We start from the raw sequence: 57671 nt of genomic DNA, 5'->3' as shown, positions 1-57671 counted from the left end.
TCTTTAACGTTAATGCTCCCATTACTATCATCCATGATGATGGTATTGCCACTTCTGGTGGTTAATGACTTGGTTTTATTGGTATCGCCACCTCCAATGCCCGATTTGCCATGATAAACACTCCCTAATACAATCGGCCTGGCAATATTACCTTCTTCAAAAGCAATTACCACCTGATCGCCCGCCTCGGGAACAAAAGAAAATCCCCGGTTTTTGCTTACCTTTTCGCTGCTTCCGGCGTCGGGCGTAATTACCCGCAGCCATTCGGTTACATCGTTGGTTTGACATTCCCATTTAAACTTCACCTTAACACGGCCGTGCCCTTTTGGATCGGCATTATCTACTACATCCGCCAACTGCATATCAGGGCTTGGTTTGGTATAATTTTTTACCTGAATACGCTCTGTGGTAGAAACTATCCCTTCGAAAGTATTGTAATACTTACTAGTTCCATCGATATTATGGCTAATACTGGTAATCAGAAATTTGCCTAAACTTTCGGTACTGAAAGCAAGTTCTTTTCTGATACTCATGGTAATTTCGGCGATACTTCCTATCGCCAGCGCTGCATTATCACCACTGGCATTTACCTTTAAAAGATTACTGATATTTGCTTTTTCCTCGTTGTCTACATGACTTTTAATATCGCTGTTATTATCAACCCTGATTAATGAAGGCTGATTAAATATTTTACTATATGTTGTATTGGAAGCCTGGATAGCATGATCCAAATCTGGTGATCCGTTAGTTGTAGCTGCACTTTCACTGTGTAGCATCTCATCTTCCTTGGGGCTATAAGCAAAGCGCTTATTTTTTATTGGTGCAATTTCCATTGCATATTGCAGATTTTGCACATCGCGGCCATAAAAAAGCGCGATCTCTTTCTGATTATCCGGTTTGCCAAAGTTTAACTGTTTGCCATCATAAAAAAACCATTCGTGATATTCTCCAGATAATCGGTTCAGGAAATCGAAATCGCTTTCTCTGTACTGTATCAAATAATCAATAGCTGCTTTTCTGGATGCATTGGCTACAATTTTAAGGTCGTTTTGTGGCACTTCTGAAGTGGCAAGACCAACAATGGCATTTAAATCCTTATCGAGATAAGAACCCAGATCAGGACCACGATCGATCAGAATAGTAGGACTATAACCACTTACAATTAATACGCCATGATAGCCATGGCTTTGTGCCAGCTCAACTTTTGTTACTAAGCCGGCAAACTCCTGTAAACTGCCCGATTCATAACCGAAAGAAGCAGTAAGAGTTTTACCTACAAAATCGCGACTATCGTTTAAACTGATCATTCCTGGCGAACCCATTTGATCGTGGTTAAAACGCAACTCGAAATAATGATGATTATTAAACTGTTGTTGCAAGCTAAATGAGGCAAAGTGTGTAATTACCTTATCTTCTATGTTAATTTCGGTTATTAATTTCTTTTCCATATCAACTAAATAATAGTTTATAACTACTTGAACATTCCATCGCGAAAGGTTAAAACGTTTCTTTTTCCATTAAAAACAGCTCCGTTTTTTGTTTCGTTAACCTCGGGATAGTTGATGGTTTTATCTTCAGGATTATATTTCATGGCCAACTGGGCCGCAAGTTTCTCTTTATCCTCACCTTCTTTCAGGTCGGCAGAAGCAAACAACTGGGTCTTAACTGCTTTCCCAAGTTTAAATAATGGCTTCTCAATGCTAAATTGTGAATGATTGATTACTAAAGCATGACTTACACTATAGGGCTCCGTTCCACTCATTTGGCCATACCCCGTAAAGAGATATGTTTTTTGAGGAGCAGTATTTAAACTATATATATGTTCAAAAAATGGAGTCGGGCTCCCTTCATCGTCTTTATCTTTATAAAGGTCGTCAAATGAGATTGCGGTAAGTACATTATTTTCGTTTTTATACTGAACAATGTTCTGCACGTGCCACATAGAACCCGAATAGGGCGAAAGCCAGTAAAACACCTTAAGCTTTTTATCATCGGCAATTAATACATTAATTTCGTATGCTTTTAACGAGGCAAAATCATTTTCAAAAGCATTTGGCTTTTCGAGCGCATTAATGAGTGCTTTAATAAAAATTTCTTCAGCTTCGGTATTTCCATCATTAAGATAACTTTCTCTTGAAGCAACCATTTTAGCTGCTAATTTTTCAAGTGAATCTGTTTTGGTAAACCCTGTGCTTTTATTATCTTGTATAATAGAATCAGCTGTATATGCGGCACTTTGCCTTTTATCTTCATGTTTTGCGCCGCATGAAAAAAATAGAAACACCAGAGAAAAAAATAAAATGCCAGCTATTTTCATATTTATTGCCTTGGTATATTAATTAATCCCCTATTTTCCATAGCCTTTAAAATAACGGCTGTTCCAATTTGCTTATTTACATAATCGAGGCTAAAAAAATGATCACGTGGAAAACCTCCTTTAGTATACAGGTTAGAGCCACCCCACAGATATGGCGAATTGATGTTATTGTTTTGGTATGCTTTCGCTATACCATTATATTGCTCTAAACGCAGTAAAACCTTTGGTAAAGACCAAACCGTTTCCTTATCCAAACCGCGTAACTTTAAAGCGTCAACAGCACTTTCTTCAAAGGTAAATGGTGGACCATGACTGATTTTTGGTCGGTTTGCAGGATGCTGCCTGGTAAACCCACTTAGCGGGTCGCCATTGTGCAGGTGCTTGGTAAAATCGGAATTACTTTCCCTGTAATGCACACAGGCAATAAAATACCACGGAATACCACTACTTTCAGAGAAAACACTATTATCTAAAAATGTTCTGCTAAAAAAACTATTGCCGATTTTCGGATTTCTTTTAAGGAAAAAATCATCAGGCTCGGTTACAAAGCAGGTATTGCGATAAGTGTATTCGGTTAAATTAAGAAGTTTATTTCTTACCGCCTGATATCTTGATTTATGATTTAAGATTTTATCGTCAATAATCCGGTTGACCTCTGCAAATTTTAACGGAGAAATAGTACAGGAATTGAACAGGTTTATGTATTCTAAATCGGTAGCCATAGGTAGCTCTTTTTATCACGCACCAAAAACAAAAAAATCGTTATTAGCACCAGCATGCCCGGCAACTAATAACGATTTAAATCGGATTAAGCTTTTGGCCAATCGTTTTCGTGTTCTGCATTGCCCAGCTTTAGCTTACGGGCAGATACTACAAAACTTAAAGTCATAGGTGTATTGTCGTTTACGGCAATACCCTCGTTATATTGGATGATATAACCATCTTCGAAAGACAGTTCTTTCATTTTCGCATCTTCTTCGCCTTTTTTGAAAACCAATGTTCCAGAAAGTGGCTTATACTGGTTGTTAACCATTGATTCGATTACGGAAGTATCTTCAGTTGATTCGATTTCGATGTGGATGGTACCACCATAAACACCTGACGACGGACGGCCTTTGGCGTCAACATCTCTATTTAATGAAAAGCTGCACTGTAGTACATCAAATTCTTTTGATCCTAAGTTTAAACGGGTTTTGAATGCCATTGTAGTAAAGTTTAATGTTTTTGAAAAGAATGAATTGCGCTGAGCGGTTGGCGTGGAGCGAAGAGCATGGCGTTTTAATTACCTTCGGCCTTCAACCTTCCTACCCTCAACCCTTCTTTAGGCTTTTGGCCAATCGTTAACATGCTCTGCGCTGCCTAATTTAAGCTTGCGGGCCGAAATCTGGAACTTGAGTGTCATCGGGTGATCGCCAACAATGTTTATCCCTTCGGAATATTTAACAATGTAGCCGTCTTCGAAGTTAACTTCTTTCATTTTGGCATCTTCCTCCGATTTTTTGATCAGCAGGGTTCCTGTAATGGGTTTGTACTGGTTGTTTACCATCGCCTCGATAATTGAGGTGTCTTCGGTTGATTCGATCTCAATGTCGATGGTACCGCCGTAAACTCCGGAAGAGGGTCTTCCTTTAGCATCTACATCACGGTTTAACGCATAGGCACAATGAAGCACATCGTACTCCTTGCCTGAAAAGTTTAATCTAGCTTTGAAAGCCATAGTTTTAAAATTTAAAGGTTAAAAAAAATTGAATTTATGTAGTGTCCACTACCGTATAATATAAACCAAATATTAGGCCAAATATTGCGTATCTATCTCATATATAACCAGTAACACAGCCTAAACAATTTGAAAATCTTAACTGACGCTATAAAAAACGCAGATTATTGCACAGAAAAAAATTGTATTTTTTTTGAAATCAATTGATATCTTATTTTTATTACACACAACAGCTCAAAATATTGTAGCATTTTAGGGCAAAGTGTTACTTTTCAGTACAGTTATATTCACAAGCTCATTGATTCCAATTAACCAAATACTTGCTGCCGGCTTTATTTTATCCTTGTATACGGCGTGCTGTTTCCTTCGGCAGCTAATATTAGTGTATCTCCTTTAAAATGATAGTTCAAATCGAATTCTTCATTTCCTGTAGCTTTTCCTTTATAAAAAATTTTATCTTTATTAATTCTATAGGTCATTTTTGAAGTAACCTGCTCTTTTCCATTAACTGAGGTTTGTAAGAAATTACCATCTGTGGTAAATTCTAAATACATTTTACCCAAATTGGTTTTTGTTTTATAATCTATTAAATCACCAACCCATTTGCCAATCAATTTCTTTTCCTGATTTGCATTTTGAGAGGTACAGCTCAGAAAAGCAAAAACGAATAATACTAATAATGTTCCCTTCATAATTTTAAAATTTCTTTTTAATAAGCATTTTGCAAGCTTGCCAAATTTCATACCATATTGAGATTATGGTTTTAATATATTAAATAACAGTTAACCTATCTCCTTTATGTTTTCGCTGAAAACGAAAATCGAGGTATATATTATCATCGGGGTTTGTTTTATTTTTTAAGCGGATAATCCCTTCGCCATCTGCCCTGTGTACAAGAGATACAATTTTTCCATATCCCTGAAAATCCAACTGAAAGGTTTCCTTAAATAACGGTTCTACTTCATAATCTGTATTCTGAATCAATTTTACTATTTCTTCTTCTCTTAATTTTTTTTCACCCTCTCTATAATGTAAAGCCTGAGTGATCAGATCTTCTCTTTCTTTTACCAATGATGAATAGGCTGCAACATCTCTTTTTACAAACAATTCGTGTATTTTTTTATATTCATCAAAAACTTCATTTTTAATGTTTTTGTCTTCATCATCCTGCTCCTTTTTTAAATCCACCGAGTTTCGCCAGCCTGTCAGATTAAACGGAACTTCTGCGTTAAAAGTACGATGCCACTCATAGGCTGGCAGGCCTTTAAACTTATCGGGCTGTTTGGCTACATAATCACCCTCGTAACCGGTCTGGCTTTCCTGGTCCCATTTTTCTATCCACTGCTTATCTTTCTGATCAATATGAATTCCATTATGTGCGTTCATATCACCAAAATAAGTTGGTTTTTTAAAGGTTTCCCGGGTAAAGTGAGAGAACTTCAGGTTTACATAACCTTCATCACCGAAAACTGATTGATTAAATTTTGGATACATCCTTACGATAACCTCATGCTTACCTGATGTTAAAAGCAGTTGGTTAATATCATAATCGCCAGTTATACCACCTCCATTTTGAGTAACTTCGCCCATTATCCTCAACAATAAAACATCATCTACAAACACTTCGAACTGGCACTCCATGTTATCGATGTACACTCTATTGATGCGCCGCTCCATAATTGTTGTATCTGTTTTTTGAGGGAATTCCATATTTATGTTCTTTTTATTAATTAAACGGGTTCTTTGTTTCCAAAAATTTTCAGTTTTTACCAACTGTTTTTTTGTTTTATCGGGCAACTTTTGCTGGCATGACAATAAAGCAAAAAATAAGATGCCCAATAGCGCTATTCTTGATTTTATCATGGGAGAATATACTGATTTGTTAAATTGGGAACATCTGCTTTTAAAAAAGGCTCTTTATCATTACTAAATTTTAACATTCTTTTATATACACCAACCACAATCTCCGCCTCAAATGTAAATATCAGGCCAGAAAAGCCAAGTTCGGGTTTGTAAAATACACCTTTCTCATCAGAATCAATTTTAAGTTTAGCAGCAAAATAAGCTTTGGCAGCACCTTGTGCTCTAAGTTTTACCTCAACTTCCATAAACCAGGATTTATACTTAACAGCGAAGCTAATTTTGATCGTTATCTCTACACCCATTTCAGCCCCAAGATCTAAAGAGCCTGCTTTTATTCCTGTAAGGCTATTAATTTCAAGTGCATTAAAATCGAAACTAAGCTTCCCATAAAATTTAGCTTCAAATGTAATCCCTCCATTTAACTGACTTAGAAGTAATTCCGTTCCGGTAATCATAGCTGCAACAAGAGGATGCATTCTACTCCCAACGGCTAACAGATCGATGACAAACTGTGCACCAATTAAAGGATCTCCTTTAAAATTTAACTTTCCAACAGTTGCGATTTTTCCAACATTAACGCCCTCTCCTTTTTGTAAATTCCAGCTGATAGCTGCATTTAATGCAGGGGATTGTACCTCGAACATAAAGGGAGGTTTCCCAGGAATTTTCTTTACCGCACCTCCAACGGTATCCTTTACTTTATCTGCAATTTCTTTATATTTTATAAAAACATCGAGTACTTTTCTAATTTTCTTTCCAAATTCGGTGCCTAATTCCGACTTTGATTGTTTAGCATTCCACTCGGCCTGAAGCTTTAGTTCAAATTTGGTAAGCATCTCCGGACTGTTCTGGATCCTTTTGGATTCCATCCCTGAAGAAACTGCTTTCGATTGAGCCTTTCTATTTTCCCGGATAATCTCTTTAACCTCATCGGGTTTTGGATTATTCCTGCTATACTCGGGTAAATTGGCGTGTGTATAGGCTGCTGAGTTTACAAAATTATATGAAAACTCAAGCGTCCATTCTACATCTGGATATACCTGAACATTCACCGTGGGATTATTCCTTACTGAAAAATACCTGCATGAATGGATATGCACCAGGTATTCATTAGCAGAGCTATATATTCCTCTTAAAGTGGCTTTATGTGTTGGCCACAGGTAATCTAAAGGCATTATACCGGTTCTACCCATGCTTGATACTGCAGGAATAGTTATACTTCCTTCATTCTTTGCTTTCTGCTCGTTGAGATTGAATAAAGTAATGGTTTTATCATGTTTCTTTCTATCAAAACATGCTTTAGTATCGAAGTTAACCGGTTGTATCAGAATATTTTTTGGCGTACTGCCTGATATGGTCTGATAAATGATTGTATGTGCATTGTGGCCATAATATTCAAATGCAATATCTACACGCCTGTTGTTGGTATAATCATATTCATTTTTGTATTTGATATTATCACGGCCCATTTTATCATCGGTAGGGTTCACCTCGCCATGACCAGCGGTTTTAATCCTATTGGGATCTAACTTTCCTTTAATAAAAAATTCTCTGACTGTTTTTGCCCTGTTTTCTGACAATACATTGTTGTGGTTCTGTTTACCGATTACACAGGCAAAACCATCAAGTTGTATGATGCTGTGCCTATGCTCTAACAAGAACTGGAGAATATTATTAAGCTGTTTAAGACTTGCGGGTAACAGTTCCGTACTGTCGAATTTAAAATAAATAGATTCGAGCGTTGTTTCCCTTTTATCAGAAATATTTTTAACACCCTTTCCGTTATCAAAGATGAGAACAGGTTTAGCTCCCGCTTCGGTTACGTTAATTTGTTCGAACTTACACAACTCAAACCTTGCTTCATTTTTATCGGGCTGATAAATGGTAACAGGTGTTCTGTTTTGAGGTGGTTCTACCACCTGTGATTTGAGTTTATCTTTTATCCTTAAAAACCGGGCATGGGCAGTATCGCCTTTTCCACCAGTATCTTCAATGTATTTACCAGTTACAGGATGTACCACACGAACGTAAAACTCCTCTACATCGGATCTATCGTTCATCGAATGGTACCAGGCATAGGTATTTGGGATTTTCAGGTTAATTTCTCCATTGATTACACTAACCCTGTAAATTTTACGGGTTACCTCATCGTCTTTTGGCCATAGCCCCATGGCTGATCTCAGTTTTCTGAAAACCCTTACTTCTACGTTATCATAGCCATTTAAACCTTCGGTAAAGAGCCTGAGCCAAATGAGTTCTCCATAAGAAAACTGATAGGTTTTGCGTACATCGGCTCCACCTTCATTTTGGGTCCACCGGCTGTCTACTATTTTTGCAGGCGATTCGCCCCTGATTTTCAGTCCGGATTTGCTATCGAAATTTCCGCTCCATGTTGCCTCAATATACCACAGGTATGGTCCGCATAATCTTCTGGGTATCCGGTAACCATAGCTAAAGTGGCTTGGTATTGTTTTCTGGAGATCAATAATACTTTTCTCGTTAAAAACGGCCCACTTTATATCTTTCTTTTTATCCTGTTCGGTAGTACCTGCCTGCCATTCGCCTATTTTGAACCAAACATACTGATCAGGGGCAACTACCACCAACTGACCAGGTATAGATCCTTTATTAGCATTATATACTTTACCTTCGCCGGTCCAAATAATTTTCTTTATTCCCTTTGCCATACGTTATGCTTTAACACTCGTCTCTACACCGTTAAAATTATTTGCAGATTCACTTAATGATTCTGACATGGGATTGAGCTGTGATTGTACGTCTTTATTTGCGTTATTAAAGTTCTGCTTTGAGGCCTCTGCTTTTTGCCCATGCTGAACAATCTCAATGCAATCGGGCCCTCCTATAGGGCAGGTAGCTTTACTATCTTCGAGCAAAATTTTACCTCCGTTGGTAAGGATGGTATCCTCATAAAAGCCCGACCATTTGGTTACCACTGCATTGCAGGGCTTATTGTACATTTTTGAGCAGGAACCGAACATATTTTTTTCGAAAGTTGGGCCGATATCCATTGTGGTTGCTATCGATTTCTGGCTTCCATCTTTATCGTTTGCATATTCTTTGGTATGCGTTAGCACTTTAAGTTTATCGGGGGCTGATCCAAATTTGCACATACACTGTGCCCCCTGAACTACAATATGTTTCTCTGCCATTGCCTTAATTGTTTAGTAAACGACCCCAAAATCCTTTTTTTGATGGGCCATCAAGTACCACCATTTCCGTTACCGGCAAACCTTTAACATTGGTATCCAGTTCGAAATCGTGATCAAACTCCCGATCATTTTCAGGAATCAATGTAATTTTTACCTTTACTTTCGCTTTTTCCTGTTCTCCATAACTAAAATCAGAAACTACGGATATGATACGCTTAAATTTGGGGTGTAAAAGATAATATCCCTCGTAATTGCCATTAGCCCTGTTTGTGATATATAATTCATCTTTCAAAGGCACAATAGTACCATCATGTATCAATTCTATCGCCCCAAAGCTATTGGTTTGGGTACCTAATTTCTCTTGCGTTAGGTAGCCTTCTACGTTAAAGCCTCTGGCTATAGGAAATTTATATATGGATTGTGTTACATGGTTTTGGCCATATTCTTTATAAACCGGTTTAAAAAAAGTATGGATAAACCAATCGTTATTTAAAAATGCAAGGTTAATACTATCAGCGTTAACCAGCTGTTTTTCCATCCGCTCGATATAGCTTTCTACAAGGTCGCCTTCAAAATTATCCTGAATTTTCTTTTTAACAGATGGCCATCTTTTTAAGATTTCTGCATGGTTGTAAATGTCCTGGAAGCCTCCGTTTTGATCGACGGTAATTACGAGTGGATAAAATACTTTTCCAGCTGCATAAGCAAGTCGATCGGCAATCAGATCGGGTAAAATTTCGTTGACAAAAACATCACTGACCCGCTCAATTTGAAATAACGCTTGTCCATCTTTACCTGGCTTTAACCTGGTAACTCGCACTTCGTATTTCACTTCGTTGCTGTTTTCTTCGCCTTCGTTAAAAACAATTAAAACACCATATTTTAAACATACTTCAGCAGGCCAATCTAAACGAAGGGCATTTAAGCCTGAATAATATATTGTTTTATTTGAAATGTCCATTTTAAAACTGTATCAACTTATTTTACAAAGAATTATCGAACATAATTAATATACATTTAGCTTTGAAAAACATCATAATACCAGTCACCTCCGTATCTGAATAATACGGAGACTATTAACAGCATAAAGAAGTAGAGTAGCGATTGTTTAAGGTATTTATATTCTTTCTTTTCACTCAATTTTAAGTAATAGTTGGCAATTAAAAATAAAATGCCCGAGATGAGACCTGAAGGAATTCCTCCCCAAATAACTGCAATTGATCCTCCCCATCCACCCCGCTCAAACAAAAACCAGAAGAGCATGCTTATTAAAATACTTCCTGATAAGAAGCCTACAACTTTTAAAAAATTTGCCCCTGATATTGCGTAAATAACTATAGATAGCCCAATTATTAAAATTGAAGGGGTATAAACCAAATCATCTAAAAAATCGGTTTTTTCAAGAGGAAAAATAACACCAACTGCAATAAGGCTAAGTACTATACCTATGCAAAGGCCCGTCCTTTTAATTTCCATATTGTTTCTTTTTATAACCTGGATTTTCTCAAGCTTAAATATTTCTCTCAACAAATCTGTTGCTCTTGGCCTGACATCGATTTTAGTAGCAGTGCTTCCCATCACTTATTTCATAAAAGGATTATCCAATAATGCATTTGATATCAAATAAAAAGAAAGCACCAAACTTACTATAGATAAAATTCCGAAAAAGGCCACGCTCCTTACGAAATACAGTACCCAAACCGTTTGTATTTTTCTTATCAAAAGATCGGCAAGAACGAATAAAATAGCAGTTGGAATACTAATTACCAACCCAAATTGTTTTATGGTCTGCAATATGGCTGCGAAAGTAATTTTATCAGCAAGGGCGCCAAAACTATATACAAAATATAGGGTAACTATTGCGGTAGCTAATAAAAGAACGATCAAAAACTGAATCAATAGCTGGGGTATATTTTTCATAGTTATTTCTTTTTATAGCCAGGGTTCTTTCCTGAACTGAAGGCACCCCTCAATCCCTGTTCTACCTGTGGCCAAAACTGCGTGTGGCTTAAGCTATGAGATACCATAGCTAAATAAGGAACTGTGCCAGGTCTAGCCATTAGATCGAGTTTTTTATCTTGATCTGCAACCAGTTTTGCATGATATTTTGTTACCAATTTAGAGTATACCTGTAAATCTTTCCTCAGTTTGGTAATTTCAGTATCGAGACTACCAAAAACCACCGGCTCTATCACCTTATCGATTACCATAGTAACCAATAGCAAGGTAATTGGTTCTATAAACTGGCTAAACAGTCGCATTAATACCTCTTCGAGGTTATTTTTTTGTAATGCACCTACTGTGCCGGTAATAAAACCTTCACATATTGCTTTTTTGCCACGGCTATGATAAGGATCATGGGTGGTAATGTTAATATCCTGAATACTTAGTCCCGCTGCCTGATCGGCAGGAGTCCACGAGTTAATTTCGATGCTATCTGTTAATCCTGTGTTTTCTGCAAACACCCTGGCCAATAAATGAAGGATATAGCTATCTTTCTCACTGCTTTTAATGTCAAACAATTCGTTTAATACTGCTATTCCCTGCGATAGCCTTAAATTACCGACAAATTTAGCTTTACTATAACCTGTATTGGCATTATTGTAATTATTGTATACATCGAAAGTCCATTGCAAAAACCTTTTCAGTATCGCAACAAAACCATCTCTTTCTTTGTCTAAAGCTGGCTTGTTAACATTGATACCCTGGATATATTTAATAAATTCCTGCGTTAGCACGTTGGCGCCTTTAAATACCTTCGCCATTTCGCGCCATATAATCTCGCCTTCTTTTTTTGACATCCATAAATCAAGCAGGTTAGATTTAAGTGCTCCAGTATCTACCTCCTCGAGTATTTTTAGGCCCTTTTTAAAATTGGCCATGTTAAAATTCTTCAGAAATACTTCCAGGTTTACCAAACTAAAATCGGCTACGAGCCTCTGTGTTAAATCGTACTCATTGTGTACGTTAATAATTTTACAGTCTTTGCGTATCTTGGCATGGTTTAACTGATGTTTCTTTTTAAAAAACGGGGTAGAGAGGTAAGTAATGCTTTTTATTTTCCAGGTTTCCGGAAAGCGCTTATCTGTTGCAATAAGGTTGGTAAACTGGTTAATTACATTGCCACCATGCGAGTGACCAATTAAGTGAAGATGCACTTCTTTTCTTTTAAAGCCTGGATAAACCCTCACAAATAAATCAAGCAACCGATCGGCAGCTTTGTTTCTCTCCTGTGTATCATTATCACCCGACCAGCTAAAGAAGCTGCCCTCTATGTGCAGATTAAGGTATTGAGGCTTTAATTCTTTGATTTTATTCCAAAAATTTTCTTTACTGGCCTGCCAATACTCTGTATTTGCCTGGTGTTTTAAACCCTGCGTATTTATGGGATCAGTAGTACCTGCAACAAACATTACAACATCAACGATCGTTTTATCCTTTGTGGCCTCAGGTACAACAAACCTCGGCTTCTTAAACATTACATTCGTCATAGCCTGTTTATTTACCGGTGATATTAATTTTTTTATTGGATGCTAAAACTAAATTTTCGCTCAGGGCAACAATTTCCACCTTTTCAGCACTTTCCATATGTGTTTGCGATGTTGAAACATATTTATTAGAGATGGTAATAAATAAATTTCTAGCGGTTTTTTTGATGGCCATGTTAAAAAAGATTTGATTTTTCGGCACTGTTAATCTCTACTGTTTTTTCAGAACTTTCCAACAGCATGTTTTCTTTGGTGCTAAAAATGGTTACCTTTTCTGCATACTGTGTAGAATCCTGTGCGCTCCTGGTATATGCCTTTTCTATCAGTTCATTTTTATTGTTCGCTGTTTCGCGCATATCGCCGGTGGCACTAATGTTGATATCTTTACCTGCAGTTTGTATAATATCCTTGTTCGCACTCGAAGTGATGTTTTCGCCAGCATTTTCTGAAATATTTTTACCAACGCTCACATCCATATTTTCCTGTACATTAATCTGCATATTCTTACAGTTTAAAGTCATGTTTTCTAATGCAGTGATGGTAATATTATTGCCTTTGGTGTCGATATGGATAATGTTGCTGTGGATATCGGTAATTTTAATTCCCTGTGTTTCCTGGTTATCATCAAATTCAACAAGATGCCCGCTTCTGGTGATGATGCTTTTAAGGTGGTTTTTAATTAAAGGACTACTATCCACACTGGAGCTGTGGTAAACACTTCCCATTACTACCGGGCGAGCGATATTCCCCTCTTCGAACGCAATCATCACCTGATCATCTATTTCGGGAATCGCGAAATATCCACGGTTATTACCTCTATCACCAACGCCAGCACTTGGCGTAACTACACGTAACCACTCTGTAACATCGTTGGTTAAACATTCCCATTTAAATTTCACTTTTATACGGCCCTGGCCCTGTGGATCATTATTATCAATCACATCTGCCAGTTGCATATCGGGCTGTGGTTTTTCAAAGTTTTTAACCAATAAGCGCTCTGTTGTAGCTATTTTTCCTTCGAAAATGTTATGGTATTTACCATTTTCGTCGATGTGGTGTTTAATGCCCGTAATCAGAAATTTGCCCAGGCTTTCTGATGTAAAAGCCAATTCTTTGCGAAGGCTCATGGTAATTTCGGCAATACTACCAATGCTCAGGCCTGCATTATCGCCCCTGGCTGTTACTTTTAAAAGTTCACTGGTATTGGCTTTTTCTTCATTTTCGACCAGGTTTTTAATGTCGTTGTTATTATCTACTCTGATTAACGAAGGCTGGTTGAAGGTTTTACTAAAGGTAAGGTTAGAGGCTTTAACAGCATGTGATAAATCAGGAGTACCATCAACTTTACCAGTACTTTCGCTCAGCAACATCTCGTTCTGCTTCGGATTATAAGAGAAACGCTTATTTTTTATTGGTGCAATCTCCATTGCATACTGCATTTCCTGAACATCCCTGCCATAAAACAAGGATATTTCTTTCTGTGTATTTGGCTTACCAAAATTAAGCTGTTTACCATCGTAAAAAAACCATTCATGGTATTCGGCCGAAAGCCGGTTTAGAAAAGCAAAATCACTTTCCCTGTATTGAATAATATAATCAATAGACGTACCTCTAACAGCATTGGCCACCACTTTTAAATCGTTGGCAGGTGTATCTTTGGTTGCCAATTTCACGATCTCATTGAGGTCTTTATCTAAATATGAACCTAAATCAGGTCCACGATCGATTAAAATAGTTGGACTATAACCGCTTACAATTAAAACACCATGGTAACCATGACTTTGCGATAGTTCAACTTTAGAAACCAGGCCTACAAAATTCTGCATGCCCTCTGCTGAATGGCCAAAAGAAGCAGTTAAGGTTTTCCCCACAAAATCGCGGCTATCATCCAAACTGATCAGTCCCGGCGCTCCCATCTGGTCGTGGTTAAAACGCAGTTCGAAGTAATGATGTTCGTTAAAAGCCTGTTGAAGACTAAAGGAAGCAAAATGTGTAATTTCCTTATCCTCTATATTGATTTCTGCAATGAGTTTCTTTTCCATATTAATTTATCTTGATCACAACAATTACCCTAAGCCAAATGCCGGGTATGCACATGCGCTTATATTAAAAATGGATCCATTTTCTGCAAACCGTATGTCCAGACGAATGTTGTGTGTTGATGCCGAACCAAACGTTTTACCTAAATAGTAATAGTTTTTTACTGCAATATGTTTGGAATGGTTAGACATCATTGAGCATTAATTTTTGAGGTAGCTTTCTAAATTAATATACGCATCAAAAAGCAATATTAATTTTGGGATGATAAGGTAGATGTAGGGTGATAAAAATAGCGAATAATTAAAAGCGCTCCGATAAATCGGCGCGCTTTAATTACTATATGTTTAGTGATGACTAAGCTTTTGGCCAATCGTTTTCGTGTTCTGCATTGCCCAGCTTTAGCTTACGTGCTGATACTACAAAACTTAAAGTCATTGGCGTATTGTCGTTTACGGCAATACCCTCGTTATATTGGATGATATAACCATCTTCGAAAGACAGTTCTTTCATTTTCGCATCTTCTTCGCCTTTTTTGAAAACCAATGTTCCCGAAAGTGGCTTGTACTGATTGTTAACCATTGATTCGATTACGGAAGTATCTTCAGTTGATTCGATTTCGATGTGGATGGTACCACCATAAACACCTGATGACGGACGGCCTTTGGCGTCAACATCTCTATTTAATGAAAAGCTGCACTGTAGTACATCAAATTCTTTTGATCCTAAGTTTAAACGGGTTTTGAATGCCATTGTAGTAAAGTTTAATGTTTTTGAAAAGAATGAATTGCGCTGAGCGGTTGGCGTGGAGCGAAGAGCATGGCGGTTATATTGCCATAAACCCTAAACCTTACGCCTTAAAACCTCTCTTTAGGCTTTTGGCCAATCGTTAAGGTGCTCAGCGTTGCCTAATTTAAGCTTGCGGGCTGAAATCTGGAACTTGAGTGTCATCGGGTGATCGCCAACAATGTTTATCCCTTCGGAATATTTAACAATGTAGCCGTCTTCGAAGTTAACTTCTTTCATTTTGGCATCTTCCTCTGTTTTCTTGATCAGCAGGGTTCCTGTAATGGGTTTGTACTGGTTGTTTACCATCGCCTCGATAATTGAGGTGTCTTCGGTTGATTCGATCTCAATGTCGATGGTACCGCCGTAAACTCCGGAAGAAGGTCTTCCTTTAGCATCTACATCACGGTTTAACGCATAGGCACAATGAAGCACATCGTACTCCTTGCCTGAAAAATTTAATCTAGCTTTGAAAGCCATAGTTTTAAAATTTAAAGGTTAAAAAATTGATTTAATGTAGCGTCCGCTACTTCATCAACTTGACCAAATATCAGGCCAAATATGATCTATATTACTCACAGCTAAGCATTAACCTGATTCTTAAAAAACAGTTAATTTGTGCTTATCGCCTAAAAACGCAATTAAACAATATTACAATGTGGAAAAGGTGTGGAAAAATCTGAGTATATCTTTAGTGTTACAATTACATTAAAGCGAGTTGATAATGCTACAAAACTGTAGCGATTATACCCAAAGTGTAGCGTTTTAGGACAGGTTAATGTTTATTTTTTTAAATCATTAGAATGGTCTGTGAGACACAGACCATGGCGACTTTAAATCAGCTGTGAACCAAATTTTTCCATTTTTGCCAGCCATTTTTGACTGTAATGATTTTCTAATGAATGAAGTTCGCCAATGGTATTGGTAAGCACCGGACTCATCCTGCATTTTTCGAAAACTACTTTTTTAATGGAAAGGTAAGTGGTTTTTTTATTTGCTTTCCACTCTTTAAAGGTTGCTTCGTCTAAAATAGAAACAATCCTTGCTGAACGGCCACTAAAATTGTTGTTTACGTTTTGCTGTTGGGTGGTAAAAATCTGATCGGGCATAAAAAGGCGGTCGAAAAAGCCCCTAATTTTTGCCGGAATATGATCTACATAAACAGGACAAAAAAGCACTACATGGCTACTCTGCCTAATGGCCGTTAAGGCTTTCTGCAAATCAGGCTCTAACTCGGCAATCTGCCTGTTGTTAAACAGCTTGTTCGAATTAAATATCAGATCGATAATGGCCAACTCCCTTACGGTAGCGCCAACACTTTCTGCACCTTGCTTATAGGCGTTAATCAGGAAATTTGTAGATGCGTTTTTTTCAATATCCCCATTCAGGATAAGTACTTGCTTCATTTTTTTTGATTAATCTGATCTGGCCGATGCATTACAAAATTATAAAGAATTTGTTAAGTGTTATGCATAACCCATAAAAAAACCCAACGCTAAGGTTGGGTTTTTATTTTCAGCAATCAAAAACTATTGTTGATTATACTCTGTATTCCATGTTGTATTTTCATCTTCTCCTTTATGTCCATCCAGTTTTACCACAAAACTTTTGGCAGGAAAATATGGTGTAATGTGGATATCAAGGTGGATTCTGTCTTTTTGTTGTTCGTCTCTTTCGAAGCGCATAATCTTAAATCTTTCAATCAAACGGTCTGCACCCTGAATACCATCTAAAAACTTAACAATCTGCCCGCGAAGGTCCTGTTCTGTTTTAGAAGTCCAGTTTTCGAAAGCTCTTCTGTTTAAGAAATCGAACAATACTTTGGTTACGTAATCAAATACACGCACAACAGAATAAGTTTGCAAACCAATGTTATCGCCATTAAACAAAGTTTTAGCAGAGAAAGCCATTACTTTACCATATTCGTTAACCATTGGCACCAATCCTACTCTTTCTAAATGAGATATTTCACTTTTCTTTAGATCGAATTTTACGCCATCTACCTCGTTTATAGCACCATGTTTTTTACCTGCAGTAACCTGCGACATTAGGGTATAATACATTTTACCCGCAAGTGCAGCCGAGCCTGGCACGGTTAAATCATCTTCTTCACCTACTTCGGCAACTTTACCACGGCCCACTAACCAGTTACAGGTCATAATCACGTTCGATCTGAATGCATCAGCACCGGTAAGATTGGCGGCAGTAAATAGATCAAGTACATCATCCGGCTGATCCAGATCGGCAAAATCTGTTACCAGCATGGCTTTGTTATTGTGGGCTATTTTGCCCCATCTTTCTACCACTTTATTCGAACCCATATAACCTGGCACCACCATTAAAGAATAGTTTTTGCGAAGGTCTAAACGGTCGTAATTTTGCTTTAACTCATCATCCACATATTCGATAAAACGTGGGTTATCCAAATCTTTAATCTGATCCATTGATGCATTTAACAACACCACATTTTTAAGTTTATCAGATTCGGTATTTTTATAAAATAAATGAACCGAACGATAAGCCTGCTCTAATTCTCTGGTGCTTTCTAAGGCAGTACCGATATTTTTGCTCAGGTTTTGTTCTGCTGCATTCAGTTTTTCGGTGCTTTTTTCTACCATATCAGCAACCGAAGTTGAAGATTCGAGCACATCAATCCAAAGCTGGATTTTCTTTTTTAACTCTTCGCGTTCTTTCTTTTTTTCATCACCGGTTAAAAAAATCTGTTTACGGGCTTTACGTTCAGGGTTTAAGTTCTGAAGGCCATCAACCGTAGCTTCCAACAAATCGAAACCGCCAACACGAGCCAGTTTTTCTAAGTTATCTTTAAGTGATGTTTTCTCTATGGTTTTGACTTCGGCGGATTTAAAACCTGCTTCAGATGTATTTTGGTCTGCTTTTAATTCTTGAGGATTTGACATGTTTTTTCGGCGTTAAGATTATTTATTCTGCTCCAATTCGTCAACAAAATTCTTTAAAGCACTAATGAAGGCCGATTTTGTTTCTTCGTCATCAAGTGTAGCTTTTAAGGTTTTGTTTGATTTTAACTGTTTGATTACGTTAAGCGACATTTCTCTCTCGATGTTAACATTGGTGAGGTAGTTACTTTGGTTGATAATGTTTTTCACACCAAAATCGCTTAAATCGGTAAAGTTGATGGTTTCGCCAACGGTAGATCCATCTTGTTTTTCGAAGGCTACCCTCACATTTGGTTTGTAATGTTCGAATACTTCTTTCACCGTTTTTAATCCTTCTACTTTTTCAGGCTTGATGGGTTCGTTATCGGTAAGTTTTTGTACAAAAAGTGTTTTGTTGTGGGCAATTTCTGCGAAAGCTTCTGAGGTGTCAATTTTCCGCTCGTTACCGCCAATTTCATAATTAAACATAGTATGTAGATTTAGGTTTACGATTAATTTTTTCTAATAATATAATAGTTAACGTTTTAACTCAATTTTTGTTCCAATGTAACAACTTCTGGCTGAATAATATTCCATTCCAGTTTATCTTCTTCCAGATGTTTGCTGACAACAATCTTTGATCCTTTTTTTAGTTCACCCGAAATGATGTATTTGGAGATCGGTCTACGTAAAAGATTACGGATAACTGCCGATAGCTGCCTTGCGCCATACTTAGGTGTAAAGCCATCTAAAGCAATCATTTTTTTAGCATCATCTGCAATTTCGAATTCAATACCCAGCTTATTTAACGATTGTACCAAACTGCTCAACTGGATTTCGAAAATACGTACCACATTGCTTTCGTTAATTGGCGCAAAAGGAACAATTTCTGAAATCCTGGCTAAAAACTCAGGACGGAAATGCCCCGCCATTACTTCCATGAGCTGGTTAGAAGCCGGAATAACACCTTTACCAATCTGTTCTGCAATCCATTCGCTGCCGATGTTCGATGTAAAAAGTATTAATGAATTGCTAAAATCGCCCTCTTTGCCCAAACGGTCGTGCATGTGGCCTTCGTCCAGAATCTGTAAAAAGGTATCGAAAACGGAAGGGTGCGCTTTTTCAATTTCATCAAATAACAATACCGAATAAGGTTGTTGCCTGATTTTATTCACCAACAAACCACCTTCTTCGTAACCTACGTAGCCCGGAGGCGCACCATAAAGCAGTGCGGCACTGTGTTCTTCTTTAAATTCGGACATATCGAAGCGGATCATCGCTTTTTCATCGTTAAACAAGAATTCGGCGATTGATTTGGCCAGTTCGGTTTTTCCCGTTCCGGTTGGACCCAATAAAAAGAATGATCCAATGGGCTGTCCTTTTTTGTTTAGTCCACTACGCGATTCGAGTATGGCATCAGAAACAGCTTTTAAAGCCTGATCCTGCCCTACCACACGTTTTTTAAGGTATTGCTCCATATTGAGCAATTTTTCCTTTTCGCCAGCCTGCAGTTTACCCATTGGGATACCTGTTTTATACGCTACAATAGAGGCAATATCCTGTTTGGTAATGCGGTCGCTTTTTTCTGCAGCGTATTTTTTTAATTCCTGAAGACTGCTGTTGATGTAACCCTGATATTCATCAGAAGTTTCGAAAGCATCAGTTTGTGTTTCATCGGTTAAGCGCCCTAATAAAACCGGACTTAATTTATTCTGCAATAATGAGTAAAGCCATTTGTAATCCGCAAATTTATCCGCTTCCGATTGTTCTGTATTTGCATTTAAAGCTTCTAAATCGGTTTCTAAACTTTCGATTACCTGATCAGAAGTATCGTTCATCATTTTCATGGCCGCCATGGTTCTGTCAAGCAGATCGAAGGCAGAATCGGGAAGACGCCTGTCTTTCATGTAGCGTTTGGCTAAACGTACACATTCGCCTAAAGCATCTGGTTCAATACTCAGCGTATGGTGTTCTTCGTATTTTACAGCCAGTTTCTGCAGCATTTTAATGGTACTTTCTTCATTAGGCTCGTTTACCTGCAACACCTCGAAACGCCTGCTGAAAGCTTGTTCTGGCTCAATAATTTTTCGGTATTCATCAATGGTTGTGGCACCGATTACTGTAATTTCGCCTCGCGCCAGTTCCGGTTTTAATAAATTACCAATACCTGCACCCAGTGGGCCTTTACTATCCAATAAAGTATGGATTTCATCAATAAAAAGCACCGCTTTTTCAAACTGCTTGATTTCTTTGATGATGTTTTTTAAACGGTCTTCTATTTCTCCCTTGTAAGATGCGCCTGCAATTAACGAACCTAAATCGAGCTCAAAAAGCTGAACGGGTTTTAAACTTTCGGGTACATTCTGGTTTACAATATCAATGGCGAAACCATCAACAAGGGCGGTTTTACCCACACCCGCGTCCCCAGTTAAAATTACATTTGGCTTGGTTCTACGACAAAGGATTTCCATCATTTGCCGGGTTTCTTTATCGCGCCCAATGATTTCATCTGTTTTACCATCACGAACCGTTTGCAAACGATCGATACAGTATTTATACAAGGCATTGCCTGTACCTTTATTTTCGGCACCAGCGGTTGTTTTATCAGGAGAAACCACCCTCGAAATTTCTTCGTCCTTTACATAAAGGTCTAAAATTTCGCGTTCTTTTATCGGGAATGATTTTAACTGATCGGGCTGAAAACCAATTCCTGGCTTGGCCAATGCGGTTAAAACACATACCGGGGTTATTAAATCCAATCCCAATTTAATGCGCACATTATCTGCTTCTTCAAATATCACAGCAATTTCTGGCGCTCCGCTTACGGTATCGGTAAAACTGGCCGATTTGGCCTGCTCATCAATCCGCACTTCTGCCCATTCACTAATGTATTCTTCGTCCTTACCAATGGAGGTAATGAATGAGCGCAGGCCAACATCTTTATGCATCAAACCTTTGAGCAGGTGAGCGGCAGAAAAAACCTCATTTCTGTACTCTTTAGCCAAAGATTGTGCGATGTGCAGGGCTGTTTTTACTGATTCGCTTAAATTTGTAACTGCCATATGCCTTAGTTGGTTGTAGGCAACACTGCCGGGTTAAAATTATTTTCAGTGATGTAATAATATATTTTGCCGTTCGAAATAAACTGCTGCTCAATTTGTGTGGCCCTTTTAATCTGCTGTACAGATTGACTTAACAATTTGATATAACTTTCAAACTGATCTAATGGCATTTTTGAAGTGCTTTTTAAATCGTTTACGGTGTATTTTGCAAGAAACTCGTTACTTAAAGGCAAACCAGTTACCAATTTGATATAATTATCTAAAGTCATTTTTTTGATATCACCTGAGGATATTTTTATGCCGAGCATCTGTTTTGGCATTTTGACATAGTTTTTAACCAGTTTGCTTCTGAAAGAAGACTGATCGGCCTGGAGGTTTTGCCCCAACATAATCGAAAATACATCTATAATCTGCTTGTACTCCATGTTATTTAAAACAATAGCATACTGCAATGTAGAACGGTTATTTTTCACCGCATCGGCTGATAAGTTTGCTGTACTATAATATTTAAAAGCGTTGTGCGGCATACGATCTGCTACTTCTGCACCAACAGGTTCAGGCAATAAACCTTCCACATCGGCTGATAGGTTTTTACGTGATATACCTGTTAATCGGAAGGCGCTATCCAATGAGCTGATCTGGTTATAGATATCCGAACTGGTTTCTTTTACAAAACGGCGTAAGGCAATTGTCATGCTCTGGTTAGAATTAACCGATCCTTTTGTCGGGAAAACCACACCACCTTGTATCAAACTGTTTTTAGGATAATCCAAATAGTAAGAAATTGAATCCTGTAAACTCGTATTATAAGGTTGAAAGCTTTTTAAGCCTTCACCTTTTACCATGGTATTTTTCCTGTATTCAGCAGAACGGATAGCCGACTCTGAAACGAGTTTACGCGATTGGATAACAAAATCGTTGAATGATTGGTTAAAATCGCTATACACCTGCAAGGCCAAAATACGGGCATCGGCAAGGGCTACCTGTTCGCTCATTTCATTGATCAGGTAATTATTGGTTCCTCCGGTATTTCCGGTACTACCCACCAAAATAATGAGGTTGGTTTCGTTCTTTTTTGCCTTGAACAAACCCAGTCCCGTTTTTATTGCCTGGAAAACAGGCTCTTCGCTTACCTCTCCATTACATCTTACTGTATTTTTGGCTTGATTTGACAGGAAAGTCATTAACTGCCTGTAATCATTTTGAATCGGGCTAACAAAAATGCCTTTTAATGCACAACCACTTTCACCGCGGTATACCACACCTCCATAGTTCACTTTTGTTCCTTTGCCAAAATCGCCCATAATATTTTCAAAAGAAGCAATGGTATTGGTCATTCCGGAAAAATACTTGGTCATCGGGCTACCGCCATCTACTACAAAAACTACGTTTACCTTGGTTTTATTTTTACGTAGGTTCAGGTAGTCCTGATACGAAAGCGCAGAACCATTAATGGTTAATATCTTATTGTCTTTTTTATTATAAACATCGGTTGCTATGCCCACCACGTTGGTGCCTTCATCATTAGAAACTACTGGTACGCTTCGTAAAATCAGGTTTTCTCTTGGTAATAATGGGTCTACTACAAATGCAGTTCCTTTATCGATTCCGTTTCTGATGGCTGTTGAGGTAGAATCATCATTGTCGTAATTTCCTGGCTTCGCAGAAGTAATGTACAAACGGTCGCCCCAACTGTGTACGGCTTCGGCAGAAACCCAGCCATATATACTCTTTAAAGCAGTATCGGCAACCAATTGATCATCAGAACCGATCAGGTACTTTTTCCCATCTTCTGATTTTTTGTAGATATAAGCAATTTCGTGCAACCTTACTTTAGTGCGCCTGTCTTTAAGTTCGGGCGTATTATAAACCAAAATGGAATCGGTAGTATCGAAATAGAATTTTGGTTCGGTTAAAGCATTTTTTCCGTTAACAATACCGATGGCTTTTTCTGCATAACCCGTTTTCTGGTTAGAGAAGGCGCGTTGCCATAAAAGCAATTTCGATTTTGCGATCCAGCCATAACTGATGGCACTTTTTTTATCGTTGATCTTTCTTCCCCTGATCATTCCTGCTTTATATTTAATCAGTTTCAGGTATCCGTTTTCTTCTTTAGAAACATAGAAGGGCTCCATAAAACTGATTTTTTTCATAATCAGGCTTCCGCCCGGGGCTGTGGTGGTATAGTTATCTTCGCGGTCGGAAAAAACGATCCAGGGCAAACTGCTGCTGCTGGTATTATCGTTAACGTTTATGGTTTCGGATGGCCTTTCATACGATTTAGGCATGTATTTAACTTTTTTGCCAAAGGATGCCGGCGACTGTGCGTAGGCAAACGATATTCCTAAAAACAGGATGGTTAAGGCATAATATTTTTTCATAATCTGTAGATGAGCTTAAAATTAGGAGATGTTAATCTATTTTGTTTTGGCCGGGGCATCAGCAGTTGTTGCCGCGGGCTGGGCGGTTCCCGAATGTTGTTTAATGTTTACTAAACTCGCACATGTAGAATTTGGTTTGATGGTAAGCTGCGCTTCATCAACGGCTATTTCGCCTCCAAAAGTAAGTCCCATACAATATGAATAAATATCAGTCTGTTTTTTCTTACCGTTCATTTCTACATTAACCGTTACTTTTTCGTTGCCGCACATGTATTTGTTAACGAGGTAGTAATAATTGGAATTAAAATCGGCACCATTGGCGATGGCCTGTAAGCGTGCCCTGATATCATCAATGGTTTTGCGTTCACCATCACCAGGCGCAACAAGATCTTCTACGATTTCGGCATTAGGATCGGTAATCAAAATGTTTAAGAAAGCAGGTTTGCGGCTTTTATCTGAGCGCAAACGAACTACATATTTACCTGGTGCTCGGTAGGTGTATAAGGCCGTTTTTCCTTTAACATCTACCCGGCCGGTTTCGCCGAAAGACCATTCGAAATCTTTTCCTTCTCCATCACCTTCCAACCTGATTTCTTCGTTAACCAGGCCGGCGGTTGGTCCGCTGATGGTTAATACACTGTCTATAACCGGTGTGTGTACGGTATCTCTTACCGTTACCGGAAACTCCTGACGGAGTTCCCCGTCAACAGTTAGGCGTACAATGTAAGTATCAGGTTTAGTATAATGGTAAGCACCGGTTTTGGTAGTGGCTTTTTCACCATTTCCGAATTCCCATAACCATTTTGAGGCCTTTGGGGTATTATCGGTGAAAACTAAATCTTCGTTTAAATAAATTTCATCTTTTAAAATTCGCGCATCAATTGCTCTTTTTTCGAACAATGAACTTTTAAATAAGAAAATCAGGCCTGTTAAGAGCAATACAGCTAATAAAATGTAAAGAATAACATAGCCCTGCGAATTTGAATTAACTTGCTTGGTGTTTGTGTCAGACATAGGTAGCGTTTTTTATAGGTTGTTTTTGGGATATTTATCGTGCAGACATGGTTTGCTGCAACTGGCGCCTGTTGGTAATGCAGTCGTCTAGTTGCCTTTTGTGCAGTTCGATATCTGTAATGTTTCTGTTCTGTTCCTGTCTATCATAAAATAATCTGTCGTATAGCTGTGCGGTTTGAACAAATATTTTGTAGCGAGAGTCTGACGCTTTACGGTCAAACGCTGCCCTGATAGAACCTAATGAGTTTTGTATATCGTTTTTCAAAAAAACTGCCTGTACGTTTGGATTATAGCGGGTAATCTGTTTATAAGTGGTATCGATGGTAGGTGAAGTTTCTTTCACCATGCTTTCGAATGCTTCGTTCTCATTGATCTTTACCTCCAGCTCTTCTTTCGATATTTCGTATCGTGATGTATTGCTATAAAAAATACCAAAACTTAAAAGCCCAACGGTAAAAACAAACAGCGCCACAAAAAACAAGAATTGTTCGCGCCTTTCTTTTATGCTTAATTTTATCATAATCTTTAAATTATCGGCCGAATCTTCCGTTTTTAATTTTATTTGCTGCAGCCTGGTTTGCGCGGTGGCAATCGTTAATCTGCTCTTTGTAGCGTTGAATGTCGCCTCTCGTATTAATGAGCGAATCTTGCAAATCGGCCATGGCGCCAACATTTTTGTTTAGTTTTTCGTATAATTCGAAACTCGGACTGGTTTGTGTTTTTTTGGATATAAGATCTTTTATCCTGTTATTGGCACTTTGAATATCGCCAAGCAAAATACTCTGTTTGCTCATTTCGTTAGCGTTATAATCGCGGTATTGGGCAAGTTCTTTAAAGCGGAGTAGAATAAGGTCGAAATTGGTATTGATATCTTTTCTTAAATAAGATAGCTTTTCGGTCTCTTTCACCTTTTTATCGAGTAAAGTATACTCATAATCGGATGCAACAAAAAAGAGATAAATAGAAAGGATGGAGAAAAGCGTCAGGAATACAAAGTTTAAAATAAACCTGGTATAAGCAGTTCTAATTTCGATGGCGTTAATGGGTTTCATAGAGCATTAATAATTTCACATAGTATTAGTTATCATATTAATCTGACATCAACCTCACAAAAAATCGCACAAACTTTTTCAAATTAACATTGTACTATAACAATTTTTAATATTTGTTGTTTGGTTATTAAAACGATTTTATTTCTTTTACTTTTAACAAACTTTAAGCCAAACCATCTATGTCTGAAAATTTTTACAACAAACCCTTCAGATTTAAGTCTGTTTTCTCAGGCACTGGGCTTCAGCCTGCTGACCTCGGGAGATCGATTTCAAACCACATAGAACTGATCATTTTTACCCGCTTTGGGGAGCATCGGTACCACAATGATTTCGGGTGCGAGATATGGGACCTTGATTTTGAATTAATCGTGAGTGAAAGCATCTGGGAGGAAAAATTCCGCAAATCGTTGCTAAAATCAATCACCGATTACGAGTTCAGAATATATAATACCGCGGTAGAAGTACGCATTACGGAAGTAGAAAATGTTTATCCGCTACGTAAGATAACAGAGATCAAAAAAAAGGTAGATATTAGTGTCCGGGCCCTGATAAAAACCACAGGTGAAAAATATTTTTTTAATACTGCTTTATTCCTCAGCCCTTTATCAACCTAAATCTAAAACGCCCAAAATATTCTACACATGAAACCAGTTTTTTATTCATCCAAAGACGAAATCCGGAACCGAATTGTAAAAAATGCCGAAGATTTCTGGAATGTTAAAGACAGTAACGACTTCGACCCATTGGTAAGGCTGATTATTGAAGCCCTAAGCAACGAGCTTTTTAATGTTGCCAATGATGTAAAAAACCTGGAGAACAGAATCTTTGATAAGATCAGCCGTATCCTGGCTCCCGATCATTTAACTTCATCTTTACCGGCACATGCAATTATGCATGCAAGGCCTATTGAACAGGAAGATTACCTATCGCCATATAGCCAGTTTGCTTTTAAGAAAAACATCCAGCAGGAAAATGATAAGCTAAAGAAAACCGACATTTTTTTTAGTCCACTCCATAATGTAAAAGTTAATAATGCTTCGATAAAATATATTGCTACCGGGAATACGCTTTTTGACGTAGAACAAATGGGCAAACAACCGGCCCATAATACCCTGCCTGGTACTTTGCTGGATAAAAACACCCTTTATATTGGCTTTAGCGGCATAAATAACTGGATGGATTTTAATAAACTGAATTTATTTTTCGACTGGAAAAACTATTCGGTGCCTGAAAACACTTACGACCTGTTATCGTTAGGGAAATGGTTTTACAAAGAAAACGAACTCACAGGCTATACAGAACGCTTTATGGATGAGCCATTAACGGGTAAGATACAGGCCCCTTTTCAACATAAACAACTGCTCAACCTGATTAAAGCCGATGTGCTGCAATTTTACAGCAACAGGTTTATTACGCTTGGCGACCTTAACGATTTCAACATTGACGACACTGAGGAGCTGCCTGCCGAGTTTACAAACTTATTTCAACCGGCAGCACTAAATAAGATCGATGATTCGGTAAAATGGCTTAAAGTAGTTTTTCCGGCGGCCATTAATCAGGAAATGCTGAACGAACTACATATTTATATCAATGCATTCCCGGTTGTAAATAAACGGTTAAGCCAGATTAAACACAGGCTTAAAACGATGAACAACATTATCCCTATTAAAACTGAAGCGCTCGACCAGATGCTGGCAGTAGAAAACCTGAAGGATAATAAGGGAAAAAGTTATAATGAAATCCCCTACACGAACGAGAATGAAAAAGGCGATGGTTCTTTTTCAATCAGGTATGGGGGTACGGAGCGTTTTGATACCAGAAATGCAAAAGAACTGGTAGATTATCTCTTTGAACTATTACGCGATGAAAAAGCAGCATTTTCTGCCTACGGACCTGATTTTTTAAGCACAATTCTTAAAAATCTGGAACAAAATATTGCGCTCATTGAACAAAAAAGCCGTTCAGCTCTTAAAGATATAAAAGAACTGCCCAGTTATATTGTATTGAAACCGATTGATGATGCTGATATTTTATTTTTAGATATCTGGGTTACACAGGCCGAAGAAGCCAATCATATTAATGCAGGTAGCCGTCTGGCGGTATATGATAACAATAAGGTTAACGCAGAGAGTATTTTTTTACTAAGCCAAACAAAAGGTGGCCGATCGAGATTAAATGCAACCAACAGGGTACAGGCTTATAAGTATGGGTTAACTACTGCCGACCGGATTATTACCAAGGCCGATGTAATTAATTTTTGCCGTTATGAACTGGGGAATAAATTAAAAAGCATTAGCCTGGCCAAAGGCCTGATAATGGATAATAAACCAAATGCAGGATTTATTAAAACTACCGATATTTTGATCGAACCGGCAGACAACCTTAAACTCGATGCGCAAGATTGGGAAGAGCTTTTGAGTTTAACATTGGCAAAATTGAATCTGAGGAGTACCATGAATGTGCATTACCGGTTAATGTTAAAGCCAGCTTTGTATAGGGCGGTTTAGTAAGAAGGTCGTCATTCCCGCCCAGGCGGGAATCTTAAAGCTTATTGTATTAAGGTTCCCAATCAACCCGATAGCTATCGGGTTGGGAATGACGATCGCATATACATAAGGCTAGTTAATTATTACGAATAAATATTAACGAACGCTGTTTATAATTGTAGTCAGGCGGGCTTTAAATATACACCGTATAACCTAAAAAAGCACTTTCGCCATTTTCACTTAATAAAGTTTCCTGATAATCGGGTGCGGTAAGAAGCTCTACGTTTACTTCTGCATCTACAGGCATTAAATAGCTGATGGCCATATCCAGAATAGCCCTGTTCTTTTGCCCCGGAATAAATTTGATCAGTTCTTGTGGAGAAGTTGGCCCAATATTGATGTTATAAGCCTCGTGTTCTGGTGTAAAGCTGTCGCCTATAATGGTATCAATGCCCAATGCGCTTGCACCAAGCTGCATCTGCATTTCTTCAGCAATTTTTACCGGGGCAATATTTGCTGTAGCATCTACAATGGCAATAGGCAGGTTAAACAGTGCTGTTAGCACTTTTGATACAAAATCGATATCGTTTCTTTTCTGCTGGATTTCGGGCAGCAGGTGCATCCAGATAATGCTCTGTTCTTTATTCAACAGGTTAAATTCATCCCAGCCAAATTCGAAAATCTGGCTCAGATCAGCATAAGTTGTTTTTTTATCGAGCATATTTTCATACAACTCGGTCATGATCCTTACATAATTAATTTCAGCATCAAAGGGGGTAAAAAATAACCTGGCTTCCTTTTCTTCCTCTCTCCTATCCCTGATGTCTTTTATCATCGATTCCTCATCCATGCCAGCACTGCCTGTTGGCGGCCTGTGGAAAAGTCCTTCGGGTAGCATATCATACAAACCTTCGCGGTTGGTATTAATGCGGATCCGATCATGCCTTCTTTTTTCCGAATAATAGACATTGGTACTGTCAATATCTTTGGCAAAGGCACGTTTATCAGGCCCAAGTGGTATAATTTCTATCCTATCTGCATCAATTACCTTACGTTCAATCAGGTCTGCAGCATGTGCTACAGCTTTATAATCTGTAAAGAGTTCGTTATTAATCAAAGTTTCTTTTTTCATTTAAACTTTAAGCTTAGTTATGTGTTATAGGTTAAATTTATATTATCGAAAAAAAATAGGATTATAATCAAATACTAAAGATACTATATTTGTAGTACATCACATCTATAAAAATTAATGGACGTTCAATCATTTTTTATTCGCTTTCTCTTATTTCCGCTGATCTTTTTGGTTTCAACGGCAATACTTTCTATTATTAACAAGAAGAACCAGTTTCTCAACAACAAAAGACTTATCGTAAGTGTTCTGCTTATTGGTATTATTTTAGCAATTCCGGGTTTTTTGGGCTTTCTGAACTTTAATTTCATGCCCTGGGGCTACATTATCTGCTGTATTTTCTACATCTTAACTGGCTCGCTCTTTGTTTATTTATTAACAAAATACTATCCAAAAGATTTACTGGAGCGCAAGGTATTTATCTTTTTTGCCACTTTGGTTTCGGCCATTTTATCGGTGTATCTGTTTCAGCTGGCCTTTAACTGGTTAAGTTCGGTAAACTTTGGCTGGTTTGGTGCAGGCAGCATCATCTGCTTTTTTGTTCCGCTTATTTTTTGGTGGGCCTATGTTTCTTTATTGGGCATCCCTTCAGAAATTTACAAGATCTGGAGATATCCTGATACTCCACTGGATATTAATATGGACCATGTAGATTTTAACCGTTTATTAGTGTTAGAACTGGAGCTGTACAAAAAAAGCAGCGACCCTGAACCTTTAAAGGTAAAGGTAAAAGCGGTAGAAAATATGAACTTCGGTATCTGGTTCCATAAGTTTATTGATGATTACAATTTGAAGTTTGCCAAAAGCCCTGTCGAGTTTAAAGGTGATGATCTGGAAAATTATAAATGGATTTTCTTTATCAAAACTTCGTTTTTTAAACGGAATATCTTTATCGATCCGGATCTGGACATTATTGAAAATGGCATTACCGAAAAAATGACAATTTATGCGAAACGCGTATCGGAAAATGTAAATAAGCCTAACGAAGTTGGCGAAAGTGCTATCTTTATCTAATCTATAATAAAAACATCTACCATGATAAAGCCGCTAAAATATAAATCCATCAACTGGATTAATGGCATGAAGCTCTCCAGCGATCACTTTACCGTAAGCGATCTCTATTTGCAGGATTTTGTACGGGATGCCGTATCGCTGCAGCTGAACAACAGTAATTACGGATTTTTGCCGCCATTTGCAGGTTACAAAAGTTCGCACGATATCGAAATTATTGAAAAGGCAACCAACCACATTGAGGTGCGTGTAAGGTATTGTAATGCGGTTACGCCAGAGGGTTGCCATATTGATATTGTACAATCTGATAATATGGACACACTGGTTCATAACCATTATTTTGGTCAATCAGAACCCCGCAACTATGTTATTTTATTAGTGGTTAACCCGTTTAACCGCGTACCCACCGGCACACCAAGCCCTGATGAAAGTCCAATCCGTTACCCTGAATTAGCCAAAGGTTATTCTATTGCGGTTTTACCTGAAAGTGAAGTAGGCTCGCAAACGGCAGACAGTTATTTTCTGACCATCGGACAGGTTTACTATGAAAACGGAAGGTTATCAATCAATACCAGCTATATCCCACCAAGCACAACGATAACAAGTCATCCGGCATTAATCAGGTACTATGAATCTTTCAGCGTTTTATTGAACGATTTACAATTGGCCGCATTCAAGATTATCGATAAAACAGGAGGCAGGGATAATATTACACCGCTTGGCAAAAATATCCGACTGATTTCGGAGAAGATTGTAGATTATATTGCAGGTTTATTTTATGAATACAGAAACATCGCACACCGCGAATCGCCTGTGGTTTTGGTCGGTTATTTTTCGAGCCTGGCACATATCTTTTTTACGGCAATCAAACTGATCGATCCACGTGAAAGAGAAGAACTGTTAAAATACTTTTACGAGTGGAAAGATGTAACCCCTGGAAACTTTGAAGAGCTTTTGGCTAAAACCATCGAACTCGTATATGATCATAAACAGATTAATAACAGTATGGTAATGGCTAACGAATTTATGAATGTACTGGTTGCGCTTTGGAATAAATTAAGCGGACTAGAATATATTGGCCAACGCAAAGAAAACATTGTGGTTGCCGAACAGCAGGTTGTACAACAAGTACAAGCCAGAAAAACCTGGACTTTGCTGGATTAATAATATTTCTCGGAGTAAATTTATCAAAAAGCTGTACCCTCAATGAGGATACAGCTTTTTGATTTATATGATGGTGTTGGTTTAAAAATTAATCAGCGTACTGCCATCGTAATAACCAGGCTTAGCTATACCCAGGAATTTTAATATGGTAGGTGCTACATTGTATAAATAAGGCGCACCATGATAATCTGTTGTTTTACGTTTGAATATCGGGGTGGTTAAGGCACTCCAGGTAATGGTTGCGCTATTTTTGGTCAGAATATCTATTTTAGGTGTAACCAAACTTCCGTTATAGGTTGTTCCTGAGCCTTCATTTCCTTTAGTGTACAAAACCAGGTCAGCATTTTGTGGGTGCGACGAAGTTAAGGCCGTAAAACTATAAGCACTGATACTGCTTGCAGGTAAAGCCGATTTGAACAACCTGATTTCTGAAATATTGCCGGTAAAGTAAGGATTATAATTACCCGTACCATCCTGTCCTATTTTAAATGTGGTGCCGCTTTCTAAATCGCCTACGGCAGAAATATTACCTTCTGCAACTTGCACACCACCATCGTATATAGTTGCCTTTTGAGTGCTGCGGTTAACCACTATGGCTACCTGATGCCACAGCTGATCGGTTAAATCAACACCATCAACATCAAGCCTGTGGGTACCATCACCAAAATTAGCCCTGATTACTCCATTCCTATTAGAAATGATAATACCTTTATTATAACCACTTGCCCAATTTTTATTGCCGATAATTACCGGATCGCTAGTAGCAGATGTTGCCCTCGCCCTAAACTCGATGGTGAAACTACTGGTTGCACTAAGATTAAAATTACCAAGGGCAGGCAGCTGACCATAAACATTGGTTTTAAAATCGACGGTAGAGATGCTATGTGGTGTTGATTCTGTTGCGGTGGTTGGTAATGCATTTACCAGTTGAGGCGAAATGGCACTGTTGTTTAAAATGATAAAAGCATTTTGCTCCAGGTAGCTGGCCCCACCATGGCTAAGATCACCACCATGATCTGTAGCAACAACAATGAGCCAATCTTCATTGTTATAAGTTGGTCTTGCCTTTAAAGCCGTTAAAATTCTTCCTACGCGTGCATCAACTGCTTTTACCGAATCCATATACATTTGGGTAGTGGTTCTATAATTACTGGCGTGCCCGGCATGATCTACATCATCGAAATGGCAAAACGCAACATCTGTATTACTGGTGGTAATTTCCTGGATAATCCTGGTTTCCGTTGCGTTATCGTTTGCACTATTCTGCTTTACCGTTACATCTTGAGTAGCCACAATAAAATCGTTAATGGACGACCAGGTTACAATTGATGCGGTACGCAATGCAGGTAAGCTGGTTTTAATCTGCCTGAAAAAAGAAGGGTAGTTTACAAAGTCTGATCCCGAAAAACTATTATCGGATGCTTTATGCTTGTCCACACCTACTCCTGTAAACAAAGCTGACCATCCATTAGATGACCAGGTTGGTACCTGAGCCAGGGCATTGGTACTGGTGTACGATTGGTCCATCAACGTTTTGAGATTAGGTGCATTTGAGGCTGTAATGGCTTTCCAAACACAACCATCAATACCTATAAATAATACTTTTTTGGGCTTTGCAAGCAAAGCATTTTTTGCTAAAGATTGTTGATCAGAAATTTTTTCCTCTGAAGTAGCTGTATCCGCCTTCTTACAAGAAATCAACGACAGGATCATGAGATAAACCAGGGATGGTAAAAGCTTTGATTTTTTCATAGTTAAATTAAGGTTAAAATAATGTTTACATATAAATGATTTTGTTTAGCTAAACTAAACAAAATATCCGTAAAAAAGAAGTCCTTAATTCAAACATTTTCACATTTCAAACTGGTTAATAAGACTTTGCCTTAAGCTACTATTTGACCAGATTATTGAAAATAAAAAAGCCCAACTTCTAAAAGTTAGGCCTATCATATAATTTTTATTATGGACGCGAAAAATATCCTAATCAAAAGTAACCTGGTCTGGTCCGGTTATTTTTTTGATGTGACAGGCACATTTACCTCCGCTTGCTTTAATTACAACAGATTTTGCTTGATTGGTTGTCGCAGATGTCCCGGTAATTTTTAAGTCGTCTCCACCTTCTGATAATTGTGATTTATTACCATCATCAATCACAATAAAAGCACCTTTTACGGTACTGGTGTAAATACTCGAATTGGCCTTTAAACTTTCTCCAGTTCTTTGATTGATTACACTAAAATCCTTTACTTCGGCACCTTCACCTTTATTATCTACAAATCTTATCACTACCGAGGCAAGCTCTTGAGTACATATTTTATCTCCACACTCGGAAGTGGTTTTATTTTTTTTACAGCTGAGTAGGGCAATGCCCATGATTAATAAAAGTGTTAATTTCTTCATTGTCTATTTGGTTTTTAATGAAAACGGTAAAATTCATAGAAACGCTACAACAATATAAGAGAGGTATATAGTAAAGATATACTACTCGTAAATCAAATAACCCTCAATCTTTCCTCTTCAAGGTCGATCTGGTACAATTGATGGCGGATGATTTCCTCATTAATAGCAGGATCTTTATTCAGCGCCGTAAGATATTCCCGTTGACTTTCGAGCATCTGGATAAAAATGGTTTTTACCTGTTCGTTCATCCAGCTGTCATCGCTGGCTTTCGATTTTTCTTCCCAATGCCTTAACAATTTTTCCAAACCGGCATGTCCATTCAATTCCTTGTCGTATTTATTTTTAAGAAACTGATAACTGTGTTGTTTTAAACCCTGTTTCATGTTTTGTTTAACCGTTTCTTCATTTTCCTGATTAAATATAAAACCAAAGGCTCCTGTACGCTTTATAATGGATGGAAGCGTAAGGCCTTGTACCAGGAGTGTAAGCAATATCACCACAAAAGTGATGAACAAGATCAAGTCTCTTTGTGGAAAGGCCTTTCCGTTATCGAATGTTAAAGGTATTGCCAAAGCTGCGGCTAATGAAACTACTCCACGCATACCCGTCCAGCCGAGCAATAGCGGCATAAACATCAGTGTCCTCCTGGAACGCGCAGCGGGTGTAACGCTTGGGCGGAAAATAAGTGTAGCAAACATGGCAGCATAAGAGCTGATGATCCGGGCCGCAATCAATACTCCCGTAACCAATAAGCCATAGCCGATAGCGGTACTTAAGGGAATACCTTGTGAACGCAGTCCATCCCTGATTTCAGGAAGCTCCAGCCCAATAATTAAAAAGACGACGCCATTTAAAATAAATATAAAACTTTCCCATACACTTAATGCCTTAATGCGGCTGGTGCTGCTTAAAAACACCAATCTCCTGGCCGACATAAATAATCCGCCACTTACTACCGCCAGCACGCCAGAACTATGTACCTGCTCTGCTATCCAGTACATAAAATAAGGTTCTATGAGCATCAATGCAATATCAGAAGGCGCATCGGTAGGTAAATACTTATGCAGCCTAACAAATACCCAACCTAACAATAAACCAATGCCTGCACCGCCAATTACCATCCACAAAAAGCTGCCAGCTGCATCTTGCCAGATAAACTGACCTGTGCCAACTGCAACCAATGCAAAACGGAAGATAATTAATGAGGAAGCATCGTTCAATAAACTTTCTCCTTCCAGAATAGCAGCCGTAGATTTTGGAATCTTTACAAATTTTGTAATGGCTGCTGTGCTCACCGCATCGGGTGGAGAAACAATGCCCCCCAATAAAAATCCTATAGCGATTGTAAACCCTGGAATAAGATAATTGGTAACCAGTGCTACAGAAAGTGCGGTAAAAAAAACAACCAGAAAGGCAAAACTACCGATAATGCGCCACCATTTTTTCATTTCCTTAAAAGAGATTGCCCAGGCAGCTTCAAATAATAACGGGGGAAGAAATATAAAAAATATAAGGTTGGGATCGATTTTTACCTTCGGCAACCCGGGTATGAAACTGATCAGCAAGCCACCAACAACCAATAAAATCGGATAAGCGATTTTGAGTTTGGTGGCCCACATATTTAACAGCACAATGATGGCTACCATGGCAAGCAAAAAAGGTAAAATGGTATGCATTATAATTAATGGTTAAGATTGAGTTTCAATACGTCAATTTATAAAAAATACAATACAATTTGACTCCATTCCGCGGCAATTTGAAATCAATAATCGATAAAAGTTGTTCGATCCCAAGTTCGGACTGTTCGATAATGAACACTAAAATAGTCTCAAAAAATTCATAAACAATTGATTATCAGATAAATAATTACATATAATTGTTTTGGCACTTCGTTCGTTAACATGCAATCAAACGATATAATCGCCAAAAGAAACAAATGCTCAGTATCGCCTAACAATTTATTAATTAACAATTAAAATAAAACACGCTATGAAAGCTTACTTAAAATCCCAAATTGCCATGGTATCAGTCTTAATTTTATTATTGACCTATATTTTTCCGACAACTGCCAGCGCTGTAGAAGATAAACCCATAAAAACTGAGAAGATTGCTCCTTTCAGGAAAATCTTAATAAAAGGGAATATTGAAGTGATCCTGATCCAAAGGCCTGACGTTGGCATTTCTTACGCTGATGATAATGAAGGAAACGCCAGGGTAACACAACAGGGAGAAATACTATCCATTACTGGAACCAGTACCGTACTGGGCAAAATCATTGTTTATGTAAACGAACTCTATAGAATAGAGGCCGACGAAAATGCTATGGTTAAAACACAAGGAATTTTATCTGTTAAATTCCTCCAGATCATTTTAAAGGGAAATGCTATTGCTGATATTTATACAACAAGCCAGGAGCTTTATACGGCCATTTATGATAAATCGGAACTGTATTTAAGGGGAAATACCGATAAACATTTTCTTTTCATGGATAAGAATCCAAAACTGACTTTTGATCAGTTTGCAGCATTGCGTACTCAAGCCACAGAGTGATAGATATATTATTGGTATTAACCTGATCAAACAAAAAAGCCCTAACTTTTGCAAGTTAAGGCTTTTGTTGTCCCAACCGAAGGTCGGGAGGACTCGAACCCGCGACCTCCTAACCAACAGATCGCAGACTTGCGTTTCTAGTCCGTTGAATTACCTAATATTTTTAATAATTGATTCTTTTCTGAGCTGATTAACCGTATAATTTGGTGATGACCATATTTCTTTAACGCTTTTTCACGGATCAACCCTTCCTTTTTCGTCTCTACTTCTTCCAGATAAACAAAGCGCCAGGGTAATTTAGTGCCCGTATACTTAGAACCTCCATTATTATGCTGAACTAACCTATTTATTGGATTCTCTGTAAAGCCTTTGTAATAGGAGTTATCGGCAAGACTTTGAATGATGTAAACATAGAATCCCATAAGATCAAATCGTTGGAAACAAAAAAGCCTCAACTTTTGCAAGTTAAGGCTTTTATCGCGGAATGGACGGGACTCGAACCCGCGACCTCCTGCGTGACAGGCAGGCATTCTAACCAGCTGAACTACCACTCCTTTTGTTCTCTTTAAAGTTCGAACCTCTTTCCCCTTTCGGGATTGCAAATATAGGGACAATTATCAGTTTGTCACTATACTCTTGGATATTTTACGGCACAAACCCGTAACTTACTGAATTTCACTAATAATATTTTATCCAGTAGCAAGCTAAGCTAAAAACTAATTGGCCGTGTAAACACAACGATATTAAATTTTTTATAAATTTAATTACTATTTCCATCACACATGAGAACATTTTTTTTAGCATTATTATTCATTACAAGCATGGGCTTAAATGCATGCAGGCAAAACGATTCAAACATAAATCCTGAAGAAATAGACCAAGAAGATACGCTTACAATTGCAAAGGAGGACATTTTGATTTCAGATGTTCTAACAAAAGAACAACAATTGAAACTTAGCCCTGCAGATGTTCTCAAGCGTTTACAGCAAGGCAATCTGGATTTTACAAAAGATAATTTAACGATTCGCAACACTACCGAAAGGGTAAGAAAAGCCTCGCTAGGCCAATATCCAAAAGCAGTTATACTTTCGTGTCTCGATTCGAGAGTACCCGTAGAAGATATTTTTCACAGCGGGATTGGGAATCTATTTGTTGCCAGAGTTGCAGGGAACATTGTTAATGAAGATATTTTAGGAAGCATGGAATATGCCTGCAAAGTTTCAGGAGCCAAGCTTGTAATGGTGCTGGGGCACGAATACTGTGGCGCAATTAAATCCGCAATAGATGGTGTAAAGCTGGGCAACATCACCAAGCTTCTCAAAAAAATTAATCCTGCTGTTATTAGCGCTAAAACCACCTTTAAAGGCAAATCCATTTCTTCAAATCCATTGTTCGTAGAAACGGTTTGCGATGAAAACGTTAAACTATCTATCCGGGAAATCTTAAATAGAAGTACCATCTTGAGAGAAATGGAAGCAAATGGCGAAATAATTATTGTTGGAGGCGTTTATGATATGAGCTCCGGAAAAGTCGAAATATTCGAGCCAGCTAAATAAAGAGTTTTTAACAAAAAAGCCTCAACTTTTGCAAGTTAAGGCTTTTGTTGCGGAATGGACGGGACTCGAACCCGCGACCTCCTGCGTGACAGGCAGGCATTCTAACCAGCTGAACTACCACTCCTTTTGTTCTTCTTTAAAGTTCGAACCTCTCGTCTCTTTCGAGGTTGCAAATATAGAGACTATATCTTAATTCGCAAACTTTTTTTTCAAAAATATTTAACTACCTAACCTACAGCGCCTTCCTGCATTTTTTCTGCATTTTCAGCAAACTGGAGTGCATCAATGATCTCCTGGATATCTCCATCCATAATACTTGGAAGGTTGTACATCGTTAATCCGATGCGGTGTTCGGTAACACGCCCCTGAGGATAGTTATAGGTTCTGATCTTTGCTGAACGATCGCCGGTTGATACCATTGTTTTACGTTTTGCAGCAATATCACCATTCTTTTTCTGCAATTCAATATCGTAAAGTTTACTACGCAACATCTCCATTGCAATTACACGGTTACCCAATTGCGAACGTTCCTGCTGGCACACCACCACAATACCCGACGGCTTGTGCGTTAACTGCACTTTGGTTTCTACCTTGTTTACATTCTGTCCACCGGCACCGCCTGAACGCGAAGTTTGCAGTTCAATATCGGCTGGGTTAATGTAAAGATCAATTTCTTCTGCTTCCGGCAAAACCGCTACTGATGCTGCTGAGGTATGTACACGCCCCTGCGTTTCGGTATCAGGTACACGCTGCACACGATGCACGCCACTTTCGTACTTTAACTGACCATAAACATCATCGCCATTCACTTTTAAGATCACCTCTTTATAACCACCGGCAGTACCTTCGGTTACATCAACGGTCTCCACTTTCCAGCCTTTAGTTTCAAAATAACGGGTGTACATGCGGTATAAATCGCCGGCAAATAAAGCGGCTTCATCGCCGCCGGTACCGCCTCGGATCTCAAATACGGCATTTTTGGCATCTTCAGGATCTTTAGGAATCAACATCAGGCGGATATTGCTTTCCATTTCTTCCTGTTGTTTTAACAACATATCAAGCTCCTCCTTTGCCATTTCGCGCATTTCAGCATCTTTTTCAGTAGCTAAAATTTCTTTATTGGCATCAATGTTACTCATCACATTTTTGTAGATTTTGTACTCATCTACAATTTTGCCCAAGTCTTTATATTCTTTATTTAAAGCCGCAAAACGTTTCATATCCTGAATAACATCCGGATTGCTCAACGATTCTTCCACATCTTCCCAACGCAGCTTTATAGCTTCTAATTTATCTAACATATTTATTCTTGTTGAAATTTCCCGAAGGCTGGCATATACCCAAAAATTCAGGAAATGCAAAAATAAGGAAAAAAGCTGAATTAGTTTGTTTGGCGAGAATGGTTAATTGGTTAACTGTTTAAATCGGTTAACTGTAGCGACATTAAGCAAAAGAATGGTTTTATAAAAAATTAGAAAATGGAGGGTGAAGTGCCAGTGGCGGCTGATAGTCCCGCTATCACTTCAAGTCCTCGCTACGTTCCTCGCTCCGGGCTTTTCGTTTTATCAGGTTTAGATACAAAGAACAGTGCATTTTAGGCACATTGCAACCCTAAATAGCAGCAGAAACCGGGGTGCCTAAACGGGATCCGATAGCTATCGGATGCAGTGGCAGCTCCCGACTTTTTTCTAATCGGGACTATAACCTAAAGCCCGAATAACATTAAATAAATGCTACAGACTTTGCTTTCCAAAAGCAAAAAACATTACGGTTTTGGGCTATAGTATTCAAGTCTTAAATTCTCACCGTCAAAAACCCCATAAGAACTATAGTTGAGCCACTCGCCGATATTTACATACCTGCTCCCGTTGCCCAAATCAATATCGAGCGGCAGGTGCCTGTGCCCGAAAATAAAATAATCGAAATGTGCTTTCTGCAGTTGTTCTTTGGCATAAATGGCTAGCCATTCTCTATCTTCTCCTAAAAACACCTCTTTTTCGGTTTGTGCGGCCCTGCTTCCTTTACTCCAGCCATTGGCAATGCCGATCCCTAAATTTGGATGCAAACGCGCAAACAACCACTGACAAACTTTACTTCTAAAAATCTTTCTTAAAAATTTATACTTATTATCTCCTGGCCCTAAACCATCGCCATGGTGCAGGTAAAATTTCTTCCCACCACGTTCAATAATCAGCTCATCACTGATAATTTCCATCCCGATTTCCCGGGTAAAATAATCGCGCACCCACATGTCGTGGTTACCTTTAAAAAAATAGATTTTTATCCTTGCATCGGCCATGGCGGCCAGTTTACCCTGCAAACGGATAAAACCTTTCGGCACTACAGTGGCATATTCGAACCAAAAATCGAAAATATCGCCCATTAAAAAGAGTTCGCTACAATTTGGCGTTATAAAATCCAACCAGCTCACAATACGCGCTTCACGGGCACGGCTTTCAGCGTAATTTGGTGTGCCTAAATGAAAATCGGAAGCAAAATAAATATTCTTAGCCATGGATTCTTCAAAGGTAAAAGAAAAAAATGGAAAGCTTAGAGAGTAAAGCTGAAAGATCAAAGCACAATAACCTGTGAAATCAATCCGAAGGAAAAAAGAAATGTTGTATGGTTGCAATGTTTAAAAGTTGAAATGTTTTGGATGCCCAGGCAAATCAATAATCAGCGTAATTCCAAAATCTGTGAAATCAACCCGAAGAAAAAAAAGACATATATTAGTAAATAAATCTGTTTCACTATGAAAAAACAATTTCTATTATCCTTATTTGCATTAAGCCTTTTCGCCTGTAACCAGGGCAAAAAACCAGCAGAAAAAATAACATTGATGAAATATCCAGAAACCAAAAAAGACGACACTAAAGACAATTACTTCGGCACCACCATCGCCGATCCTTACCGTTGGCTTGAAAATGACACCTCTGCCGAAACCAAAGCCTGGGTAATTGCCGAAAATAAAGTAACCCAAAACTACCTGGATCAAATTCCTTACCGTGCAGATATTAAAAAGCGTTTAACTGAAATCTGGAACTATCCGAAAGAATCAGCTCCATTTAAGGTTGGCGAATATTATTTCTTTACCAAAAACGATGGGCTGCAAAACCAAAGCATCTGGTTTATTAAAAAGGGATTGGATGGAAAAGAGGAGGTTTTTCTCGATCCAAATACGCTTACCGCAGATGGTACTGCGGCTGTTTCACTTCTTGGTTTTTCTCACGATAAAAAATACCTTGCTTATTCTGTGGCGCAGGCCGGATCAGACTGGAGCAATATTTATGTAATGGAAATTGCCACCAAGATGAAATTGGGCGACGAACTGAAATGGACCAAATTTTCGGGCGCAGCCTGGAAAGGTGATGGTTTTTATTATAGCAAATTTGATGAACCCGCTAAAGGAACCGACCTTTCGGCTGCCAATAAATACCAAAAGGTGTATTTCCACAAATTGGGTGATTCGCAGAAAAATGATCAGTTAATTTTTGAAGACAAAACCAATCCTAACCTTTATTTTGGCGCCAGTGTTACCGAAGATGAGCGCTTTTTAGTAGTGTATGCCAGTGCAGGTACATCAGGAAATGCATTATATTATCAGGATTTAAAAACACCAGCCAGCAAAATAGCACCGCTGATTAAGGGTTATGAACATAACCATAGTGTTGTTGATAATGTAGGCGACAAATTACTGGTGAATACAGATTTGGGCGCTGAAAATAAACAGGTTGTTCTGGTCGATCCAAAAAATGCAGACCCGAAAAACTGGCAGAAAATCATTCCGGAATCTAAGCTGGCGCTAGAAGGTATTGGGACTGGCGGCGGATTCCTCTGGGCAACCTATTTAAAAGATGCCAGCACAAATATTATTCAATTTGATTTAACCGGTAAGAAAATTGGCGACGTAAAACTTCCTGCCATAGGCACGGTTGGTGGTTTTGGAGGGTACAAAGAAGATAAAGAATTCTTCTATACTTTTACCAATTTTACCACTCCTAGCAACATTTACCGTTATGATGTGGCTAAAGCTGAATCTATTTTATACAAAAAATCAGAACTGAAGTTCAATACCGACGATTACGAAACCAAACAGGTATTTTACCCTTCTAAAGATGGTACTAAGGTCCCCATGTTCATCGTGCATAAAAAAGGGATCAAACTTGATGGCAACAACCCGGTTTACCTATACGCTTACGGAGGTTTCCAGATCAGTTTAACACCTGCATTCAGTTTATCGCGCATGTTGTTTTTGGAGCGCGGCGGCATTTACGTTCAGCCTAGTTTGCGCGGTGGAAGTGAGTATGGCGAAGCCTGGCATAAAGGCGGCATGTTGGCTAAAAAACAAAATGTATTTGACGATTTTATTGCCGCAGCCGAGTACCTGGTGAAAGAAAAATATACCAATTCATCTAAAATTGCCATTTCGGGTGGCTCAAACGGCGGACTTTTGGTTGGTGCCTGCATGACTCAACGGCCTGATCTTTTTAAAGTGGCTTTACCTGCCGTTGGCGTATTGGATATGCTTCGTTACCACAAATTTACCGTTGGCTGGGGCTGGGCAGTTGAGTACGGAACCAGTGATAAAAAGGAGGATTTCGATTACCTGATTAAATACTCGCCGCTTCATAATATAAAAAGCGGTGTTAATTATCCCGCAACCCTAATTACTACAGCCGATCATGATGACCGAGTGGTACCTGCCCATTCTTTCAAATTTGCGGCAACCTTACAGGAAAAATATAAAGGCGAAAACCCGGTTTTAATCAGGATTGAAACCAAAGCCGGCCATGGCGCTGGCAAGCCTACCACAAAACTGATCGAAGAAGCTGCAGATGTATGGAGTTTTGTGTTTCAGAATTTGGGGATGAGTTGGTAGTGCGTTTTTTATTGTTTTGAAAAAGGTCGTCTTTCCCGCGAAGGCGGGAATCTTAATAACTACAGCATTACGATTCCCAACCCGATAGCTATCGGGTTGGGAATGACGATCCCTAGCAGCTTATTCCATTTGGATGAAAAAGAATCAATTCCCCACTAAACCCATAGACCAATTATAATTTGCTTTAAATCACTAAAAACCTTTAACTTTTGTTTTCAATTAGCTCAAAGCATATAAAATACTGAATATAATAGGATTGCAAAATTATCTAGAATATTTCTAAATAGCAGAATTGATAAGACTTTATTTTGTAACTTTGCGTCAAATTTTTCTTTAATGATCACTACTGATATAGCCGTAATAGGCGCTGGTCCGGTTGGTTTATTTGCCATTTTTGAAGCCGGTTTATTAAAAATGCGTTGTCATTTAATTGATTACCTTCCTCAGGTTGGTGGTCAGCTGTCTGAAATTTATCCTAAAAAACCGATATACGATATTCCAGGTTACCCATCTGTGCTGGCTCAGGAACTTATCGATAACTTAATGGAGCAGGCCAAACCTTTCCATCCTACCTTTACTTTAGGCGAGCGTATAGAAGGTTTAGAAAAACGTGGCGAAGCCGATTTCGTTTTAACCACGAACATGGGTACCGTTATCGAAGCTAAAGTTGTGGTTATTGCTGGTGGCTTAGGCTGCTTTGAGCCACGTAAACCTGCTGTAGAAAACTTAGAGAAATTTGAGAATGGCAAAGGTGTAAATTACATGATTCTTGATCCGGAAAAATACCGTGATCAGAAAATGGTAATTGCCGGCGGTGGTGACTCTGCTTTAGACTGGACGATTTACTTAGCTGAAGTTTGTTCTGAATTAACATTGGTTCACAGGAGCGAAAGTTTCCGTGGTGCACCCGATTCAGTATCGAAAGTAATGGCATTGGCCGAAAGTGGTAAAATCAATTTGGTTTTAAACAGCAACCTTCAGGCTGTACAGGGAACGGATAAATTAGAGCAGGTTGAAATTGTTCAGAACCGCACCATGGAAAAAACAGTTGTTGAAGCCGATCACTTAATTCCTTTGTTTGGTTTGAGTCCTAAATTAGGCCCGATTGAAGATTGGAATTTAAATATCAACAAAAGTGCGATCGAAGTTAACGTGGATGATTATTCGACCAATATCCCGGGCATTTACGCCATTGGTGATATCAACACCTACACCAATAAATTAAAACTGATTCTTTGTGGTTTCCACGAGGCGGCATTAATGAGTCACAGCGCGTATTCATATATGAATCCGGGTGTTAAATACACCATGAAATATACAACTGTAAACGGAGTTTCAGAATTTTAAGCTTTCTCTTATATTTGCTATTCAAATAACAAGAGAACTAAAAATGGAAAATAACATCAACATATATATGCAAGAGCCGGATGGCTCGGTTACTGAACACGTTGCCCCAACCGATATGGGCTTAAGCCTTATGGAGTTTTTAAAGGCATCAGAATATGATATTTTAGCCACCTGTGGCGGAATGGCTTTATGTGCCACTTGCTGTGTTGATGTTTTAGAAGGTGAAGAAAAACTTAATGAAATGACAGACGATGAGTATGCCATGTTGGATACTTTACCTGATCTGTTACCCAATTCGCGCTTAGCCTGCCAGTTGCAGTTAAACAACAATATGGACGGATTAAAAGTAAAGTTACACGGCGTAAGCTAAGTTGTAAATAGTATAAATAGAAAAGGCCGCAAATTAATTTGCGGCCTTTTCTATTAGAATCAGACGTCATTGCGAGGAGGAAAGACGAAGCAATCTTACAACGATCGCTATTAGCGAGTGCATTAAGATTGCTTCGTTCCTCGCAATGACGGATCCGTTATTTTAGACCTCGCAGGTTTTGAAAACCTGCGAGGTCTGAAAATTTATCTATTGAATATTTACTTTCTGCTTCTCTACATTCCAGCCATACACTTCTACAGCTAAATTGCTTTGTTTACCGATATATTCTACGGTTACCGTTTTACTTTCGCCCGGCAAAATGCTTACATAATTATCATCATAAAAGCTAGGTAATATCCGCTCGTTGCTATTCGCATTGATTAAAGCAACACGGTTAAAAAACGCGACAGGATTTCCAGCTGCGTTGCTTAGGGTTACAGCCACTTTTCCGTTTTTCTGATCAACAGCCGCAATTTTTAATGGCGTCTTTTTGATATTTTTCAAGCCTGAATACTCGCCATCTTTTCCGGCCAGCCAATAAATGTTCTCACTTAAAATATTTTGCTTCTGATCTAAAATCCTTAACGAAACAAATAAACCTTCCTTTTTATCCAGTTTGGTTAAAAACTCATTCATAGGAAAAAGTCTCCTCACCGAAGATGGACCAACCGAGTTGAAGGCCTGAGAGTAGAAATAATCTTTCCCATCCATATCATAGGCCTTTGCTTGCACCATCAGGTTGTTTTTAGTAGTAAATCCGTTGTTTACAATGGTAACCATGCTATCTAAAGGATTCATCATCACATGTAACGGTTCACTACCTTTCCTCAAACCATATAAACAAGCATTCGGATCAAGGTAATAATCATACATCTGCCCACGCATGGCCGTCCATGGGTTTTGGGTTTTCCAGATAATAGAACCGGTGTACCAATCCCACATTTTGTTAGAAAAACCTTCCATCAATGCCCTATACTGGTCGTAATTGGCCAATTGGGCTTTCATCGCAAAATCTTCGGCACTTTTTGGCTTGCCATAAGGATTCAGGTATTGCTCGTAAGAAATGTATTTATGATAATCCCATACCGAATCGGGTTTGCCCTTGTATTGTGGCGCAATCAGGTTTTCTTTTGGAATGAAACGGAGCAAAGAAGCATAGTCACCTACCCCTACCGATCCAACTTCCGAATTGTAAGGGAAAGTCTTCGTACCCCAGAAAGTTTTAATATCCTGTATCCCATAAGGACCATCACCATTACCACCGATTGAGTTGAATGACATTTCATCACTGTTCGAGAAATCGAAAAGTTTTCTGGTGCCATCCAAACGTGGAAGGATCTCATTTTTTAGGGGTTCTAAAATATCTTCTGGCGGCGTAATTTCATTTCCACCACACCAAAAAGCCAGCGAGGCATGGTTTCTGATCATTTTGATCTGATCTTCAATAGCAGTTAGAGTGAGGTTGTGGTCATCAGGATAATTTCTCCTTGTCCATTGATCTTCTTTTTTCATCGGGTCTACCCAACGGCCGTTACAATCGCCACTGAACCAAAAATCCTGAAAAACCAATAAACCATATTTATCGCAGGCATTGTAAAACTCAGGTCTTTCGAGGATTGCTCCACCCCAGATACGGATCAGATTAAGATTCATATCTTTATGGTAACGGATTTCTGCATCGTAACGGGCATCGCTAAAGCGTAACATCGCATCAGAAATGATCCAGTTACCTCCTTTAATAAAAATCTTTTGTCCATTTACAAAAGCACCCATACTTTTGGTATGCTCGTTCCAGATATTATCGATTTGGCGTACGCCAACTTTAAGCTGCTCCTGATCCAATGTTTGGTTAGCTGCAACAAATTCAATTTTTACATCATAAAGATTTTGCGCACCATAACCACTTGGCCACCACAATTTTGGGTTTTCGAGCTGTAAATCAGGAAGTTTAACAATAGTTGTTTTATTTGCTGCGATGGTTGTTGGCTGTTTAACCAGCTTTCCAGCAATCTGATATTGTAAAATACCTGAAACAGGCTGATTGGTAGGGTTTTCAACTTCAACTGAAACTTTAACCGTAGCAGGATTTTGTTTTCCCTCCGGTAAACGTTTGCCCGGCACCAAAGTAATGACCTGTGGATTCTGGATATTGATGCTTTTGGTTTTTTCGATAGTTACTTTATCCCAGATTCCGGTATTACGGTCGCGGGTGGGTTGAATCCAGTCCCAACCTGCAGTATATTGTGTAGTTAAACCTTTGGCAATGGTTCCATCACCGCCCTGGCCTCCATTTGGATTGCCTGGAAAATCTGGCGGATAAACGATAACGGCCAATCTGTTTTTTCCATTAGCAGACAATAGTTTGGTGATGTTATATTGTGCCCTAAGGTGCATCCCAACCTGTGTTTTGGGGTTTACTTTTTTTCCGTTCAGGTAAATTTCTGCTTTGTAATTTATTCCCCTAAACTGTAGCCAAACCTGTTCGTTACTTGTGGCGCGTTCTTCAAAATCTTTTACAAACCAGTAGGTATAATAATCATTTCCGGTTTTGTATACATCAGGAATCTTTTCGTTGTTCATCCCATAAAATGGATCGGGCACTTTTTTATTGTTCAATAAAGTGGTTAAAACCGTTCCGGGAACAGTTGCAGGCATCCAATTGTTAATCGAAAAACCTGCTTTCGAAATTTCTAAGCCCGATGCATTTGCATCTTTGATATTGGTGCAAATCCAGCCCGAATTTAATTCGTAACGCTGCTGCGCATTTACGAATAGGCTCGAACAAAGTAAAAGGAGTAGAAATAGTTTCTTCATATAGTTGATTTTCTTATAGTTGATCATGTTTTATGATTATTTTTTATTGAGGATATATCATAAATCTAGAATTGTCATCCTGAGCTTGTCGAAGGACTTTCCACAATACTGTTTGAGGCGTTTCGACAAGCTCAACGTGACAAAATCTAATTATTTAGTTGAAACTGGCCTGTCCTCAGGTTTTATGCCCCAGGTTTCGGATGGTTTATTTCCCATGTAAATCTGAATATTTCCACCAGCTGCAATAGCTTTATGAAGAATATACGATTTGGTGTAAGGTTTACCGTTCAATACAATTTTCTGAATGTATTTGTTCTCCGCGCTGTTATCAATCACTTTGATGCTGAACTTTTTATTCCCCGCCAAGGTAATGGTGGCATCGTTAAGCAAAGGTGTTCCGAAAACGTAAGCGCCATTTGCCGGATTAACCGGATAAAAACCCATGGCAGTAAAAACATACCAGGCACTCATCTGGCCTACATCCTCGTTACCGCATAATCCATCCGGCTTTGAAGAATAAAAATCGTGATCGATTTTACGGATCAGGTCGGCTGTTTTCCATGGCTGACCAGCATAAGCATACAAATAAGTAATGTGATGACCAGGCTCATTTCCCTGTGCGTAATTTCCAATCAAACCAGAAATATCAGGCGAACTATTTTCGCCAAGCTCGGCCTTTACCGAAAACAAAGAATCTAATTTATTTACAAATGCTTTGTCGCCACCAAATAACTTAATTAAACCTTCAACATCCTGAGGCACCAACCAGGTGTATTGCCATGCATTTCCTTCAGTATAGTCATCTTCACGGTGTTTAGAAGCTACAGGGCTAAAAGGTGTTCTCCAGGTACCATCAGCTAATTTTCCTCTCATAAACTGCACATCTTTATCAAAGTATTCTTTGTACAGCTGTGCTCTTTTGCTGAAATATTGATAATCTTTGGTTTTGTTCAATGCTTTAGCAAACATCGCGATGCAATAATCATCAATGGCGTATTCTAAAGCTTTTGCCACCGATTCATTCACCTTATCAGCCGGAATATATTTAAGTTGCTGGATATAATCGATGCCATCGGTTTTTTGCATGGCCGATTGTTTAACAGCTTCAAAAGCAAGGTTTACATCAAAACCCCTGTATCCTTTTAAATAAGCGTCTACAATAACCGGAACGGCATGATAACCCACCATCGTATTGGTTTCGCTGCCCATTAAATGCCAAACGGGTAATTTTCCCTGTTGCTTATAAATGGCCAGCATGGTATTAACCACATCGCTCACTTTATCCTGATGCAGGATGGTGTACAATGGATTAGCCGCTCTGTACGTATCCCATAGCGAAAAGGTAGTGAGATTATTAAAATTTGCATTCTTATATACCTTTTTATCTGTTCCGCGATAATCTTTGTTCACATCGTTAAATAAAGATGGCGCAATCATGGTATGGTATAAGGCAGTATAAAACACTTTTTTGGTCGTGTTAGAGGCGCCAATATTAACTTTCGACAGTTCTTTTTCCCATTTTGCATCGCTGTTTTTAACTGTAGCGGCAAAATCCCAACCCGGAAGCTCCTTTTTTAAGTTTAAAACGGCATTTTCTGAACTTACTGGAGATAAAGCTACTTTAATCTGTAATTTTTCATTCTTAATGGCATCAAAATTAACAACAGCCTTTAACTTTTTGCCTGACAATTCGGTACCGCTTTTAACTACCGTACTATCATATAGCACGAGATTTTTAATCGGTTGAGACAACTTGATTACGAAATAAAGGCGCTGATCGTCAGACCAGCCTTTCGAATTTCTATGTCCAATAATGGTTGTCGCATCCAGCTGTTTAAATGATGCTGAAACTGGTTTGTCCCAACCAATGCCTTCGATTAAATCGATGATGATGTGCGGATTTTCGGCTCCTTTTTTAAAGGTATATTGATGAAAACCTACCCTTTCGGTTGCGGTTAATTCTGCTTTAATTTGGTATTTATCAAGTAATACACTGTAGTAACCTGCTTTTGCTACTTCATTTTGATGAGAAAATTTAGATAGATAACCATTTTCATCGTCTGCAGTTTTACCTTTCTCGAGCAATAATTTACCCGTTGCAGGCATGATCGAAATATCGCCCAGATCGCCAATACCTGTACCGCTTAAATGGGTGTGTGCGAATCCGGTAATGGTGTTACTGATATAATTGTAGCCACTGCACCAGTCCCAGCCTTCAAAAATGTTGTTTGGCCCGAGCTGTACAGCCCCAAAAGGAACATTGGCCCCTACAAAAACGTGCCCGTGTTTTGCCGATCCGATCAATGGGTCTACATATTGGGTGAGTTTGGTTTTTTGCTGCGCAAAGGCATTAAATGTAAATAGAGAGGTTAGAAATAGAATCGATGAGGTTTTCCTGAACTGCATGTGTGCTTATAATTTCCTACTATAGATTTAAAAATCTAAAAGTAAAACGTTTTACGTTATTTTTCTCATAAAAGGGGGAAGAATTATATAAAATGACCGTTATTTCGATAACTATCGGAGGAAATACAACCCGTTACTATCGACAAAGCTCAATAAAAACAGTCGTCATTGCGAGGAGGAACGACGAAGCAATCTTTCATGCTCGTGATCCTTACAAGAAAGATTGCTTCGTCGGCTGAAAAAGCCTTCTCGCAATGACGGGAATAGCGCTCAGGATGACAAAGATCTTTTTACCCAATCTCCAAAACAATTACCTGGTCGGGTTCTGTTGTATTTGGCGTAGTTGTAAGCGTTAATTTCGATTTTTTGAAAGTGAAATTTACCGCACTTTTATCTTTTAATAAATATGCTTTTTTAATTTTCTTCAGCGGAACGTTTTCCAGGTTAAGCGTAGTGGTTTTTCCATCTACAATGTGGATGTAAACTTTATTATCGCTTTGCGTAATGCTTCCCCAGGCCTGCGGTTTTATAAAACCTGCTTTTGTACTGTAAATACTTTCGCCATATACTTTAAGCCAATCGCCTAAACCTGCCAAACGGTCCTGAAACTCCGGCTGGATTTTACCACTCGGCATCGGGCCAATGTTCAATAAAAGGTTAGAACCCAAACTTGCGGCTTTAACCAACATGTTTACCAACTCTTTGTTCGATTTGTAATAAGTATCGCTCAGGTTATATCCCCATGAATTGGAAATGGTTTCGCAGGTTTCGAGCGGCAATTGATCGGAAGCTTTTTGAAAACTCAAACCCGATTTGTTCTCGCCTGGCAAATCGCGTTCGAACATCTGGAAATCTTCGCCTGCAAATGGCGTTAAGTGATGGTTATTACCAATCATGCACTGTGGCTGCAATTTGTGGATCAAACCATAAATTTCATTGTATTTCCAGTCGATGCGTGAGGTTCTGTCTTTGGATCCTTCCGGCTCGGTCTGATCCCAATGGCCGTCAAACCAGATCCCTCCTATTTCGCCATAATTGGTCAATAATTCGGTGAGCTGGTTTTTCATAAACTGTAAGTAACTGGCGTAATCGCCTTTACCCGTCCGACCAGAATTTTGCCCCGTGCGACCGGTTTCGTGCGGATAATCTTCCCTGCGCCAATCTAACAAAGAATAATATAAGTATAACTGTATGCCTTGTTTATGGCATTCATCAGCCATCATTTTTACAATATCCTTTTTGTAAGGGGTACTCATGATGTTGAAATCGGAATATTTGGTATCCCACATGCTAAAACCATCATGATGCCTGGTAATGAGCGTAATGTATTTCATTCCGGCATTTTTCGCCATACTTACCCATTGCGCTGCATTAAATTCAACAGGATTGAAAAAATCTTTAAGGTTGGTATAATTATGAACATTAAGTTTCCGCTCGTTCATTACCCATTCGCCACTTCCGGGAATACTGAAAGGGCCCCAGTGAATAAACAGACCAAAACGGGCATCGGCAAACCAGGTACGCTGCTTTAAATTTGATGCGGCAGGTAAATAATCCTGCGCATTTAACTGTATCGCAAAACAGAGCATTAAGCCGATTATTGCTAATTTTTTCATAAGGTTGGTGGTATATCTGGTTAGGTTTTTAATCTATGGAAGCAGTGGCTTTTGTGGGTTTACCGATCACTTTGTAATTTCCATCACCTTTTAAGATGGCGAGAATCTGTAATTGATTGGTAAACAAGTTCTTGGCTGCAGCCAGTTCTTTGTCATACTGGAAACTCTGCTCGATTCTTCCTTTTTCGTAAAAATAACGGCTCACAATCTGTGTTTCCAATACCCTTTTGATTTCAGCTTTATGGCTTACCAAATCGGTTTTTTTGGAAGAAGTAAGTTTGTATTTCAGGTTTTCAAGATCGGTTTTTACTTCTGCTGATTTGTTTTCTTTTTCGGCTTCGGCACGTAAATCAGAAAGCAATCTCTCGGTACGGCTCAGATAAGTTAAATCTTTATCGGCCAGGCTGTTGGCAAAAACTGCATAATCAGCATCTGATAACTGGAAAGTTTTAGCGGATGCCAAACCTGGTTTTTCTTTTCTATACAGGTTTGCATAGTTAAAGAAAAGGCTTTTATTAAGCATCGAAATGGTAATTGGGCTCAATTTATCTGCATTAACTACAATATCAGGATAAACGCCGTTACCGCTGTACACATTTCTGCCGGCTTTGGTCTGGTACATCACCATGGTAGAATCGGCAAAACGTTCGGCTACGCCTTCTGCATTTTTATGGGCATAATCCAGCTTTTGGATGCACCTGCCCGATGGCGTATAATATTTGGCTACAGTTACCTTAACCAGGCTGTTATAAGGCAAATTGAAGGTTTGTTGTACCAATCCTTTTCCATAGCTGCGTTGTCCGATAACGATGGCACGGTCTAAATCCTGTAAGGAACCGGCAACAATTTCAGACGCAGAAGCTGAATTTCCATTTACCAGCACCACCAAAGGCACTGAGGTAGAAATTGGCGCCGAAAGCGTTTTATAGGTAATGGTTTTCTCTACATTTTTACCTTTTTGAGTTACTACGAGCTGGTCTTTATTGATAAAAAGGTTTACAATTTTAACAGCCTCTTGTAAAATACCACCACCGTTATTCCTTAAATCCAGTACCACACCTTTAGGGTTTTCTTTTTGAATGGCCAATAAGGCATCTTTAACTTCCTGACCAGAATTTTCGAGAAATTTATCGAGTTTGATATAACCAATACCATCGCCAACCATGCCTGAATAGGAAACATTTGGTTGTTTGATTTCTTCGCGAACGATTTTTTTAGTAATCTCCTTTCCATCTCTGATTATCAGCAAATCAACCGCAGTTCCTTTTGGTCCGCGCAGTAACTGGCTCACCTCAGGACGGTCTTTGCCCTTAACAGCAATCCCATTGATGCTCAGCACCTGATCACCGGCTTTTATATCACTTTTATTTGCCGGGTAACCTTCGCTTACTTCGTTAATAAATAGTTTACCATCAATAAAAACGGTACCTGCACCAATACCACCGTATTGGGTACTTACATATTTCAGTTTATAATCTTCAATTTCCGATTCGGGAACGTATTCGGTATAAGGATCTAAGCTATCCAACATGGCATCGATTCCTGTTTTCATCAACTTAGGGGCATTGGTATCATCAACATAATTGATGTTGATTTCTTTATAGAGTGAGGCAAAAATATCCAGGTTTTTAGAAACCAGAAACAAATCTTCTTTAAAAGAAAAAGACAAAACAGCAACACCAAAGCCAGCTGCTAAAAGACCATATTTTAGTTTCTTCATTCCCTTATGTATTTATTCCAGTAGCACAGAACGAATTAAAAGCCTGTTTTTGGAAAGTTATTTATTGATATAGTACGAAAGTAAATGTACAAAAAGCCGTAAATATTAAAAACAGCATATTTGGCGCAAGCGTAAATTAAGCGTTACGCTAAAAAGGAAGGATAAAGCAATAAAAAACAGATTAAAGTCTGTTGCCTTTGGTATCAGCCAATGCTTTTTGAATGGTAAATTCGATATAAGTGCGGTCACGCTTAACCAAACGCATTAAATCTTCAATCAACTGGTCTTCTTTGCCAGGGGTAAACTCTAAAGGCTCGTTCGCTAAATCGCGGTATTTCCTTAAAAACTTAGTTTTTACCTTAAATGCAGTTTCTGAAGTAAGTTGAAAGTTAGCCATGGCATATTTTATTTGATGCAAAAGTAAAAAATATTTACTCAGGTTAATACCTTTTTATGCGATCTGACAAAAAAAGTAGACATCAGTGAGAAATTTTTGCACGATAATTGTGTTAAAAGCGCGTTATAAAACCAAATTCCGGAACAGTAACCGCTAGGCGTATTTTGAAAAGAAACCATAAGAACAAAACACACACACAAAATTCGCAAGAGCGCCGTTTACGGTTTATAACTTAAAAACAATTAAACAACATGAAAAAACTTATCTTCTCTATTGTTTTCCTAACCCTGGGTTGGGCAACATCAAAGGCACAAACGTTTAACCTGGGGGTTAAAGCAGGTGTAAATTTAGCCAAATTAAATGCAGATTTTGCAAGCGAAGAAAACCGTTTAGGCTATCAGATCGGTGCCTGGGCACGTATTGGAGGTGCCAGCTTTTATGTACAACCTGAGGCTTACATTGGCAGTAAAGGCAACAAATTTATCAGCATCCAACAGGATAACGGCAACGAAGTATCTGCTGAAGGAAAAGTAAAGTTCACCACTTTGGATATTCCTGTTTTATTTGGAACAAAATTCGGTGCCAAAAACTTAAACTTCCGTGTAATGGCCGGCCCGGTAATTTCATTTATCCTGGATGAAAATTCGACTTTTAGCTCAGCTTACCAACAGGCAACAGATTTTAGCAATTACAAAAACCAGGCATTGGGCGCACAGTTTGGTGCGGGTGTAGATGTAGGTAGTATTTCGGTTGATTTACGCTATGAAGCGGGTTTATCAAATATCAGTAAAAGTGAAAAATACACTCAGAAACCAAACCTTTTTCAATTGAGTTTAGGGTTTAAGATTTTGTAGTTTTTACAAGAGAACAAGTATAAGGGCGGCCAATGGCCGCCTTTTTTGTTGCGGGAATGTTGATTTAAAAAAGTTTTTTTCAAGAATAAGTTCATTGAAACTTATATGGCCACGCAAAACACTGATTAACACAGAATTTTAAACGCGCCAAAAAACGATTGCTCAATTTGTGTTTATTAAAGTTCGGAAAGTGCAGGTCGCCTGGCCTCAGAATGCCTCCCTGAAAGGCTTGCCTTGGGGAGGCATTTCAGACTGAAAAGATTGCTTCACGCTGCCTCACCAATCAAGCACTTCGGTTCGCATGAAGATATGGGACTAATGATTAAATTCAATGTTCAAAAAGTAATAACCTGTTTAAACCTGTCGCTGTAAGGTATTAAAACTTCGGACATCCGTCATCAGACTTCGGACTCAATTTAACCCTAACTTAACACGTAAAATTGGCATTACAAGCCCGTTTAAGCCCTAAAAAATGTCGATTTTTATAGTAAAACAATTTAACAAAAAACAACTATGAAACACCGCATTCTTTTACTGTTTGCTATTCTCTTATCGCTCTCTGTAAAAGCCCAGAATTTTAAATATGCTTTTGTAACTGATACACATGTGGGTTCGCCGACAGGGGAAGAAGACCTAAACAGAACCGTTGCAGACCTTAACACATTAAAAGACATCGATTTTGTAATTATTACTGGTGACATTACCGAAATGGGCACCAATAATGAACTTAGACTGGCAAAAGACATCCTTTCAAAATTAAACAAACCTTACCACATTATCCCAGGTAACCACGATACAGGTTGGTCGGAATCAGGAGGTGTAAATTTCATAAAAGAGTTTGGCGGCGATAAATTTGTTTTCGATCATAATGGCTACCGTTTTATTGCCTGTGCTTCGGGGCCTTATGTGCGGATGAGTGACGGACATATCCCAAGAGATGCCACGGTTTGGTTAGATAGTGTGCTTAAAGCCACACCTAAAAATATGCCCATAGTTTTTGCCAACCACTACCCACTGGATAATAGTTTAGACAACTGGTATGAAGCCACAGATCGTTTGAAGAAATACAACATTCAATATGCGATATGTGGCCATGGCCATAACAACCATCCTTACAATTTTGAAGGCATTGAAGCTACTATGGGACGTTCCAATTTAAGGGCGAAAGACAGCATTGGCGGATACAATATTGTGAGCATGACCAAAGACACGGTATTTTTTCAGACCAAAAAACCAACGCAGGATATCCTTCCGGTATGGCGAAAAATTGCGTTGAAAACTTTTGCAGCTGATCAGAAAAAATACGAACGTCCCGATTTTGCCCTCAACAATAAATATCAGGATACGAAAGAAGTTTGGTCTTATCACTCAAACGCCAATGTGGTAAACACACCAGCTTATGCTGCAAACAACGTTATTTTTGGAAACAGCTTGGGTTTGGTTGAGGCCTTAAACAAGAATACCGGCAAAAAAGTATGGACATTTAAAACCAAAGGTGCTATCTACTCTTCTCCTGTGGCAGTGAACGGAACCGTTATTTTAGGTTCGGGCGATGGAACCATTTATGCGCTGAATGCTAAAAACGGAAAAGAAATCTGGCATAAGGAAACAGCGAATTCGGTACTGGGATCGCCAGTGGTTAACGGCCAACAAGTATACATTGGTGGCAGCGATAATACTTTTAGGGCCCTGGATGTTAAAACAGGAAAAGAAATCTGGGCTTTTGCAGCAGTTGAAGGTACTATAGTGGGCAAACCGCTTATTTATCAGGGCAAAATTATTTTTGGATCGTGGGGCAGGCATCTCTACGCCCTCGAGATCAACACAGGGAACCTGCTCTGGAAATGGAACAATGGACAGGCCAACAGAATGTTTTCGCCGGCGATGGTAACGCCAGTTGCTTATCAGGGTATTGTGTATATTGCTGCTCCCGACCGTTATTTAACGGCCATTGACGCAAAAAACGGCAGTACGCTATGGCGGAACAAAGAAGCTACGGTCCGCGAATCGATTGGCCAGTCAGCAGATAGCACCGTTATTTACGGCAAAACCATGCAGGATGAAATTGTAGCCTACAAAGCACAGTCGCAAGATCCGGGTATTTTATGGCGTTATAATGTTGGTTTTGGTTATGAGCACGTTCCTTCCATGTTAATCGAAAAAGATGGAAAGGTATTTTTCGGCACAAAAAACGGCGTGATTTACGCCATTGATCCTAAACAGCAAAGTACAGTGTGGGCACATAAAATAGATAACTCGATGATCAATACCGTGAATGTGATTGACAGTAAAAATATCCTGGCCAGCACCATGGATGGTAAAGTGGTATGGTTAAAAACAAAATAACAGGTATAAAAAAAACCTCCTCAAAAATTAATTTGAGGAGGTTATCAATTATTTCAAATTACATTACCAGCCTGGATTTTGCTGCAGTGTATTTGCAGGATACAAACTAATTTGACCGGTAGGAATTGCCGACAAATAATTTTTTGGATCAACAAATGTTCTGGTTAAAGTTGTAGCATAAGGCACAATATAGCCTTGTGCATTTCTTAACACCTTACCGTTATCTGGTACTTTGGCACCTAAGAAAGCTTCTACATTTTTTGCTCTATCCAGATATTCACCTTTTTTCCAGCGCATCAAATCCTGGTATCTAAATCCATTCATCATTAATTCTACTCTGCGCTCGCGTCTTATTTCCCACATTAAAGCAGAAACATCAGCATCTCTTTTCGGATCGGCAACAGCAGTTCCTCCCGCAGCTACATTTCCTCCACCGGTAACAGTTAGCTTGGTAATCCCTGCCCGGGTTCTTAAAAGGTTAATTGATTTATCCATATCAGCCTGGGTAAAAGTAAGTTTGCCTAATTGATCAAGGATTGCTGTAATTTCTCCATAATTAAGTAAAACCTCAGGATAGTAAAAAATCGGCGCATCCGTTTCGTTATAAGGTGCCAGCTGGTTGGAAGCCGGGTTTAAAAATTTAGAAGGACGGTAACCGGTGCTCGAGCTGTAACCATTTACCAAAGTACCGTTGTAACACAAAAAGTTATCGATTGTGCCTAATAAGCGGTTATCACGGTTTGCCCTAAGCGTAGTAATGGTATTGTCGCCCTGATAAAGTGGCGATTGCCCAATTGGTAAACCATCAATTGCAGGATAAGCATCAACAGCTGATTTTGTTAAAC

The 57671-nt window shown here is 38.7% G+C and carries 49 protein-coding genes and 2 tRNA genes (2 of these 51 cut by a window edge); 11 read left to right on the top strand and 40 right to left on the bottom strand.

The window, feature by feature from the left end; genetic code table 11:
- The 25 genes from U859_RS0102550 to U859_RS0102430 form a co-directional block, all read right to left on the bottom strand.
- Positions 1-1448 carry the 5' portion of a type VI secretion system Vgr family protein gene (locus U859_RS0102550; RefSeq protein ID WP_025141873.1) on the bottom strand. It extends 391 nt beyond the left edge of the window, so 1448 of the gene's 1839 nt are visible here — the first part of the coding sequence; its start codon is at positions 1446-1448; its stop codon lies beyond the left edge, outside the window.
- 23 nt (positions 1449-1471) lie between these two features.
- Positions 1472-2317, bottom strand: a complete 846-nt coding sequence (locus tag U859_RS0102545) for a hypothetical protein (RefSeq protein ID WP_025141872.1) — start codon at positions 2315-2317, stop codon at positions 1472-1474.
- A gap of 2 nt (positions 2318-2319) precedes the next feature.
- A complete protein-coding gene (locus tag U859_RS30860; RefSeq protein WP_025141871.1) occupies positions 2320-3039 on the bottom strand; it encodes a hypothetical protein in 720 nt (239 codons plus the stop codon).
- A gap of 86 nt (positions 3040-3125) precedes the next feature.
- Positions 3126-3521, bottom strand: coding sequence for a type VI secretion system tube protein TssD (gene tssD, locus U859_RS0102535; RefSeq protein WP_025141860.1), 396 nt, complete (start codon positions 3519-3521; stop codon positions 3126-3128).
- Between the two features lie 117 nt (positions 3522-3638).
- Positions 3639-4034 (bottom strand): type VI secretion system tube protein TssD, encoded by a 396-nt coding sequence (tssD, locus tag U859_RS0102530; protein WP_025141870.1) that lies wholly within the window; start codon positions 4032-4034, stop codon positions 3639-3641.
- 332 nt (positions 4035-4366) lie between these two features.
- The gene (locus U859_RS0102525; protein ID WP_162799841.1) at positions 4367-4726 is read right to left on the bottom strand and encodes a hypothetical protein; all 360 of its coding nucleotides are present in this window, start codon (positions 4724-4726) and stop codon (positions 4367-4369) included.
- A 79-nt stretch (positions 4727-4805) separates the two neighbouring features.
- Positions 4806-5744: a hypothetical protein gene (locus U859_RS0102520; protein ID WP_162799840.1), complete on the bottom strand. Its 939-nt coding sequence runs from the start codon at positions 5742-5744 to the stop codon at positions 4806-4808.
- Between the two features lie 149 nt (positions 5745-5893).
- Positions 5894-8584, bottom strand: coding sequence for an OmpA family protein (locus U859_RS0102515; protein WP_025141867.1), 2691 nt, complete (start codon positions 8582-8584; stop codon positions 5894-5896).
- A gap of 3 nt (positions 8585-8587) precedes the next feature.
- Positions 8588-9067: a DUF4280 domain-containing protein gene (locus tag U859_RS0102510; protein WP_025141866.1), complete on the bottom strand. Its 480-nt coding sequence runs from the start codon at positions 9065-9067 to the stop codon at positions 8588-8590.
- A gap of 4 nt (positions 9068-9071) precedes the next feature.
- Positions 9072-10028 (bottom strand): hypothetical protein, encoded by a 957-nt coding sequence (locus U859_RS0102505; protein ID WP_025141865.1) that lies wholly within the window; start codon positions 10026-10028, stop codon positions 9072-9074.
- A gap of 56 nt (positions 10029-10084) precedes the next feature.
- On the bottom strand, positions 10085-10645 hold the full coding sequence (locus U859_RS0102500) for a hypothetical protein (RefSeq protein WP_025141864.1): 561 nt from the start codon (positions 10643-10645) through the stop codon (positions 10085-10087).
- A 3-nt stretch (positions 10646-10648) separates the two neighbouring features.
- A complete protein-coding gene (locus tag U859_RS0102495) occupies positions 10649-10987 on the bottom strand; it encodes a hypothetical protein (protein WP_025141863.1) in 339 nt (112 codons plus the stop codon).
- Between the two features lie 2 nt (positions 10988-10989).
- The gene (locus U859_RS0102490; RefSeq protein ID WP_162799839.1) at positions 10990-12558 is read right to left on the bottom strand and encodes a hypothetical protein; all 1569 of its coding nucleotides are present in this window, start codon (positions 12556-12558) and stop codon (positions 10990-10992) included.
- Positions 12559-12565: 7 nt separating this feature from the next.
- Positions 12566-12730: a hypothetical protein gene (locus U859_RS31905; protein WP_162799838.1), complete on the bottom strand. Its 165-nt coding sequence runs from the start codon at positions 12728-12730 to the stop codon at positions 12566-12568.
- Position 12731: 1 nt separating this feature from the next.
- A complete protein-coding gene (locus U859_RS0102480) occupies positions 12732-14597 on the bottom strand; it encodes a type VI secretion system Vgr family protein (protein WP_025141861.1) in 1866 nt (621 codons plus the stop codon).
- A 352-nt stretch (positions 14598-14949) separates the two neighbouring features.
- Positions 14950-15345, bottom strand: a complete 396-nt coding sequence (gene tssD, locus U859_RS0102475; RefSeq protein ID WP_025141860.1) for a type VI secretion system tube protein TssD — start codon at positions 15343-15345, stop codon at positions 14950-14952.
- Positions 15346-15462: 117 nt separating this feature from the next.
- Positions 15463-15858 (bottom strand): type VI secretion system tube protein TssD, encoded by a 396-nt coding sequence (gene tssD, locus U859_RS0102470; protein ID WP_025141859.1) that lies wholly within the window; start codon positions 15856-15858, stop codon positions 15463-15465.
- Between the two features lie 353 nt (positions 15859-16211).
- Entirely contained in the window at positions 16212-16784 is a 573-nt protein-coding gene (locus tag U859_RS0102465; RefSeq protein ID WP_025141858.1) for an NAD(P)H-dependent oxidoreductase, read from the bottom strand.
- A 123-nt stretch (positions 16785-16907) separates the two neighbouring features.
- Positions 16908-18296, bottom strand: coding sequence for a DUF5458 family protein (locus U859_RS0102460; protein WP_025141857.1), 1389 nt, complete (start codon positions 18294-18296; stop codon positions 16908-16910).
- A gap of 18 nt (positions 18297-18314) precedes the next feature.
- Positions 18315-18761 (bottom strand): hypothetical protein, encoded by a 447-nt coding sequence (locus U859_RS0102455; protein WP_025141856.1) that lies wholly within the window; start codon positions 18759-18761, stop codon positions 18315-18317.
- Between the two features lie 56 nt (positions 18762-18817).
- Positions 18818-21334 carry an ATP-dependent Clp protease ATP-binding subunit gene (locus tag U859_RS0102450; protein ID WP_025141855.1) on the bottom strand — a complete coding sequence of 839 codons (2517 nt, stop codon included), beginning with the start codon at positions 21332-21334 and terminating at the stop codon, positions 18818-18820.
- 5 nt (positions 21335-21339) lie between these two features.
- Positions 21340-23715: a type VI secretion system protein TssR domain-containing protein gene (gene tssR, locus U859_RS0102445; RefSeq protein WP_025141854.1), complete on the bottom strand. Its 2376-nt coding sequence runs from the start codon at positions 23713-23715 to the stop codon at positions 21340-21342.
- A 36-nt stretch (positions 23716-23751) separates the two neighbouring features.
- A complete protein-coding gene (locus U859_RS0102440) occupies positions 23752-24729 on the bottom strand; it encodes a PKD domain-containing protein (RefSeq protein WP_025141853.1) in 978 nt (325 codons plus the stop codon).
- Between the two features lie 34 nt (positions 24730-24763).
- Entirely contained in the window at positions 24764-25249 is a 486-nt protein-coding gene (gene tssO, locus U859_RS0102435; RefSeq protein WP_025141852.1) for a type VI secretion system TssO, read from the bottom strand.
- Between the two features lie 10 nt (positions 25250-25259).
- Complete coding sequence (locus U859_RS0102430; RefSeq protein WP_025141851.1) at positions 25260-25781, bottom strand: type VI secretion system TssO; 522 nt, start codon at positions 25779-25781, stop codon at positions 25260-25262.
- A gap of 179 nt (positions 25782-25960) precedes the next feature.
- Here U859_RS0102430 and U859_RS0102425 point away from each other — a divergent pair, with 179 nt between their 5' ends.
- Together U859_RS0102425 and U859_RS0102420 are read left to right on the top strand one after the other, a co-directional pair.
- A complete protein-coding gene (locus tag U859_RS0102425) occupies positions 25961-26395 on the top strand; it encodes a GPW/gp25 family protein (protein WP_025141850.1) in 435 nt (144 codons plus the stop codon).
- A gap of 27 nt (positions 26396-26422) precedes the next feature.
- Entirely contained in the window at positions 26423-28288 is a 1866-nt protein-coding gene (locus U859_RS0102420) for a type VI secretion system baseplate subunit TssF (RefSeq protein WP_025141849.1), read from the top strand.
- A gap of 172 nt (positions 28289-28460) precedes the next feature.
- On the opposite strand, the gene U859_RS0102415 is transcribed toward U859_RS0102420, so the two are convergent.
- Positions 28461-29399: a type VI secretion system baseplate subunit TssG gene (locus U859_RS0102415; RefSeq protein WP_025141848.1), complete on the bottom strand. Its 939-nt coding sequence runs from the start codon at positions 29397-29399 to the stop codon at positions 28461-28463.
- Positions 29400-29516: 117 nt separating this feature from the next.
- Between U859_RS0102415 and U859_RS0102410 the strand changes: the two genes are divergently transcribed.
- Both U859_RS0102410 and U859_RS0102405 read left to right on the top strand, forming a co-directional pair.
- Positions 29517-30410 carry a TssN family type VI secretion system protein gene (locus U859_RS0102410; RefSeq protein ID WP_025141847.1) on the top strand — a complete coding sequence of 298 codons (894 nt, stop codon included), beginning with the start codon at positions 29517-29519 and terminating at the stop codon, positions 30408-30410.
- A gap of 21 nt (positions 30411-30431) precedes the next feature.
- Positions 30432-31571: a hypothetical protein gene (locus U859_RS0102405; protein ID WP_025141846.1), complete on the top strand. Its 1140-nt coding sequence runs from the start codon at positions 30432-30434 to the stop codon at positions 31569-31571.
- 81 nt (positions 31572-31652) lie between these two features.
- On the opposite strand, the gene U859_RS30855 is transcribed toward U859_RS0102405, so the two are convergent.
- The 3 genes from U859_RS30855 to U859_RS0102390 all read right to left on the bottom strand — a co-directional run bounded on the left by U859_RS30855 (position 31653) and on the right by U859_RS0102390 (position 35647).
- Complete coding sequence (locus U859_RS30855; protein WP_025141845.1) at positions 31653-33323, bottom strand: alkaline phosphatase family protein; 1671 nt, start codon at positions 33321-33323, stop codon at positions 31653-31655.
- 228 nt (positions 33324-33551) lie between these two features.
- Positions 33552-33971 carry a hypothetical protein gene (locus U859_RS0102395; protein WP_025141844.1) on the bottom strand — a complete coding sequence of 140 codons (420 nt, stop codon included), beginning with the start codon at positions 33969-33971 and terminating at the stop codon, positions 33552-33554.
- A gap of 92 nt (positions 33972-34063) precedes the next feature.
- The gene (locus U859_RS0102390; protein ID WP_025141843.1) at positions 34064-35647 is read right to left on the bottom strand and encodes a Na+/H+ antiporter; all 1584 of its coding nucleotides are present in this window, start codon (positions 35645-35647) and stop codon (positions 34064-34066) included.
- A gap of 313 nt (positions 35648-35960) precedes the next feature.
- On the opposite strand from U859_RS0102390, the gene U859_RS0102385 reads away from it, so the two are divergent.
- Entirely contained in the window at positions 35961-36521 is a 561-nt protein-coding gene (locus tag U859_RS0102385) for a GIN domain-containing protein (RefSeq protein ID WP_025141842.1), read from the top strand.
- Between the two features lie 137 nt (positions 36522-36658).
- Here the strand turns inward: U859_RS0102385 and U859_RS0102380 are convergent, their stop codons facing one another.
- Together U859_RS0102380 and U859_RS0102375 are read right to left on the bottom strand one after the other, a co-directional pair.
- The gene (locus U859_RS0102380) at positions 36659-36943 is read right to left on the bottom strand and encodes a GIY-YIG nuclease family protein (protein ID WP_025141841.1); all 285 of its coding nucleotides are present in this window, start codon (positions 36941-36943) and stop codon (positions 36659-36661) included.
- Between the two features lie 58 nt (positions 36944-37001).
- Positions 37002-37075 (bottom strand) — tRNA-Asp (locus U859_RS0102375).
- A gap of 228 nt (positions 37076-37303) precedes the next feature.
- Between U859_RS0102375 and U859_RS0102370 the strand changes: the two genes are divergently transcribed.
- A complete protein-coding gene (locus tag U859_RS0102370) occupies positions 37304-38077 on the top strand; it encodes a carbonic anhydrase family protein (protein WP_025141840.1) in 774 nt (257 codons plus the stop codon).
- Between the two features lie 50 nt (positions 38078-38127).
- Here U859_RS0102370 and U859_RS0102365 read toward each other — a convergent pair.
- The 3 genes from U859_RS0102365 to U859_RS0102355 all read right to left on the bottom strand — a co-directional run bounded on the left by U859_RS0102365 (position 38128) and on the right by U859_RS0102355 (position 40592).
- Positions 38128-38201: transfer RNA gene (locus tag U859_RS0102365), tRNA-Asp, on the bottom strand.
- A 103-nt stretch (positions 38202-38304) separates the two neighbouring features.
- Entirely contained in the window at positions 38305-39378 is a 1074-nt protein-coding gene (gene prfA / locus U859_RS0102360; protein ID WP_025141839.1) for a peptide chain release factor 1, read from the bottom strand.
- A gap of 464 nt (positions 39379-39842) precedes the next feature.
- On the bottom strand, positions 39843-40592 hold the full coding sequence (locus U859_RS0102355) for a UDP-2,3-diacylglucosamine diphosphatase (RefSeq protein ID WP_025141838.1): 750 nt from the start codon (positions 40590-40592) through the stop codon (positions 39843-39845).
- Positions 40593-40829: 237 nt separating this feature from the next.
- Here U859_RS0102355 and U859_RS0102350 point away from each other — a divergent pair, with 237 nt between their 5' ends.
- From U859_RS0102350 to U859_RS0102340, 3 genes are all read left to right on the top strand, one after another.
- Positions 40830-42956: a prolyl oligopeptidase family serine peptidase gene (locus tag U859_RS0102350; protein WP_025141837.1), complete on the top strand. Its 2127-nt coding sequence runs from the start codon at positions 40830-40832 to the stop codon at positions 42954-42956.
- Between the two features lie 336 nt (positions 42957-43292).
- On the top strand, positions 43293-44303 hold the full coding sequence (locus U859_RS0102345) for an NAD(P)/FAD-dependent oxidoreductase (protein ID WP_025141836.1): 1011 nt from the start codon (positions 43293-43295) through the stop codon (positions 44301-44303).
- A gap of 43 nt (positions 44304-44346) precedes the next feature.
- Entirely contained in the window at positions 44347-44673 is a 327-nt protein-coding gene (locus U859_RS0102340; RefSeq protein WP_025141835.1) for a 2Fe-2S iron-sulfur cluster-binding protein, read from the top strand.
- A gap of 207 nt (positions 44674-44880) precedes the next feature.
- Here U859_RS0102340 and U859_RS0102335 read toward each other — a convergent pair whose 3' ends face one another.
- From U859_RS0102335 to U859_RS0102315, 5 genes are all read right to left on the bottom strand, one after another.
- A complete protein-coding gene (locus U859_RS0102335) occupies positions 44881-47487 on the bottom strand; it encodes a glycoside hydrolase family 2 protein (protein ID WP_025141834.1) in 2607 nt (868 codons plus the stop codon).
- Positions 47488-47637: 150 nt separating this feature from the next.
- A complete protein-coding gene (locus tag U859_RS0102330; protein ID WP_025141833.1) occupies positions 47638-49893 on the bottom strand; it encodes a GH92 family glycosyl hydrolase in 2256 nt (751 codons plus the stop codon).
- Positions 49894-50183: 290 nt separating this feature from the next.
- Entirely contained in the window at positions 50184-51509 is a 1326-nt protein-coding gene (locus tag U859_RS0102325) for an alpha-L-fucosidase (RefSeq protein ID WP_025141832.1), read from the bottom strand.
- Positions 51510-51537: 28 nt separating this feature from the next.
- On the bottom strand, positions 51538-53229 hold the full coding sequence (locus tag U859_RS0102320) for a S41 family peptidase (protein WP_025141831.1): 1692 nt from the start codon (positions 53227-53229) through the stop codon (positions 51538-51540).
- A gap of 181 nt (positions 53230-53410) precedes the next feature.
- Entirely contained in the window at positions 53411-53626 is a 216-nt protein-coding gene (locus U859_RS0102315; RefSeq protein WP_025141830.1) for a hypothetical protein, read from the bottom strand.
- A 251-nt stretch (positions 53627-53877) separates the two neighbouring features.
- On the opposite strand from U859_RS0102315, the gene U859_RS0102310 reads away from it, so the two are divergent.
- Positions 53878-54480: a porin family protein gene (locus tag U859_RS0102310; RefSeq protein WP_025141829.1), complete on the top strand. Its 603-nt coding sequence runs from the start codon at positions 53878-53880 to the stop codon at positions 54478-54480.
- 513 nt (positions 54481-54993) lie between these two features.
- A complete protein-coding gene (locus U859_RS0102305) occupies positions 54994-56826 on the top strand; it encodes a PQQ-binding-like beta-propeller repeat protein (RefSeq protein WP_025141828.1) in 1833 nt (610 codons plus the stop codon).
- 63 nt (positions 56827-56889) lie between these two features.
- Here U859_RS0102305 and U859_RS0102300 read toward each other — a convergent pair whose 3' ends face one another.
- On the bottom strand, positions 56890-57671 hold the 3' end of the coding sequence (locus U859_RS0102300; protein ID WP_025141827.1) for a RagB/SusD family nutrient uptake outer membrane protein. Its footprint extends 871 nt past the window's final position; the window shows 782 of its 1653 coding nt (coding positions 872-1653); its start codon lies off the right edge, out of view; it ends in the stop codon at positions 56890-56892.

Source organism: Pedobacter jeongneungensis (genome assembly GCF_000633455.1).
Lineage (GTDB): Bacteria > Bacteroidota > Bacteroidia > Sphingobacteriales > Sphingobacteriaceae > Pedobacter > Pedobacter jeongneungensis_A.
Note: the sequence above shows the minus strand (reverse complement) of the source record. Positions and strands in the feature narration are given on the sequence as shown.

Coding starts and splice junctions, on each gene's coding strand:
- U859_RS0102545 (WP_025141872.1), bottom strand. CDS start 2,317: ATGAAAATAGCTGGCATTTTATTTTTTTCTCTGGTGTTTCTATTTTTT.
- U859_RS0102425 (WP_025141850.1), top strand. CDS start 25,961: ATGTCTGAAAATTTTTACAACAAACCCTTCAGATTTAAGTCTGTTTTC.
- U859_RS0102500 (WP_025141864.1), bottom strand. CDS start 10,645: ATGGGAAGCACTGCTACTAAAATCGATGTCAGGCCAAGAGCAACAGAT.
- U859_RS0102405 (WP_025141846.1), top strand. CDS start 30,432: ATGATAAAGCCGCTAAAATATAAATCCATCAACTGGATTAATGGCATG.
- U859_RS0102430 (WP_025141851.1), bottom strand. CDS start 25,781: ATGAAACCCATTAACGCCATCGAAATTAGAACTGCTTATACCAGGTTT.
- tssO (WP_025141852.1), bottom strand. CDS start 25,249: ATGATAAAATTAAGCATAAAAGAAAGGCGCGAACAATTCTTGTTTTTT.
- tssR (WP_025141854.1), bottom strand. CDS start 23,715: ATGAAAAAATATTATGCCTTAACCATCCTGTTTTTAGGAATATCGTTT.
- U859_RS0102465 (WP_025141858.1), bottom strand. CDS start 16,784: ATGAAGCAAGTACTTATCCTGAATGGGGATATTGAAAAAAACGCATCT.
- tssD (WP_025141860.1), bottom strand. CDS start 3,521: ATGGCATTCAAAACCCGTTTAAACTTAGGATCAAAAGAATTTGATGTA.
- U859_RS0102480 (WP_025141861.1), bottom strand. CDS start 14,597: ATGGAAAAGAAACTCATTGCAGAAATCAATATAGAGGATAAGGAAATT.
- U859_RS0102410 (WP_025141847.1), top strand. CDS start 29,517: ATGGACGTTCAATCATTTTTTATTCGCTTTCTCTTATTTCCGCTGATC.
- U859_RS31905 (WP_162799838.1), bottom strand. CDS start 12,730: ATGGCCATCAAAAAAACCGCTAGAAATTTATTTATTACCATCTCTAAT.
- U859_RS0102440 (WP_025141853.1), bottom strand. CDS start 24,729: ATGTCTGACACAAACACCAAGCAAGTTAATTCAAATTCGCAGGGCTAT.
- U859_RS0102455 (WP_025141856.1), bottom strand. CDS start 18,761: ATGTTTAATTATGAAATTGGCGGTAACGAGCGGAAAATTGACACCTCA.
- U859_RS0102460 (WP_025141857.1), bottom strand. CDS start 18,296: ATGTCAAATCCTCAAGAATTAAAAGCAGACCAAAATACATCTGAAGCA.
- U859_RS0102395 (WP_025141844.1), bottom strand. CDS start 33,971: ATGAAGAAATTAACACTTTTATTAATCATGGGCATTGCCCTACTCAGC.
- U859_RS0102525 (WP_162799841.1), bottom strand. CDS start 4,726: ATGAAGGGAACATTATTAGTATTATTCGTTTTTGCTTTTCTGAGCTGT.
- U859_RS0102520 (WP_162799840.1), bottom strand. CDS start 5,744: ATGGAATTCCCTCAAAAAACAGATACAACAATTATGGAGCGGCGCATC.
- tssD (WP_025141870.1), bottom strand. CDS start 4,034: ATGGCTTTCAAAGCTAGATTAAACTTTTCAGGCAAGGAGTACGATGTG.
- U859_RS0102320 (WP_025141831.1), bottom strand. CDS start 53,229: ATGAAGAAACTAAAATATGGTCTTTTAGCAGCTGGCTTTGGTGTTGCT.
- U859_RS0102385 (WP_025141842.1), top strand. CDS start 35,961: ATGAAAGCTTACTTAAAATCCCAAATTGCCATGGTATCAGTCTTAATT.
- U859_RS0102315 (WP_025141830.1), bottom strand. CDS start 53,626: ATGGCTAACTTTCAACTTACTTCAGAAACTGCATTTAAGGTAAAAACT.
- tssD (WP_025141859.1), bottom strand. CDS start 15,858: ATGGCTTTCAAAGCTAGATTAAATTTTTCAGGCAAGGAGTACGATGTG.
- U859_RS0102330 (WP_025141833.1), bottom strand. CDS start 49,893: ATGCAGTTCAGGAAAACCTCATCGATTCTATTTCTAACCTCTCTATTT.
- U859_RS0102350 (WP_025141837.1), top strand. CDS start 40,830: ATGAAAAAACAATTTCTATTATCCTTATTTGCATTAAGCCTTTTCGCC.
- U859_RS0102450 (WP_025141855.1), bottom strand. CDS start 21,334: ATGGCAGTTACAAATTTAAGCGAATCAGTAAAAACAGCCCTGCACATC.
- prfA (WP_025141839.1), bottom strand. CDS start 39,378: ATGTTAGATAAATTAGAAGCTATAAAGCTGCGTTGGGAAGATGTGGAA.
- U859_RS30860 (WP_025141871.1), bottom strand. CDS start 3,039: ATGGCTACCGATTTAGAATACATAAACCTGTTCAATTCCTGTACTATT.
- U859_RS0102415 (WP_025141848.1), bottom strand. CDS start 29,399: ATGAAAAAAGAAACTTTGATTAATAACGAACTCTTTACAGATTATAAA.
- U859_RS0102390 (WP_025141843.1), bottom strand. CDS start 35,647: ATGCATACCATTTTACCTTTTTTGCTTGCCATGGTAGCCATCATTGTG.
- U859_RS0102340 (WP_025141835.1), top strand. CDS start 44,347: ATGGAAAATAACATCAACATATATATGCAAGAGCCGGATGGCTCGGTT.
- U859_RS0102380 (WP_025141841.1), bottom strand. CDS start 36,943: ATGGGATTCTATGTTTACATCATTCAAAGTCTTGCCGATAACTCCTAT.
- U859_RS0102335 (WP_025141834.1), bottom strand. CDS start 47,487: ATGAAGAAACTATTTCTACTCCTTTTACTTTGTTCGAGCCTATTCGTA.
- U859_RS0102490 (WP_162799839.1), bottom strand. CDS start 12,558: ATGACGAATGTAATGTTTAAGAAGCCGAGGTTTGTTGTACCTGAGGCC.
- U859_RS0102305 (WP_025141828.1), top strand. CDS start 54,994: ATGAAACACCGCATTCTTTTACTGTTTGCTATTCTCTTATCGCTCTCT.
- U859_RS0102515 (WP_025141867.1), bottom strand. CDS start 8,584: ATGGCAAAGGGAATAAAGAAAATTATTTGGACCGGCGAAGGTAAAGTA.
- tssD (WP_025141860.1), bottom strand. CDS start 15,345: ATGGCATTCAAAACCCGTTTAAACTTAGGATCAAAAGAATTTGATGTA.
- U859_RS0102370 (WP_025141840.1), top strand. CDS start 37,304: ATGAGAACATTTTTTTTAGCATTATTATTCATTACAAGCATGGGCTTA.
- U859_RS0102325 (WP_025141832.1), bottom strand. CDS start 51,509: ATGAAAAAATTAGCAATAATCGGCTTAATGCTCTGTTTTGCGATACAG.
- U859_RS0102505 (WP_025141865.1), bottom strand. CDS start 10,028: ATGGACATTTCAAATAAAACAATATATTATTCAGGCTTAAATGCCCTT.
- U859_RS0102420 (WP_025141849.1), top strand. CDS start 26,423: ATGAAACCAGTTTTTTATTCATCCAAAGACGAAATCCGGAACCGAATT.
- U859_RS0102310 (WP_025141829.1), top strand. CDS start 53,878: ATGAAAAAACTTATCTTCTCTATTGTTTTCCTAACCCTGGGTTGGGCA.
- U859_RS0102345 (WP_025141836.1), top strand. CDS start 43,293: ATGATCACTACTGATATAGCCGTAATAGGCGCTGGTCCGGTTGGTTTA.
- U859_RS30855 (WP_025141845.1), bottom strand. CDS start 33,323: ATGAAAAAATCAAAGCTTTTACCATCCCTGGTTTATCTCATGATCCTG.
- U859_RS0102495 (WP_025141863.1), bottom strand. CDS start 10,987: ATGAAAAATATACCCCAGCTATTGATTCAGTTTTTGATCGTTCTTTTA.
- U859_RS0102510 (WP_025141866.1), bottom strand. CDS start 9,067: ATGGCAGAGAAACATATTGTAGTTCAGGGGGCACAGTGTATGTGCAAA.
- U859_RS0102355 (WP_025141838.1), bottom strand. CDS start 40,592: ATGGCTAAGAATATTTATTTTGCTTCCGATTTTCATTTAGGCACACCA.